This window comes from Bacillus sp. LK2 (assembly GCF_001043575.1).
Classification (GTDB): domain Bacteria; phylum Bacillota; class Bacilli; order Bacillales; family Bacillaceae_G; genus Bacillus_A; species Bacillus_A paramycoides.
Genome location: NZ_LDUK01000025.1, coordinates 1 through 57671, shown reverse-complemented (window position 1 = coordinate 57671; position 57671 = coordinate 1). Strand labels below are relative to the sequence as shown.

Sequence of the window (57671 nt, the reverse complement as noted above, 5' to 3'; positions counted from 1 at the left end):
ATTCAAGCCATGCGTGTTTTAACGAATCCAGCAGATACAGGAGCTGTAACAATTTGTTTACCACAAGATGTCCAAGGAGAAGCGTGGGATTTTCCAAGTTACTTCTTCCAAAAGCGTGTTCACCGTATTGAACGTCGTTTACCCACAAAAGCCAGCTTAGTGGATGCGGTTGAAATGATTAAGAGAAAGAAAAAGCCAGTTATGATTTGCGGTGGTGGTGTAAGATACGCCGAAGCGGCAGAGGAACTCAAACAATTTGCTGAAACATTCCACATTCCATTTGGGGAAACACAAGCTGGGAAAAGCGCGATTGAAAGCAGCCATCCATATAACCTTGGCGGCATTGGGGTAACCGGAAATTTAGCAGCTAATACAATTGCAAAGGAAGCGGATCTTGTTATTGGAGTCGGGACGAGATTTACTGATTTTACAACGGCATCTAAGCAATTGTTTCAGAATGAAGAGGTTGAGTTTTTAAACATCAACATTTCAGAATTCCATGCGAACAAGCTCGATGCAATGAAGGTTATAGCAGATGCGAAAGAAGCGCTTCTTGCTCTAATAGATGAACTGCAAGCAATTGATTATCGATCTAGTTATACAGTAGAAATCACTAATGCAAAAGAGGCTTGGGAAACAGAATTAACACGTCTACATAATATTCGCTTTACAGGTAAAGATTTTACACCAGAAGTCGAAGGTCATTTCGATGAGAATTTAAATGAGTATGTGGACGCACTTGGTACACAATTAACACAGACTGCAGTCATTGGACAAATTAATACATTACTTGATGAAGATGCAATCATCGTTGGTGCGGCAGGAAGTCTTCCGGGTGATTTACAAAGAATGTGGGCATCGAGAAAACCAAATACATATCACATGGAGTATGGATACTCTTGCATGGGCTATGAGGTTGCAGGCGCACTTGGTACTAAGCTAGCTGAACCATCGAAGGAAGTATATGCAATGGTAGGGGATGGCAGTTACCAAATGCTTCATTCTGAGCTCGTCACAAGTCTTCAAGAAAACAAAAAAATTAATGTCTTATTGTTTGATAACTCCGGATTTGGCTGCATTAATAACTTACAAATGGGCAATGGAATGGGGAGCTTTGGAACAGAGTTTCGCTACCGAAACCAGGAAACTCGTAAATTAAACGGGGCTATTATGAAAATTGATTTTGCAGCTAGCGCGGCTGGATATGGTGTGAAAACGTATCGTGTTACATCGATAGAACAATTACAGGAAGCGCTTAAAGATGCGAAAAAACAAACGGTTTCTACATTGATTGATATTAAAGTATTACCAAAAACAATGACAAATGGATACGAGTCATGGTGGCATGTAGGTGTTGCAGAAGTATCTAATAGTCAAAGTGTACAAGCTGCGTACGAGAGTAAAGTAAGTAACTTGCAAAAGGCAAGATCTTATTAAATTAGGACACAAAAAGGGCTTTTTATCTACATGCATATTTTTTAGAAAGCTCTCTTTTTAACGGACAGAAAAGAGAAGTTGGCGAATTTCTATAACATTTTGCAAAGAGGAGAGACAAGGGGATGTTCAAAGAAAACACGATTAAGCTTGGAATTGCACCAATCGCTTGGACAAATGATGATATGCCGGAGCTAGGAGCAGAAAATACGTTTGAACAATGTATTAGTGAGATGGCACTAGCTGGTTTTAATGGGAGTGAAGTTGGTAATAAATATCCGAGAAATACAGTTGTATTGAAAAAATCTTTGGAATTACGAAACCTGGAGATTGCTAGCGCATGGTTTAGTGCGTTCTTGACAACGAAGCCGCTTGAAGAGACGGTACAAGCATTTATTAAACATAGGGATTTCTTGCATGATATGGGTGCAAAAGTCATCGTTGTATCAGAGCAAGGACATAGTATTCAAGGTTTAATGAATGTATCGCTGTTTAAAAACAAGCCTGTTTTTACAGAAGAAGAGTGGGATAAACTTGCGGATGGGTTACATCACCTCGGTAAATTAGCTCAGGAAAAGGGGCTACATATTGTATACCATCATCATATGGGTACGGGTGTTCAAACAACGGCAGAAATTGAAAGGTTAATGGATATGACTGATCCAGAGCTTGTATCCCTGCTTTTTGATACAGGTCATCTTGTTTTTTCAGGAGAAGAGCCGCTTTATATTTTGAAAAAATATTTACCTCGTATTAAACACGTACATTTAAAAGATATTCGCCAGGAAGTAGTAGATGCTGTAAAGGAAAACAATTTAAGCTTCTTACAGGCAGTGAAGAAGGGTGCATTTACAGTTCCAGGAGATGGCGTAATTGTATTTGATGAAGTGTTTACTATTCTTGCAAACTCTTATTATAAAGGGTGGTTTGTGGTAGAAGCAGAGCAAGACCCAGCTTTAGCGAATCCTTTTGAATACGCATTAAAAGCCCGAAAATTCATACAAGAGAAAGCGGGTCTTTAATTACCCATTGTGAGATTACAAGTTTCAATGGCTATTAAAAAAATAGGGGATAGTAGGAAAGTGAGGTGTTATATGAAACCAACAATTTATAGTGTTGCTGAAGAAGCGGGTGTATCTATATCAACTGTATCAAAGGTAATAAATCAGACTGGGAATATTAGTGAACGTACAAGGCGAAAAGTACATCAGGTAATGGATGAACTAAATTACCATCCAAGTGTTGTGGCATCTGCTTTAACAGGAAAACAAACAAAAATGATCGGTCTTCTCATCCCTGACATCTCCAATCCGTTTTTTGCTGAAGTAGCAAGAAGTATTGAGGACCGAAGCTATGAGCTAGGATTTCATGTCATGATATGTAATACGGATAATGATGCACAGAAAGAAAAGAAGTATTTATCCTTATTAACTCGTCAAAGAATCGATGGTCTTATTATCGCTTCGGCTTTCCGAAATGCTAGCTTACTAGAGAATATGGTAAAGCAGGATGTGCCTGTTAGTTTAATCGCTTCAGAAATTTTTAATTTACCCGTCAACACTGTAACTGTAGATGATTATAAAGGAGCTTATTTAGCTACTTCTTATTTACTATCTTTACATCATAGGAAAATCGCTATTATTACAGAGGATGCCAAAAGTAATCAGCTTCGCTTGCGTGCTTTTAAAGATGTTATGCAAGAAGAAGGAATCATTGTACCCAGCGATTATATAGTGAAAACGGAAGCGACAATTCAAAAAGGATTTGAGAGCGCTCAACAACTCTTAAGACTACAAGAAAGGCCAACCGCGATTTTTGCATGTAATGATTTATTAGCGATTGGAGTCATGAAAGCTGCTAAAAGAGTTGGTTTAAATGTCCCTGAAGATTTATCAATTATTGGCTTTGATAATACTGTACTTTCTACTACAACAACCCCTATGTTAACGACCATTGCCCAGCCAATGAAGCAAATGGGTACAAAGGTAGTAGAGTTGCTCGTTGAAGAGATGAAACATCCAAAACTTTGTAAGGAACATTTGCTTCTTACCCCTGAGTTAATTATTCGACAATCAACTTGCCCCCTTACATAAGGAATAGAAAGAAAAGACTTTTGATTTTACATTTAATAAATAATATTGAAAAAGGTGATGTAATGCCATTAGTGCAAATGAAGGATATTTTAAAAAAAGCTTATCAAGAGAATTATGGGGTCGGAGCTTTCAGTGTTGCCAATATGGAAATGGTGATGGGGGCTATTAAGGCGGCTGAAGAGTTGCGTTCTCCACTTATTCTACAAATTGCAGAAGTTCGTTTGAATCATTCGCCAATTCATATGATTGGTCCTTTAATGGTAGCTGCGGCGAAAGAAGCAACTGTCCCTGTAGCTGTTCACTTTGATCATGGTATGACAATTGAAAGGATTAAAGAGACGTTAGAGATTGGTTTTAGTTCAGTTATGTTTGATGGCTCTCACTATCCATTAGAAGAGAATATCCAAAAGACAAAAGAAGTTGTAGAGCTGGCGAAAAAGTACGGAGCGACGGTAGAGGCAGAGATTGGCAGAGTAGGTGGTAGTGAGGACGGATCAGAAGATATTGAGATGCTGCTGACAAGTACTCAAGAAGCAAAACGATTTGCAGAAGAAACAAATGTAGATGCATTGGCTGTTGCAATTGGAAATGCACACGGTATGTATAATGGAAATCCTAATTTACGGTTAGACCGCTTAAGAGAAATTAATGAGGTAGTTCATATTCCATTGGTATTACATGGTGGTTCTGGCATTAGTCCAGAGGATTTCAAGCAATGTATTCTACATGGTGTTCGCAAAATTAATGTAGCAACAGCAACGTTTCATAATGTAATCACTGCGGTTAACACCGCTGTTGGAAACGCTCCTTATTCAGATTACTTTACGTATCATCAAGATGTAATTTCCGCCGCATACGAAAACGTAAAAAATCATATGCGAATATTTGGAAGTGAAAACAGAGTATAACGAGAAAGGCTTCCTTCATCAGTAATAGAAGAAACTCGAAGTTTAGTGAACTGAATAGGGAGGAGGTTATAGAGTGCTCATTAGATAAAAGGGGGAGAAATCCGTGTTAGGAAAATTAGGTGAATTAAAAGAAGGATATAATGTATTAACGGAAATGAATGGTCAGTGCAGTGATATGTTAATGGACATAGGTATATATAAGATGTCTAATGGAAAGGAAGAGTTGCTATTAGATATTAATAATGAAACGGCAATTCTTTTACTAGAAGGGACAATCCGTTTAGAGTGGGAAGGAATTGAACAAGTTATTCAAAGACAGTCTGTTTTTGAAGAAAACCCTTGGTGTTTACATGTGGCTAAAAATGTAAAGGTTACAATTACTGCTCTTTCAGACAGTGAAGTGCTTGTTCAAAAAACGGATAATGACGAAGAATTCGCGTCCAAGTTATATACTCCAGATGAGTGTCAAAGTGTTGTAGCTGGAGAAGGAGTATGGGAGGGAACAGCGCAGCGTGTTATTCGCACAATTTTTGACTATAATAATGCAGCATATTCTAATATGGTAGTTGGAGAAGTTATTTCTTATCCAGGACGATGGTCCAGTTATCCGCCACATCACCATGACCAACCAGAGGTATATTATTATCGCTTTAACAAGGAGCAGGGATTTGGGTGTGCAATGGTTGGTGAGGATGCTTATCGCGTCGTACATAATAGTTTTATTACGATTCCAGGTGAGCTAGATCACCCACAAGCAACGGCGCCTGGATATGCAATGTATTTTTGTTGGATGATTCGACATCTTGAGAATAATCCATGGAATGATCGTATCATGGAGGAAGAACACAAGTGGTTATTAGAACCAAACACGAAAATTTGGCCAGAAAAGGAATAGACGAAAATAAAGGTTTTGGTGCAAAAAAATATAAAAAGTAGATTCAAAATAAATGATTATAAGAATAAAGCAGCACGTTCTGTATTATAAATAAGCGCACTTTCTTGTTAAGAGAATGCGCTTATTTACATTATTTATATTGAGTATGAGAAAAAATAAGGCTCTCTAACTCTACAGGCGCCTTTGCGAGGGTGCTTTTTTTATTGCACATTATGGATAAGGACAAGCATATATTGAAGCGTAGGACAAGTTCACTCGCTTGTATCCTATTTCAATACTCATCGGAAACTCCTTATCACTTATTTTAGCATCTACTGACGTGGATGCTTTTTTTCACATATAAAGAATTAAAACATTGTAGTACCATTAAAACTATCAAAACCATCAAAACAATTAGAGCAACCACCGCAACCACCGCAACCACCACAACCAAAACCAAAACAACCGAAGCAACCAAAACAACGGAATCCACCACAACGAAATCCACCGCCACAACGGAATCCACCACCGCCACAACGGAATCCACCACCGCCACAGCGACGAGCATCATCTTCAATATAGTAATATGGATATTGGTTTTGCTGGTCCCAATACACAACATTTCCAGACTGATAATCATTAAGGCTTAACGATTGTAGTTCTTGTTGAAAATTATTCATTTTCATGCCCCCCGTTTATAAACTAAAACCCCATCGATGTTTTCCTATATTTCTGTTCGTTAAATCTAAGTAGAAATAGCGCTATAAACTAAGTTCAATACGCACACCAACAAAATATGACCTATCACTAGATGATGCACCTTGTTCATATGTCTATTTTTAGGTTGTTTTTACTATGGGCTCATTTTTATAAATGGTTGCAATTTTTCCAGGTTATGATTATTGGGGATTAAAATATCATTTTATAGGTGCTGTAATGGCTATATGTGCAGGGAATTTTGCTCTGCTATATACAGGACTAGCATTAAGCAAATGTAAGGATTGCAGAAATTTTTCTCATTTAAGTGTGAGTTTAGGAGTAATAGGAATCATTAGTGCGTGTTTGTGTAAATTCAACACCCTTAGATATCCAGCAGTGTTTGAAAGAATATCTGTTTATACAATTATGGGATGGGACATATTGTTTGGAATACTTCTAATAAAGGGGGTGTATGGAAATATCGTTCGTGAATCTAAAAAGTGTGTAACCTGAAAATAAAATTTAAAAGTAATCATGACTTTATTCTAAATAGGCAGTTGTATTTTTTGAAGAAAAACAATAAAAGTATATATTTATTAGTCTCATCTAATAGATATATACTTTTATTTTGTTTGTGATTTAAATTATAACTTCCCCATTCCGGAAAGGCTCGAACTTAAGACCGCCACGCTGTCAAGATAAGAAACATATATTTTACGTTTCGGGAATATCGAGAAAAAAGTTAGTCGTATCAAGGTGTATAGGGGATTCTATATTTTCTTATGTAAATTCTGTAGCGTAGAAAAATGACATTTCTTGACCAGAATCTTGGCCGATTTTTACTTAGTTTCTTATGAGTTTTTTTGAAGAGTGATCTAATGGATTGCTTTTTTTATTAGGAAGTTTAGTGAAGTAATGGATTCACTTGTACTTTTGGTGCCTGCCCCCTGGTGCATTAAAGTTTTAATATACTGGGGGTGGGCACCAATTTGGATATGGAATATATAGAAGTTACTCTAGTTGTCCGGCTTTTAAATTAGCTGTAAATATATATAAACATCGTTATATATTGGTTTTTGGTATTTGGTATTAACGGTTCAATATAATATTAAACTTTCATAACGGAAAGGAAGCATCCGAACAAAGAAATGAAATTTTGTAATTTTGGAGTCAAATGATGTATTTTAATTTATTAATGAAATAAAAATGCCCAGACTTGTTAGAAAAAACAACAGGCTAAGGTATTTTTTATCTCACAGTATAAATGTTTGTCAGAATTAACAAAGTGCACATCCATCATTTTAAGACATAGTACCATTTATTGTTAAAATAATTGTTATCACCGACACAGCCGAGTAAAGCGATACGATTCCCCATCCAACTATTCGTTTCCACCGAGAGTTAGCGTGTTCCCCCATAACCTTTCGATTGTTGGTAAGTAGAACTAAAAAGATTAGATCCGGAACAAACAGCATAATCGCAAAAATTTGAGTAAAGACAGCTATCATACTTAATGGCAAACCAGGGATTAAAATAATCACTGCTCCCAGTAACAGACAGCCAAAATAGAGGCCATAGAACTTTGGTGCTTCCGATATTTTATGGTTTTGACTCCTCTTCCAGCCAAAGGCTCCGGCAATAGTATAGGACGAAGAAAAGGAAATTGTGATGGCAGCAAGCCAGCCGGCATTAAATAATCCTAAAGCAAATAAAATGCTACCTAAGTGGCCAGTAACCGGTATGAAAGCAGTAATCAACTCAGCCGGATTGGACTCATCGAGATTAGCCACCTGTCCTACGAGTGCAGCACCGCAGATCATGACAGCAGCCGCAAAAATCGGCTGCAACAGGGAGCCCAGTGCAATGTCAATACGCCCTAACCGTAGATCTTTGCGTGTTAGCCCTTTATCTAGGGTTGTGTTATTGTTGTAATACAACATAAATGGAGCGATGGCATTTCCGATTGTTGCCAAGATAAACACCAACATCCCATTTTCCTTTAGATCCCATGATATACTCGGCCAACTGGTAAATACTTTACCAATTTCAGTCGGATCGGGGTGGGACATAAAGGCGACAATGATAAATACAATATTGATTACTCCGACGAATATCCCTAATCTCTCTTTTGACCAATATCCCATAAAAAACATAACAAAACAGACAAAGGCGAAACTGATGAGATCACTTATCAATAGTGGTAGACCTATCAGTGTCAGCCCAGCCGTCATTCCTATAAACTCAGTTACAATGTACATCAAGTTTGCCAACGCTAATGCCGCCACACTGGCGTAATGCCAAAACGATCCGAAATGGCGAAGAAGCAGTTCCCTATACTCGGTTTTGGTTACCGCTCCTAGACGCATTGACATCTCCTGCATGTTATAGTCAATAGGCGCGAGCAGAAATAGCAGAGGAAGAAAAAAGCTTATGCCAAACGTGGCTCCTGTCATCGTATAACTGATCATACCTCCAGCGTCATTATTGGCTAGCGACGAGATAATACCTGGTCCTAAAAGCGCCCAAAATAGCCATAGTTTTCTTTTAAATCCTGACCTGCCTTTTGTCACCTTTTCTTTAAAGGAAATACTTTCGTCCGATTGACTTTCTTTTGAAGAACCTGAATATGAATCTATTTCGCTCATTCCTTTTTCACTTCCCCTATGATTTTTTAAATACATCCGTATTCTATTCTCGGTTGTTGAATAATTTGCATGGTCCTATAATTTTTTTGATAAAAACTCAACAAGTGTTGTAATTTTATCAACAGTAATTAGAATAAGTGAAACCTTTTCTCAACAGCTAAGATAACATATACAAACTATAGGGAGATGGTGATTGATGGTAACAGAATATGTGTCTGGGATGATTACATCCATTTGTAGGTTCTGGTGCAAAAACTTTGAAGTATATGAAAATGGTCTATCAAACTTGGGCATACTGATACTAGCACTCTAAAAAAGGATGTGATTGGTATGGAAAAGTAAAATCTATTCAAGTGGAAACATTATCAAAGGATATTATTTTATTAACCGTGAGATGGTACCTACGGTACAACCTCAGTTTTCGTGATTTAGTCGAAATGATGGAAGAACGTGAGCTATCCCTTGCTCATACAACTATCATGCGATGGGTTCATCAATATGGTCCCGAATTAGATAAGCGCGTACGATGTCATCTTAAATCAACCAATGATTCTTGGCGAGTCGATGAGACGTATTTGAAAGTCAAAGGTCGATGGATGTACCTATATCGTGCTGTTGATTCAAAAGGAAATACAATTGATTTTCATTTAAGCAAAACAAGAGATTATAGGGTTGCAAAGCGTTTTTTCAAGAAAGCTTTGCAGTCTTTTCATGTTTCAAAGCCCCGTGTGATTACAGTAGACAAAAATCCGGCCTATCCTATAGCGATTGAAGAGTTGAAGAAAGAGAAGAAGATAGATGCCTGTAGGCATCCAAATAAGGCAGATAAAATACCTTAATAACATTGTAGAGCAAGATCATCGTTTTATTAAAAAGAGAGTTCGTTCAATGTTGGGATTGAAATCTTTTCGTACAGCTAAATCTATTCTTTCAGGAATAGAAGCGATGCATATCATTAAAAAAGGCCAACTTATTTTACGGGACAAGTCTGTCCAAAATGAAATGAAGTTTATTCATCAACTATTCGGAATGACTGCATAAGAATAGATTCCATTAGGAATCTATATGCCTCTTTCAAATAGATGCAATCTTTGCACCAGAACCCTTTTTTTCGCCAAGCCGACAGAAAAAACGCAAGATAATGGTTCTCGACTTGGATAAGTAAGTATACGAGCCGAACTGCTTAGATCAATCACTCAAAAATTGTTTTTATTCAATATGTTGATACGTTTAACTCGTGGGGTTTCGCCCTCACACGACGAGCCAGCACTCTAGCCAAAACGCAAGTTTCTAACCAAAAACAAAACCATAAAAAAGAAAAGTTATATATTAAACTTTTTTTATTGAATAATTTAGGAACTAAACTGAAACCCTTGCATAATATGTAATTAGGAAAAACAGTTTTGGAAACAAAACGTCCTTTCCGTCGGGGCAACCCGAAGGGAAGACCGATGTCTTCCCGCCCTACATAAAAAGATCACCTTAGGGTGGTCTTTTTTAATTTTAGGTAATTTTCAGGTTTGATGAATTCCGCTCACTCTTTATTTTTTTATGTATTAATAAAAAAATCGAGTATAAAACATTTGCGGTTTCATACTCGATTTACTATGTTTTTTTATTTCCAGAATTTCCACCAATGTTATTTAGGATTCGTTTGGGTATCGCTCTAATATAAAGACTAAATGACTTTAGTAACTAATTTTGAACTTTCTCCTATAATCTCTAGTATAGAAACGGAATAATTCGCCAAGTCTTGGACTGATATTGTTTATATTGTTCACCAAACAGTGTAACAAGAATTCTCTCTTCAATTTTTATACGATACGAATACGCAAGGAAAAATAAAATGATATTTATGATAATGGCAATGATCGAAGATGAAGATATAGCAAATCCTAAAAAGGTCAAAAAAGACCCTAAATAACCAGGATGGCGAATATATTTATATAGACCGTTTTGAATTAACTTATGTTCCCCCTGCATTCCGACATTCCTACTGTAAAATCTCCCTAATATTTTCATTGAAGAAAATCTTATCCATACACCAATTAGCCCGACAATAACACCAAAAAACAGCAATGAATTAATCTTATTTATTGTAAAGAAATACATAATCTCTGGAATGGTTAACATCAAGGCTAAAACTACTCCGATAAAAAAACTAGAACCACGATTTTGTTTTTCTTCTTTAACAGGTGAACTTCTATAAAATTCTAATAATAAATACAGAAAAATAGGTAAATATGCTATGAAAAACATAATTCTTTTTCCTTTCAATAAAAGTATCTTATGATTAACTCATTTATTTTTATCGATTAGGTCACGCAATTTGGAGATCCCTTCAGAAATAACTAATTGCTCTTCCTTGTTTGATGCCTTTATTTTTGCAAGTAATGGCACATAATAATCAGGGATTAACTTTTCAATATAGTCTTTAACTTGTTCTGAAGGGTAGTTTAACTTATATAATCTTCGTTATTGGAAGTTATTGCTACACCTCCTCCCTTCAAAGATTTTGTAGTAGTGACCATTATTAGTCACCAATATAGGTGACTAATAGGTTAAATTCCTATTGTTTTTTCATGATATCCCCTCATTTAATTATTAATGTCAACTTTAAAAAAACTTTATTTATAAGCGTTTAGCATTAGACACCAATATTGGTGTCTAATATGTTTAATGCACAATATTTTCATGAAATTTCTTCATCTTCGGCATGTATTTAACAGAAAAACGACGATAAATTAGTAGCAAATATAGCTAAAGCCTTGCGTATCAACGCTTAGCGATTGGTACTAATATTGGTGTCTAATATGTTTAATGCACAATATTTTCATGAAATTCCTTCATCTTCGGCATGTATTTAACAGAAAAACGACGATAAATTAGTGGCTAATATAGCTAAAGCCTTGCGTATCAACGCTTAGCGATTGGTACTAATATTGGTACCAATATTGGTGTCTAATATGTTTAATGCACAATATTTTCATGAAATTTCTTCATTTTCGGCATGTATTTAACAGAAAAGCGACGATAAATTAGTAGCAAATATAGCTAAAGCCTTGCGTATCAACGCTTCGCGATTGGTACCAATATTGGTACCGATATTGGTGTCTAATACGTTTTATGCACCATTTTTTCATGAAATTTCTTCATTTTCGGCATGTATTTAACAGAAAAACGACGATAAATTAGTGGCTAATATAGTTAAAACCCTTGCGTATCAACGCTTCGCGATTGGTACCAATATTGGTACCGATATTGGTGTCTAATACGTTTTATGCACCATTTTTTCATGAAATTTCTTCATCTTCGGCATGTATTTAACAAAAAAAAGACGATAAATTAGTGGCTAATATAGTTAAAACCCTTGCGTATCAACGCTTCGCGATTGGTACCAATACTGGTGTCTAATATGTTTAATGCACCATTTTTTCATGGGATTTCTTCATCTTCGGCATGTATTTAACAGAAAAACGACGATATATTAGTAGCTAATATAGCTAAAGCCTTGCGTATCAACGCTTTGCGATTGGTACCAATATTGGTGACTAATACATAAATATTAAATTTCGTAATCAATACATTTGTTCTTAGGCATCTGATTTATTTCTCTTCATAGATCCTCTTCTTTACAAGTCTTGCTATCTTCTTTTCGTCAAATGTATATATACTTTGAACTTACTTTTCTTACATAAGAATTTTTTATTTAATACCTTCTAATGAACTCTTTTACAATCATCTAAGAAAATACAAATAAATCGACTCAACCAGCGATATCCACTCATACTTACTTTCATAGACTTAGGTTCACATATCTAGGCATATGAACCTAAGTCAATTTTTGGGTCCATATCTTATATTCACATACCATCTGGTTCAATAAACCTTTTAATATCAACTGTTTTGGTATTTCCTCACTTCATTCCATCGAGCGAAATTACAATGCTTAAAAACCGCAACTTAATATATCTAGAAATCCCTTAAAATATTATATATTTGTGTATATAATGCCTCATAACTCCCAATGCAAAACTAATGATTTTTTCAACCTTTTTATTATCTCAAATTCGGATTGAATTCTGTGCAATAAGAAAAAATACTTTTACTGATTCTTTCTTCAATCATATTTTTCTTATATATTAAATGGGTTTTACACTTTTTACCAAATTTCAATATCTAAAATTTAAACTGTGAGGTGCTTTATGAGAAAAGAAGATTGGGTAATAAAATACATTACGGGGGCAAATCATTCTGGAATGTATCTAGGTGTAAGTGATATCTATACATTGTTTTTTTTATATGAGCAACGGTTGTTGACTGTGAGGCAGCTTCATACCTTCTATAATCACTATCATGAACAACCAATCAACTATAATGCCTTAATTAATCGTCTTAATAAGATGGTTAAATTGAGGTTTATAAAAAAGGCTAATTACTACTTAAAAAAAAGACATGGCTTTGAAATGAGTATATACTCTATTGGTGATAAAGGACTTTACATTCTTGAACATGCTGGATTCATTACAAACAGAAAAGAAAACCCACATGTTGGGAGAAGACAATATGAACATACTCTTGGTGTAAAAGAAGTAGTTATTCGAACCATTGATTTAGAAATTAAAAGAAAAGGTTGGTTTTGTAGTCAAAATGGAGAAAATCTATATGTTTTTAAAAAACTTATAAATGAATATGGTATTTCAAATGTATCTCCATTTTCGAGATGGTCTAGTATCCCAAAGTTTATTTATGAATCTGAAGAATGGGGAGAAAACGAAAATATGGAGCGAGGAGCGAGGGACGAACGTATGTATGGTAAAGACGATGTACTTTACAGCATGCAACCATTTTCTATGTTTAAAGATATCAAGGATGACGACGATAATTTGAAGCCTGATTGGATTTTTCGTTTTAACAAGCATCAACTCAGTATAGAAGTTGACACCGGTTCTGAACGTAACCCTGTCATTGTAAGTAAAATTAAAAAGTATATTAGATTAGCAAAACTCATGCCAACCATACAGCATCATGTCATTTTTGCTATTATTGATAATTCATATCCTACAATTTCTGAACACAGTTCGCGAAAACAGCGAACATCAAACTTAAAAGAGCTGATAAGAGAAATCCCTGAATTAGCTACATCTAACCTGCAAGTGTATGTTACACCTATGAGAAGAATCCCGGCTGTGATGTACCAAGTATTAAACAATGCGCGTAATACTATGAACAATAACATTGATTATTATAAACAATTAATACCACGGCTGAATAATTCTTTAGCATTCTCATATAACACCAATTTAATAGAATCTAAAGAACTGCTAAAGGACCATGGTTTTTACCACCAAGGCTTTTTAACAACGAATTTACCTGTATATCATTTCCAAAAAAAAGTTACACAAAATGCAGTTGGGCTATTAGAATTTAGGGCTATCGTGACTAAAATGATTGAAGGTAATGTAAATAGTTATAAAACGCTAGCAGAATTATCCCAGCTGCTTGCAAAAAACAATTCACATGAGGGAAAGTGGGTGTTTCCAAGAGATACTAAAATCATCGCTATTTATCCTAATGAATTACCTGAAACTGAATCATCTGTTCTGCACGATATTTTTCACTCTTCAATTTCTGATAATGTCATTCTAGTACGCGAGGAAGATATAAAATCATTCAATCCTCAATTTTATGACATCAGACAAAGGGAGTTGAAACAATTTGAAGATTTTTTCTATCAATAATATAGACTATAAAAAAGTCTATTGGTTTGTCATTTGCCTAATTGGTTTATCAGCACTATTTTCCTTTAGAGGAATTGTTAAATATATCTTATTATGGTTTATTCAATTAGGCTTTTCACCTATAACTATTCCAATACTTATAGGTGATCCATTAAATATTCCTTATTTCATTGAACCAATATTTTCATTTGGTTTATTTATTATTACTTGTCTAATGTCTACAAAAATAAAACAATTACAAGAGCTAAAATATCGTTATGCAGTACTTCTTATATGTTTCTCAGGTATAACTTTTCAGTACTTATGGTCATGTAGTGCATCAATCGTAAGGACACTACTCCCTTACTTTTGCTTAAAGAAGGAAATGCTATTTGTCCCTAGCCTTGAAATGCAAAGTGCATTTGTACAAACCTTCGATAATCTTATGTTATTTATCTTAGCTTTCCCGTTAATTTTCTTATTCTTAACCTTACTATTGGCTTTTCTAATTGATTAACGCACATTGGAAGAAAATTAAAAATTTATCATTTTAGCCAAGAAGACAGCCCAATCCAAGAACCAGAGTTTTTTGTCTGTTTATTCCAAAATATTTTCTTTGTCGGAGATTAGAAAAATTATGGTTTCAATAGTAACAATGATTTGGATTAAAGAACTGTTGAGTGATAATAAAGTCGCTTAAAAAATATTAAAATCATTTAAAAGATAATAAAGTTCTTCAAAAAGATGGTTTGAAATTAGATGTTCATTCCATTTTTTTGTTTGTGTTGGTGTGATAAAAGAAAGAATATTTCGATATAATAAAATCAAAATTTGGGCAGAAATGAGGAAAAGAAATTGAATATTGAGTAACAATTATATGATGTGGTGAAACATTTAATTGAACAAAGATATCCAAATGATTGGGGTGGAGCCGCAGCGATTCGTGTAGAAGATGGAACAATTTATACAAGTGTTGCTCCGGGCGTAATAAATGCTTCAACAGAACTTTGTATGGAAACAGGTGCAATTTTAGAAGCACATAAATTTCAAAAGAAAGTTACACATTCTATTTGTCTTGCAAGAGAAAATGAGCATTCTGAATTAAAGGTAATATCGCCTTGTGGTGTATGCCAAGAACGTTTATTTTATTGGGGACCAGAAGTACAGTGTGCGATTACAAATTCTAAACAAGATATTATTTTTAAACCTTTAAAAGAGTTGCAACCATATCATTGGACAGAAGCATATCATGATGAAATGGTAAAAGAATGGAGTACGAGATAGGGGGCTAAGTTTAATTATTTGCCTGATGAAAATTAAACAACTTTATTATTTTTAATAAAATTATAGTATGAAAGAAAGGCTACCTTTTTAAACATCTTTAGTAACCAACTATCTATTTAACAGATAGTTGGTTACTTTATTTCTACAATCGAAATTATATGACTTTATTATCTCTACACAATTGTGGAAAAGAAGTAAAAGATCGATACTTATTAATTATGTCTAATATGTATCGATCTTTATTTTTGTGACTTTTTCCAATTAAGGTCTTGATAAAATAGATTTTCAAAACACGCTCTTTTCTTTCGTTCTTTTATCACGGTTAATAGCATTAATTTGATCAAACTTTATTCGAAACCTACATTAAGAAGCATCCGCACCTTCAAATTGACTATTATAAAGCGAAGCATAAAAACCATCAGCCTTCAATAACTCTTCATGATTACCTTGTTCTACAATATCCCCGTCTTTCATGACAAGAATTAAGTCTGCATCACGGATTGTTGATAATCTGTGAGCGATGATAAAGCTTGTTCTGCCTTCCATGAGGTTTTCCATCGCTTTTTGGATGAGTACTTCTGTACGAGTGTCAATGGAGCTTGTTGCTTCGTCGAGTATTAATATTTTCGGATCCGCTAGAAGGGCGCGGGCAATTGTTAGTAGTTGCTTTTGTCCTTGGGATACGTTGCTTGCTTCTTCGTTTAGTTCCATTTGATATTTATTTGGTAATGTTTTTACGAAGCTGTGAACGTGAGCTGCTTTCGCTGCTTCAATTACTTCTTCGTCGGTAGCGTCCAGTCTACCGTAACGTATATTTTCCATGATGGAGCCGTTAAATAGCCAAGTGTCTTGCAGTACCATACCAAACATGTTGCGCAGGTCTTCTCGCGTGAAGTCTTTTATATCGTGACCGTCGATACATATTGCACCGCTGTTTACGTCATAGAAACGCATTAACAGTTTTACGATCGTTGTTTTACCAGCTCCGGTTGGTCCGACGATTGCTACTTTTTGTCCAGGCTTAATGTTAGCTGAGAAATTATTGATGATAATCTTATCTGGATTGTATCCAAATTGAACATCTTGGAAGGTAACTTCTCCTTGAACTTTTTGCAGCTTCACTGGATTTTCTGCTTCTGGCACTTCCTCTGCTTCTTCTAAAAATTCGAAGACTCTTTCTGCAGCAGCTGCAGTGGATTGAAGTACATTCGCGATTTGCGCTACTTGAGCGATTGGTTGCGTAAAACTTCTAACATATTGCACAAAGGCTAAAATGTCTCCAACTGCGATGGTTCTTTTTACCGCAAGCCATCCGCCTAAAATAGATACAGCGACGTAACCGATATTACCGATAAATGTCATAATCGGCATCATCATTCCAGATAAAAATTGAGATTTCCATGCGGAGAGGTAAAGGGTATCATTTACCTCTTCGAATTTTTTTACTTCTTCTTCTTCTTTGTTAAAGGCTTTTACGATATTGTGACCACTATAAATTTCTTCGACCTGACCGTTTACGTGTCCTAAATATTCTTGCTGAGATTTGAAGTATTTTTGTGATTTCTTTACGACTCCCATGATAAGAATCATGGATACTGGCAATATTAAAAGCGCCACTAATGTCATTTGCCAGCTGATTGATAACATCATGATAAGTACACCGATGATTGTAATAACGGATGTGATGATTTGCGACATACTTTGGTTTAAAGTTTGGCTCACCGTATCTACGTCATTCGTAATTCTCGATAATACTTCTCCGTGCGTTGTTTTATCAAAGTACTTTAGCGGCATACGGTTAATTTTTTCATCGATTTCTTTTCTGAAGTTATAAGATACTTTTTGGGCTACTCCAGAAATAATGTACCCCTGGATAATACCAAACGCAGTGCTCAGTAAATATAATCCAAGGAGTAAAATGACAATGTTTCCGATATAGGTAAAGTCAATAGCCGCACCGGGTGCTCCTGATACTTTGCTTACGAGTCCTTCGAAAAGTTTTGTTGTCGCATTACCTAAAATTTTTGGACCAACGATTGTAAAGGCTGCACTACCGATTGCGAAAAGGATAACGACTAAGATTGATAATTTATAGGGCTTCAAGTATTGTAGAAGTTTATTCATCGTTCCTTTGAAGTTTTTTGCCTTCTCAATCTTTCTCATGCCGCCGCCCATATGACCGCCACCACCAGGACCAGGGCCGCCTTGTCTTCTATTTTCTATTTTTCTATCACTCATGATGACAACTCCTCTCTTGAAAGTTGTGATAAAGCAATTTGCTTATAAACTTCACAGTTTTCCATAAGCTCTTCATGAGTACCAGTTCCAACTATTTTTCCTTCGTCAAGTACTATGATCTTATCGGCATTCATGATTGTACTGATTCTTTGGGCAATAAGTAAAACAGTACTTCCTGTAATCTCATTGTTTAAAGCTCTGCGCAATGCTGCGTCTGTCTTAAAGTCAAGAGCTGAGAAACTATCATCGAATATGAAGATTTCCGATTTTTTCGTAAGAGCACGCGCAATAGAAAGTCTTTGTTTTTGACCACCGGAAACGTTCGTACCACCTTGTGATATTTCTGTACGGAAGTTTTCAGGTTTCGCTTTAATAAACTCCATAGCTTGCGCGATTTCTGCCGCTTTTGCGAGTTCTTCTTCAGTTGCTTCTTTCTTGCCGTATTTCAAATTACTCTCGATTGTACCTGAGAATAGAACTCCTTTTTGCGGTACATAACCAATTTTCTCTCTTAATTCCTTCTGAGATACTTCTCTAATATCCGTGCCATCTATTAATATTTGGCCGCTTGTGACATCGTAAAAGCGTGGAATTAAGTTGATTAATGTTGATTTACCACTACCTGTACTTCCGATGAAAGCTGTCGTTTCACCAGGTTTTGCAGTAAAGGTGATATTAGAAAGCACATCTTCTTCTGCACCTGGATATCTAAAGCTAACATTTTTAAATTCAACGTAACCTTTCTTGTCTGAAGCAAATGTTTTCGGCTCTTTTACATCACTAATGGTAACGTCAGTATCTAAAACTTCTGCGATACGTTGTGCGGAAACTGAAGCACGTGGAACCATAATAGATACCATTGAAATCATTAAGAAGGCCATGATGATTTGCATTGTATATTGCATAAATGCCATCAAATCACCAACTTGCATATGTCCCATATCCACTTGGTGTGATCCAACCCAAATAATAAGTACAGTAACGGCATTCATGATAAACATCATCATTGGCATCATAAATGACATTAAACGGCTTACAAATAAATTTGTTTTTGTTAAATCTTGATTTCCTTTTTCAAATTTCTTTTCTTCATGTTTTTGATTATTAAAAGCACGAATAACGAGCATACCTGTTAAAGATTCACGAGTGATTAAGTTAATTTTATCTACTAACTTTTGGATACTCTTAAACTTAGGAATCGCGATGCTAAATAAACCAATGACTAAGCTTAAAATTGCGATTACCGCAACTCCGATAATCCATCCCATTGAAACGTCTGTAGTTAGTACCTTAATAATGCCGCCTATACCTAAAATCGGTGCATAGAATACGATCCGAAGCATCATAACCATAAGTGTTTGCACTTGCTGGATATCATTTGTACTTCTTGTGATTAGAGATGCAGTGGAAAACTTATCAAACTCCGCATTCGAGAAGTTTGTAACTTTCCGGAATACTTTCTTTCTAAGGTCTCTACCTAATCCAGCAGCTACTTTTGCAGCAAGTAAACTCACGATAACGGTAGCTGCCATACTTACTAAGGATAAAAGCAGCATTTTCCCGCCGGAAGTAAGAATATAATTAGATTGAAGCTTATCAATATTGATACCGATCTTTTTATACTCATTCTCAATGAATGAAACGGCTGATTGTGTTACCATGCTACCTGGCATATTCTTAAACTTTTCATCTGCCTTTTCTTTCATTGCATTGATTTGATCTTGGGGAAGTTTCGCAATGACTGCAAAAGGATCTGTATTTGGCGGAAGCTTCGCTGGTGTTTTGTTGTCACCTGTCGCAGCAGGAGGGAAAGCAGATGGGCCGCCTTTTTCAATTCCTTGTGTAATTAACATTGGTTTCCCAAAGATATCGTTAAGTTCGTTAATTGTATTTTTATCTTCAGTATGTAGCTTATAAAGTGGTTCTTTATCAAGCTGCGGATAATCTTTCAAGTCATTTTTTAGTTCACTTTGAGAGAGGCTGTTCTTATCTAAAAGTGCATAGTTGTCAGCTACTTTTTTCTTCTCATTTTCATTCATAAAGAGCGTAAGTTTATCCATTTCACTTTTACGAATAACCTCAGGTACTGCATTTTCTACACCTTTTTGTTGAATCCCTACATTGACAATGTTAGACATATAGTCTGGCAGTGATAGATCGCATACTGCCTGCACAGTTAAAAGACATACAACTGCAATGATGGAAGCAACAAATGGTTTTAAATGTTTGATGATCTTTAACATTTAATTCATCTCTCCATTTTCCTTGTCTAATTTTTTTAGTTTTTACTCCGTTTCACTCCTTTATTCTTCGTATTCTCAGTAATTCATTCTAGCAGCACTTTACGTATTTTCGACTACAGATTAATTTTATGACTATATGAAGATATGATGCAACTTTTAGGGGAGAGAGCAGGTCATGTTTTGTTCTGTATACCAGTGATTTATATGTTTTTTAAATCTAAAATAAAAAAGCAGATTGGCGGGGGCGGTGAATATAATGAATGTATTACTTGTACACTACTTTTCTACTTTACTTTTTCTCTTTTTTTTTGACTAAAATGTTAACAAAAAACAATCATTTTCATTGTTTTTTTGTTGAATAAATTTTGAAAGCAATTTTTAAATCTAAAGAAAGGAAAAAAGGTAGCAAATGAAAGTAAACATTAAAATTATTGAAAAACTTAAAGAAGAATCTTGTACCTTTTACATTCACATTTTTTCTGGTTTAAAATATATTATTTGCGACAATCAAAGCGTACATTGATGTTGCAATTTTATTCGGACAGGCATTATGTCACCACAATTGTCGTGCTAAATACGAGTACGTACGCGTATGTTGAACAAAACTTAACATCTGACGTTATCCACAATAGTATATGCTATATTATTTATTACCAGTCAATCGCTGTAAGTAAGAGCTCACCCTCAGAACTTCAACACGGTCTGAATAATCTCTTCCATGCATGAAAAACGCGCATCGTAACCTACACAATCACAACATAATATTTAGCGGTGAGAAGTGTTGTTTTCACTACGCATATCTTGAGGCATCTGTAATAATTACTTTCAAAAGCTTCTCATATCTTCAGTTTTTTATCATAAGAATACGTTGGAATTTATTGATATGATCGATTTAATTTAAAACAGATCGCCCGTAATAGGCGATCTGTTGTTTTGCTAGACTTGGCAACTGCTATTTTTTAAATCACCTCATATTGCGTTTAGTTTAAGTATTGAGAGTAAAAGAATAGTAATAGAAAAATTAATGTTTTGCCGAATAATTTATTAAATAAACTTAAAGGAATAAAAAGTTCTCCTATTGTAAGGCTTTTGAGTTTATTCCTATTTGATCTTTTTATTAATTCTTTAAATGTTTGGAAGTTTATTCTATTAACAAAAGACCAACTTGGCATAGCTTTTGTATTTGAATCTATTTTGAAAATTATATGAATACTAGGAAACTTAAAACCGCTTATAAAAACAATAAGCATAAGCCCTAAAATAACTAACCAAGTCATTTCCAACACCTCCTTCCAGTATTTAATATTAAGATATTAAAACTGTTAAGGAAGTGTGCTATTGTCCATGTGAAATATTGAGAAATTGTTGCAGAAACGTTGAGAATATTGTAAGGCTGTTGATAGTAAGGTTGTCAATTACACCTTGACATATTTATGAAGAAAGCCTAGATACAAAAAAGAACAAACAGATCGACCGTAATAGACGAATGACTTTTTGGGTTTATTTATTAGCGTAAGCTGGGGGGGATAAATAATTAATATGAAGTAAAAATATTGTGCCATCTGCATCTTCGTAGATAGTGGGGTAACGCTTGTTTTCAATATCTACGGAGATGCAGACGATTATAACTGCGTATTTGAAATAAGGACTTATATCGCTTGGTAAGGTTTTTATAGTAGTAAGTTTCACTTTTTTTAGATCTCACATTACTGTGGAAATATCTCTACTTAAAGCACAAAAATCATTGTTTAAAAATCCCCGAAAGACATGCTGCCATTTAAGAAATAGGCTGTTTTATCGCATTTTTTTGTTGGGATTTTTATTGCGAGGTATAACAAGGGAATTAAAAAGAGAACAGTTGCGTAGACTGTTCTCTTAAGGAGCGGAAGTGCTGAACATTTTTAATGACAATGATTCAAGTATTCCGTTAATAGTATGTGCATATGTTTAAAATTCATGCAAGAAGGCAGTTATAAACAAAAAAGCTTAGAATTGTACTACACCGATGATAAGTAATCAAAGGTTACGTTCTAAGCTTGTGGTTAGAATCTCCAAACCTTTTCTTGTTAGATTAATTCCTGCCCTACCTCTGTTTGTTTGCAAATACCCTCTAATTTTCAAGAAATTCAAACGATGTCTAACCTGTGCCTCAGATAAATTCATTTCGATTTCTTGGCTCTTTTCAGAAATAATCCTTCTTCCAATTGCCTTTCCTCTTTCTTCATAATTCATGATGAGGTTAAGGATGAAAAATGATTCTTCATCAAGAGCGGTTGAACTTGAATAAAGGGGCTGTCTATTCTCGACCTGGTCGCTATCTGTTTTCCTATGTGGAGGTTTTTGAAAATAATGCTGATTAGGCAAATCATTTTTTGTTATTTGGTTTCCGGTACGAACAGCAAACATATAATCTATGGTATTTTTAAGTTCTCTTACATTTCCATACCATGGATATTCTTGAAGTTTTTCAATTAATTCTTGTTCAATTTTGACTTTAGGGTTCGATAGGGAAACAAAATGTTTAGCTAATAATTCAATATCATTTCGACGAACCCTTAATTCGGGAAGGTGTATAAAGAGCACCTTAAGTCTATGGTATAAGTCCTCTCTAAACACATTTTCTCGAATCATTTTCAGTAGATCCTTATTGGTTGCTGCAATAATCCGCACATCTATGGGGATGATTTGGCTTCCACCAACACGCATGATCTCTTTTTCCTGTAATACTCGAAGTAGTCGTGCTTGAAGTTTAAGACTAATATCTCCAATCTCATCTAAAAAAATAGTGCCACCATTTGCTTGCTCAAATAATCCCATTTTTCCGCCCTTTTTTGCTCCGGTAAACGCTCCGTCCTCATAACCGAATAATTCACTCTCGACTAAATCATCCGATAAAGCACTAAAGTTAACGGCAAGAAAAGGGCCGCTATTTCGAAGGGAAGCATTATGAATGGCGCTTGCAAACAACTCTTTTCCGGTACCACTTTCACCTTCAATTAAAACAGCTAAATCAGTCTTAGCTAACCTTTTGGCAATTTGTTTCGTTTCTTGGATAGGAGAGCTAATCCCAACGATATCATGAAAGTTGTATTTTGCTACGTATCCTTTTTTGATAAATTCTTTTCTCAATTTACGTTCAAATCCAATGGTCTTAAGGGCATTTCTAAAAGTAACAATAATCGATTGATCATTTATATGCAGACGTTCCACTATGACATCTAAGCCGTTTACAACAAATATACCGCTTTCTTGTTGCTTATTTGAAAGGATGAGATTTACCAAATCAATATTATCAATAATGGCATCGATAGGATGGCCAATAGCATTTTTGCTTTTTATTTTAAGCATGTTTTCCAGCAATTCATTAAAGACAACAATCCTTCCTTTATGATCAATAGCTAATATTCCATCACCAACACCATCAATAACTTGATGAAGTTGTAGATGAGCTTTAGCTAGATTCTTCGTTAAATCTACTATTTTTCGATAGTATCTCTCAGAAACATGGTTACCTGATTCCTCCATTAAATGAAATCGATCTAGAATGGACATGATTGTAGTAATATCTATTAATCTATGACCGATATTAATCACTTTTTCTACAAAGTCGGGGATAATTTCAAGTTCGCCAGGTGTGATTGCAAGCTTGATCATTTGTGTATTCGTTTTTCCAGGATAGTATGGGATATATTCAATATGGTTCAGCCCTAATTGACGCATAGTTTCAATAGATTCATATACTGTTTCGTGATTATCATTCACATATAGTGCTTGTGTTCCTTCCGGCAAAAATAAAAGTTGGTCCACGTTTTCATAATTTAATGTTCGTTTTGCTATTATTACTTCGCAGTTTTCCCCTATAAAGTCTTTGACCGTTTCTATAGTAAATTTATTAGGTAATACGATTAATGTTGAATGAAATACTTTTGGAATATTTTCTTCTACAGAAAAACTTTCTATATCTATGAGATCACCTACCATCTCCGTTAGTTGTTGATGTAGGGCTTTTCGTGTTTCTTTTAAAACGGTAATCAATACAATGTGATTGTTTTCAAATTCGCTCATAGAACACCTCTTAGTTGAATGTAATTGGTCTAAAGTTGGTTATTAATTGGTTATTATATAACCAATTAATAACCAATTATAATACATATCAACATAGTGAGCACTGAAAAACGACAAATTATTTAAAATTATGTAAATAATCATTCGAATTTTAATATTGGCACGATAATTGCTTGTATAAATGTTGCGTAAAGAAATGATGAAATTAGTAGAGTAGTAATTTACATATCCGATTCTTTACCATTTGCTAGAAAAGGGAGGGTAAGAATATACAATTCCAACAAAGAAAGACAACGAAACCATTTTAAGTATGAGGTGAGAGGAAATGAAACCACTAATTGGTGTTACTGGGTATTATGTTGATCATAGTGAAATAGGGAAGGAGGGCTTGCGAGGGCTACCAGGTCAAGATATGGCTATCTTTTCTTATGACTACATCCGTTCCCTTCAAAGAGCAGGTGCAACAGTTGTTCTACTTCCAATTGAAGAAGTTGATCAAATCGATTCTACACTTAACCAATTAGATGGATTGTTATTGGCTGGTGGCGCGGACGTCAATCCATTTTATTACGGTGATATTCCAAAATCGTATATAGGCACTGTAGAGGAAGAACGAGATAACTTTGAATTAAATCTGGCAAAACAGGCTTTAGAAAGAGATATTCCGATTTTAGGAATTTGCCGAGGATTACAGGTGTTGAATGTTGCAGCTGGTGGGTCTCTTTATCAAGATTTAGAACATGAGATGGGCCCCGAATATTTCCATGCTCGGGAACAGTTCCGTAAATGGCAAGGCTCTCATTCCGTAGATCTTCTTGAAGAGGGAAAAATTTATGAGGCTATTGGTCAAAAATCCTTAATGGTGAATTCTTTTCATCACCAAGCAGTGAAAATGCTGGGAAGGGATTTTGAAGTGAGCGCTCGGTCCTTCGATGGTGTGATAGAGGCCATTGAATCCAAAGCTCATCACTATGTAGCAGCAGTTCAATGGCATCCAGAAATGATGTCGGAAAGGGATGCTCTACAGCAGCGTTTATTTAACCACTTTGTGAATGAAATTAGTAAAAAGGTGGTTACATCCTAAAATGTTATAAGTAAAAGAATCAAGGGCATTTCGTAACCTTTTAAAAATATAAAGAGTTATTTGTAATAGGACAGCCTGGTACGCTCGGTAGTAGAGGTAACCAGACTGTCGGTTGCCAAAGATTTAATGAAAAGGGGATTGGTATATGAGTCAAGTATCAGAAAAAACAGTTTTATTCGAGCCAGAAGAAAAAAAGGAAAAAAGAGAATGGAAAATAAACGTATTTGCAATGTTACTTGTCCTCTTAGTCATTGCAACCGTGATTACACATATATTACCAGCTGGAGAATATTCACATGTTGAAAAAAATGGGTATACGACAGTAGATCCAAATTCATTCAAATGGATTGCATCAACGCCACTTGGATTCTTTGATATGATAAAAACGATTCCTACAGGGTTAGTAGAAGCGGCTAATATTATCTTTTTTATTCTTATTATCGGAGGATTTTTTGGTGTATTAAAGGCATCAGGTACAGTTGAGGCTCTTGTTTCAACGATGGCAAAAAAACTCGCGAATCGTGAAAAGTTAATGATTCCTCTTATAATGCTATTCTTTGCACTTGGCGGATCATTAATGGGGATGGCCGAGGAAACTTTGGTTTATGTACCTCTCTTTATTCCACTGGCTCTTGCGATTGGATTTGATACGATAACAGGAACTGCGATGGTATTGGTAGGGGCGTCCGTCGGATTTACAACCGCAATTATGAATCCGTTTACAGTGGGGCTTGCGCAAGGGATAGCAGGTCTTCCTATGTATTCGGGGATGGGGTTCCGCCTAGTATTATTCGTAGTCATATATGTAATTGCTGTTACATTCGTCTATCGTCATGCTATGAAAGTAAAGAGAGATCCTTCAATTGGAATTTACGGAAAATTCGATACAAACAATTCAGATGACATATTAACAGCGAAAGTAGAGTTAACAAAAAGACATAAATGGATATTAACGGCATTTTTAATCAATTATATTGTTCTTGTATTCGGTGTTATTAAGTACAAATGGTATATAACAGAAATTGCATCCTTATTTATTATCTTAACTATAATAATTGCAATCCTTGGCAAGATATCTATTGATGAAACCGTAGAATCTTTTACACAGGGATCGGCATCTTTAATTAGTGGAGCTTTAATTATTGGTGTATCACGTGCCATTCTAGTCGTATTGAATCAGGGGCATATTATAGACCCATTACTTTATCAAGTATCGGAAGGAATGAAACATATTTCTCCTTTTTTAAGTGTTGTTGGAATGTACAACTTCCAAGTAGCTATTCATTTTATTTTAGCATCAGGTAGTGGTCATGCGATGTTGACAATGCCTATAATGGCACCGCTTGCAGATTTATTGCACATTACACGCCAAACAGCAGTATTATCCTTTTCATTCGCGGATGGTATTGGAAATATTATTTTTCCGACAGGTGGTACGCTAATGGCTGGTTTGGCAATTGCAGGAATTTCCTGGACAAAGTGGGCAAGGTGGATTATCCCTTTGATTCTCATTGAATACTCAATCGGTTTAATAGCGGTTATAATTGCTCATCTTATCGGTTATGGTCCATCCTAATATAGGACGGATAGTTTTTATAAAGTTGTTTACTTGTTGTGGATTTGAAACAGTTTTCTTATTTTCACTTGTCATTACCATTCCAATGTTAATGACATTAATAGCGACTTACTACCATTCGTTGCGAACAAGATAATATAGAAAGTGAATTTGTAAGTTTATAAAGAAAAGGTGGTTGTTATAAGTTATTCGCCTACCAAAACAATCAATCTTTTTTATGGAATTTTTGAGGGGTAAGTTATAAATCCCTTATATTTAGAACAATCTTTGTTCAAAATATAAGGGATTCTTTTTATGATGAAATGAATGTTCGCTGCAACTTTTTATTAAACTTTATTTTAAAGCAATAGTTTTTGTAATTGACATCACTTCTTTGTGTAACTATAATAGTTACAGTGATTTTGGTGAATTGCTTTGCATTTCAAAGTTCATGATTATGTATTTTTATTTCTTCTAAGTGTGATAGTTATCAACTAACTATGTTCCAATGAAAGCTTATATTAAATCTCACATTCAAAGAGTAGTTAGCTGTATCATTCAAATTTACAGTGTGTAAATCCTTTAAAGAAATCACTATTTTCATCTTATTCTTTTTATAATCCTCGGTATAAAAAATAGTAAACATCTACAGATATTAAATAAGACTGCATTATTTAGAAAGAAATCTTTTAAAAAGGTCATAATATGGATAATAGGCGGAAACTAATTTAATTAATATGAGTTGTTCCACCATAAAGACATTTTTTAATAAAAGTATAGAAAGACTCAAGAAGGTGAATCCATTGCGTAAACATTCACATGTGCAATTTTATGTATTGATATTGGCTCTAATAGCTTATTTAAGCTTTTGCTTTATCTTTTTATTTATTTTTCCGAATCATTATTTTGTATCAGATTTTAATATACGACTATCATCCTTAGTTATTGAGACTACTGTATTTATCTCATTACTTTATTCTATATTATCCAGAAAAATTAAGTTAGGAGTCTTCTGGGTTTGCATTACCATTGCAATAGGTTGTTTCTTGATAGGGAATTTCATATCTGCATTTCAAGTACTTAATCTAGAATTACCAATACAAAATTTTAATATCTCCGATGTATTTTTGTTGTTTTTCTTATTCTTTTTTCTTTTTGCGTTCTTTTATAAAATCATTATGGAATGTAACAAGTGGGAAAAAGCGTATTTACTTTGTGATTTATGTATTGTTGTTACTGCCATTTTTACATTAGAGTGGTATCTATTTAATAAACCTTCTGCAAATATCTTATTCTTATCAATTGGAGATGTTTTTCTCTCGTTTATTTTTCCGATTATAGATTTATTACTTCTTTTATTAGGAGTTAGTCTGATCTTTCGACCAGCTATTTTTAATGCGAAAAGTAAATTAGTTATTTTTATCCTAGTATTATCTGGATTGGCTATTACGGACTATTTGTATTTTTACTTGCAAGATGATTTGTCAGATCGTTCAGTTATATTATTAAGGTGTTTGTATAGAGTTTTCCTATTATTTATCGCCATTGCTGCTACTATACCAAAGAATGCATCTTCTAGAAGGAATTATTTCATTATCGATCCCACATTCGGAAAGAAACTTCTTGTTATATTTCCTTATCTTGCAGTTGCAGTCTTAATTGGTTTTACTTTTAAAGAGCAAACTTCCTCGGCTACACTTATTACTGGAAATTGTATTGCATTTGTATTTGTGCTGATTCGTCATACAATCGTACGAATGGAAAACAGAGATTTAACCGAAATGTTAAAAGTGTTTAATAATCAATTAGAACAAAAAGTATCTCAAAGAACAGCAGATTTAATAAACAAATCCAATGATTTGGTCAAAAATCAAGAGAGATTTAAGTCATTATATGAGTATCATCCAGATCCTATTTTAACGATTGATTCAAATGGTACGGTGTTAAATATAAACCAGGCTGGAAGTATGTTATTAGGAAAAAACAGTGATGAATTAATAGGTAAAGAGTGCTTCTCAATTTTTTTAGATGAAGATAGATCTGAATTGGAAGCAGCTCTACAAGAAGGTAAACGATGCAGTTCGGCTTCGTTACAATTACGTGTAAAAAATAATAATGAGAAGAACATTCATTTTTGGTACGTCACCATTGTTCCTATTATGATAGAAGGACAAACTTTTGGGAGTTATGTAATGGTAAAAGACATTACGAGAATGAAGCAACAACAAGATGAGATAAACTATCTAGCATTCCATGATACAGTGACGGAGATTGGAAATCGAATATTCTTCCAACAAGAATTAGAAAAATCCATTGAGCGTGCACAAAAAACGCAGGTTGAATTTGGACTCTTGTATATAGATTTAAATCGTTTTAAGACCATTAATGATACACTGGGACATTCAATTGGTGACAGTGTTTTAAAAGAAGTTGCTAAACGTTTTAGGACATGTCTGTCACCGGCTATTCCTCTAGCGAGAATAGGGGGAGATGAGTTTGCAATCATAGTCCATAACCACACAGAGCAACAGCTATTGGATTTGTGTGAAACTCTATTTCGTATAACTGAAGAACCATTTGTAGTAAATCAGCATAGTTTTTACTTATCTCTTAGTATAGGAATAGCAGTGTATCCGTTTGGAGGAATAAATACTACTACACTTTTACAACATGCTGATATTGCTATGTATAGTGCAAAGGAAAAAGGTAACAATGCTGTTTGCATGTATGACGAGACATTATCAGAAAAAATAACAAGACGATTACGATTAGAACAGGATTTACCGAATGCATTAGAAAATAATGAGTTGTATTTATTGTATCAACCACAAGTTGACAGTAAGACTGGTATGGTTATTGGTGCAGAGGCTTTAATACGTTGGCAACATCCAGAGCTGGGACTTATTTCACCTTTTGAGTTCATACCTATTGCGGAAGAAACCTCGCAAATTATTCCAATCGGAAAATGGACGTTACAGGAAGCGTGTCAACAATTGAAAAAGTGGCATTCTACGGGCTATGCAAATCTAAAAATGGGGATAAATTTATCAGCTATAGAGTTTGAACAGAAGGACTTTGTTCAAACAATCATATCTACCATAGAAGAAGTAGGGGTACCTGCTAGTTCGTTTGATTTAGAATTAACGGAGCGGATCGCAATGGTAGATGAAAAGGAAACGTTAGCGAAGTTAAAAGTATTAAAATCATATGGTGTACATTTATCAATTGATGATTTTGGTACAGGATATTCTTCATTAGCATATCTCCCTTTGTATCCAATTGATACCTTGAAAATTCCAAGAGAATTTGTTAATAGGATCGGAACTTCTACGGATGGAGATGAAATTATTCATACCATTATTTCACTAGCACATACTTTAAACATGAAAGTGATCGCAGAAGGGGTAGAAACGAAGGAACAATTAGAAGTATTACAACGAAATGCATGCTATCTAATTCAGGGTTATTACTACAGTAAACCTGTTAATGAAGATGAATTCATTAAGTTTATAAGCTTGATGTAAAATAAGAAAGTGCTCTTTGACACTCCCACCCCTAAAGGGGCAAGCTGACTAACGTCAGTGGGATTCTTGCTACCAAAGGCGAAGTCCATTTCTGGTATCGCTGACGTGCAAGATTGCGGTGTGCCATCACCACTCTCACGAAAGACCATATAGGTTCGTGAGGTTCGTGAGCTACGTTACTATAACCATACCGTACAGATCGTTGCGTGTTCATATGTTTTAGCGTTTTGTTCTTGACGACACTAAATTTCCTATTAAAAAGCCTAATTTCTCAATTCTTTGTAGAGAAATTAGGCTTTTTTCATCACATCATTAAAGTGCTTTATAGATTAATGACTTGATTTATTAATTATATCTTTAATTATTCGAGTTGAGCTACATAGGTATAGTTTTTGTTGCAACTGTTTGTTGAAATGCCTTATCATGCTCAACAATAACCATTGTAGGATTAAATTGTTGAATAAGCTCTTCAATCTGCATACGCGAATAAATATCTATAAAGTTTAATGGTTCATCCCATATATATAAATGAGCTTTTTCACATAAACTTTTAGCGATAAGCAGTTTTTTCTTTTGTCCACCAGAATAATGAGATATATCTTTCTCAAATTGAATTCGGTCAAAATCCATCTTTCGTAGGATGGATTTAAATAACGTCTCATCAATCTTGTGCTCTTCAATAAAGTCTGATAGCGATCCCTTCAAATGAGAAGTATCTTGTTGGACATAGGAAATAATGAGTCCTGTACCTAAAGTAAATGAGCCTGTATGCTGTATCGGATGTCCTAGAATTAGTTTTAGGATACTACTTTTCCCGCTCCCATTCTTTCCATCAAGCACAATCCGGTCACCTTGTTCGACTATGAAGCTAATCGGCTCATTCACGAATTGGTCATCGTACTTAACAGACACGTCCGCCAAAGTAACCAATTCATTTGACTTAAACTTCAATGCTTCTAATTTTAATGACTCAGTTTTCTCTACATTTTTTAGTAATTTTGACTTTTCTTCAATAGCTTTTTGTTGCCTTGATTCTAGGTTTTTTGCTCTTTTCATCATCTTGGCTGCTTTATGCCCTACAAACCCCTTATCCAACTTAGAGCCTGAATTCCTCGTTCCGTTTTTTGAAGCCTCCACATCATGAGACCAACCTGCTGAACGTTTGGAAGACTGTTTTAATCTTCCTATGTCTTTTTGCAAACGTTCATTTGTAGCCTCTTCGTGTTCCTGCTGTCTATCAAAATTTAACTTCCAAGAAGAATAGTTCCCACTTTGAACTTCAATATTTGCTCTATTTATAGATAAGATATGGTCAACGCATCCATCTAAAAAGATTCTGTCATGTGAAATTAAAATAAACCCTTTTTTCTTCCTTAGATAATCAGAGACCATCTTTCGTGCATCAGTGTCTAGATGATTTGTTGGCTCATCAATTAATAGAAATTGCCCCTCATTCAAAAACAATGCAGCAAGCAACACCTTTGTTTGTTCTCCATTTGATAATGTTTTAAAGGGTCTGTACATGACCTCGGCATCAACATTTAAATAGGATATTTCACGTAGAAATTCCCAATCTTCTGCTTGGGGACAAATTTCTTCAAGGATTTCATGAGTAAAATTGTTCTTATCTGAAACAGGGTAGGGGAAATAATTGAATTCTACCGAAGCAAGGATCTTCCCACTGTACTCATAATTCCCTAATAATAAATTAAAAAATGTCGTTTTACCTCGTCCGTTTCTACCGATAAATCCCAGTTTCCAATCTGTATCTATTTGAAAGTTTACACCTTCAAAAATATTATCAAAGCTACCTGGGTATGAAAAAGTTAAGTCTTGAACTTTTATCATTGACATAATAATTCCTCCTTTATATATCGAAACTTTTCATATAAAGTCGGAATATCCATCCATTTTTTAATTCCTCTATATAAGTTTGATGGATATTAACGACTTATATAGAGGATTACATGTGTAACAATAGTGTCTGAATTACTCATTTTTCTCTCTCCTTTATTTGTTAGGTAAATTTACTGATTAATAAATACCAGCGTACATATAAGGGAATAAAAAAAACCTCCAATTTGTAATTGGAAGGATTAGTCTTTCGCTTGTACTTAATAAGTACTTATTAATCATTTGAATCATGACAAATAAAGTATGAACTGAATTAAAAAAATGGATAGACTAACCCTATATTTTGTAGTGTGAAGTTATAAATTTCAACTTAAAATATAAATTAGTTAATCATTATTCATCCATCATTCCTTTCATAATTCTATTTTTAGAGTAACATTCTTTTTTAGGAGATGCAATATCTCCTTCACCTAATCCTAAATCATTTGAAATTCTTCGATTAGGGAGATAAAACATAGCATCATTATTATAAACATCGCACTTTTGTTCAAAATGTCACTTGTCTTTTGTCCATTAAAAGGGGAGTTATTTGAAATTGACATCACCTCTGATGTAATTATAATGGTTACGAACAGCAGCTAACTATGATCCAATGGAAGCTTAGATTCTATCTCATATTCAAGGGAGAGTTAAGCTGTATCATTCAAATTTACGGTGTGCAAATACTTTAAAGAAACCACATTTTTTATCGTATTCTTTTTGGAATCCTCGGTTTAAAAAATAGTAAACATCTACAGATATTAAATAAGACTGTAGTATGTAGAAAGAAATCTTTTAAAAAGGTCATAATAGAGATAATAGGCAGCACCCATTTTAATTCATATGGGTTGTTCAGCCATAATGATATTTTTTAATAAAAGTATAGAAAAACTCAAGAAGGTAAATCTATTGCGTCAAAAATCATATGTGCACTTTTATTTATTATTTATAGCTCTAATAGCTTATTTAAGCTTTTGCTTTATCTTTTTATTTGTTTTTCCGAATCATTATTTTGTATCAGATTTTAATATACGACTATCATCCTTAGTTATTGAGACTATTGTATTTATCTCATTACTTTATTCTATATTATCCAGAAAAATTAAGTTAGGAGTCTTCTGGGTTTGCATTACCATTGCAATAGGTTGTTTCTTGTTAGGGAATTTCATATCTGCCTTTCAAGTACTTAATTTAGAATTACCAATACAAAATTTTAATATCTCCGATGTATTTTTGTTGTTTTTCTTATTCTTCTTTCTTTAAAGTGACATGAAATGACTCCATTCAAGAATTATCATATGGACACCCCTTTTTGCTGAAGGAGGGTTTGATCTTAAAATTTGTACGATTTTGAAGTAGAGTCACTGTGCTTGTAAGAAAGGCGCGAAGTTTTGAATGAAGTTGCAATGTTTATAAAAAGAAAGGGTGCATTTTAATAATAGTAGTATAATAGTGGATGAGGTGTTAATAGTATGGAAGATATAACATTAGGCTTACTACTAGATGTCGTTGGTGAATTATTTTCAGATGAAATTTCAATTGCCGTTTCAAATACAAAAGAATATATCTACTATAGGCCAAGTAAACGAATTGATTTAAAGATTAGCGTTGGAGATCCTATAAAGGAAGGAACGATTGCCCATAAAGCAATGGTTACGAAGCAAAAGGCCTCTGAGTTTATTAACCGGGATGTTTTTGGTATTCCTTATCATGGAATGGCCGTACCATTTTTAAATAATGGAAAGCTTGAGGGTTGCGTGACGGCAATTTATCCAGCTTTAACGGATGGAAAATCGGTCGTTACCTTAAAAACAACAGACGGCTGGATTCCAGTTCCTTTTTCAAAGGTCCTGTATTTAGAGGCTAAAGATAAAAAGACGTATGTGAATTCGGAAGAGTTATCAGGAACACATAAATACTCTCTGCAAGAATTCGAATACTTGCTTCCGAAGGATTCATTTATTAGATGCCACCGTTCATTTATTGTAAATGTTAATCATATTAAAGCGATTTATCCTGATACCCATTCTACTTTTTTACTTTCGATGAATAATGGTGAGCGGGTACCAGTTAGTCAATCATATGCCAGTTATTTTCGAAAGCTTCTAGGATTCTAGACTTTCTGCTTTAGAACCTAGATTCGCTACTTTATCTGAATTTTTCATATTGTATACCAAAATCCCTATTTTGATAGTGTTAAAGTGTAAAATAATTATGAATATTCATTAAGAGAGGGATTACATATGGAGAATAATTTGGATAGAATCAGGGACCATCGTCTGAAGGACCGGGTAGTTACACCTGAAGAAGCGGCTTCCTGGATTCAAAGTGGAATGACTTTAGGCTTAAGTGGGTTTACACGTGCAGGAGATGTGAAAGCAGTCCCATTTGCGCTGGTGAACCGAGTTAAGCATGATAAATCTTTTAAAGTAAATGTTTATACTGGAGCCTCCTTAGGTTCGGATGTAGATAAATTATTTGCTGAGGCAGGAATTTTAGGAAAAAGATTGCCTTTCCAAGCTGATACGACTATGCGAAAAGGAATTAATAATGGAGACTTTTTATTTGTGGATCAGCACTTGTCTCATACAGCAGAGCTACTCCGTGCTGACGTTATGGATATAGATGTCGCTATCTTGGAAGCGGTTGCAATAACTGAGGATGGAATGATTATTCCAACCACTTCAATTGGAAATTCCTTAGCGTTTTCCCTAAATGCGAAGTCCATTATTATTGAAATGAATATGGCTCAATCTACACAATTAGAGGGGCTGCATGATTTATATGAACCAGGAAAACAAGGGGAAAGGCTTCCAATTCCGCTCGTGAAATCGGATGACCGAATTGGAACAATCGGTATTCCAATTGATGTTGAAAAAGTGAAAGGGATTGTGTTTACGAACCAACTTGATTCGCCATCGACAATTGTTCCTCCAGATGAAGAAACTGTTATTATGGCACAGCATTTAATAGAGTTCCTTCGAAAAGAAGTAAAGGTAGGCCGATTAACGAATCGTTTAGCGCCGTTACAATCGGGAATTGGTTCAGTAGCCAATGCAGTCCTGCATGGCATGTTAGATTCGGAGTTTGAAGATTTAGAAGTGTATTCCGAGGTATTACAGGATGCGGTCTTTGATCTTATGGATGCTGGGAAAGTACATTTTGCTTCTTGCTGCTCCATCACGCTTTCTGAAGAGAAAATGCAACAAGTATTTTCCAACTTTGAAAAATATCGCAACAAATTAATGATGCGCCCGCAAGAGATTTCTAATCATCCTGAAATCATTCGCCGCCTTGGATTAATCTCGATTAATACTGCTTTAGAATTAGATATATACGGAAATGTCAACTCTACTCACGTTTTAGGTACAAAAATGATGAACGGCATTGGTGGTTCTGGTGATTTTGCAAGAAATGCACGCCTAGCTATCTTTGTTACTAAATCCATTGCGAAAGGTGGTAACATTTCAAGTATCGTTCCTTTCGTCTCTCATGTAGACCATACTGAACACGATGTAGATGTTATCGTCACTGAACAGGGGTACGCTGACCTAAGGGGACTGGCGCCAAGGGAAAGAGTGGAACTGATTATTGAGAATTGTGCACATCCAATGTATCGTGACCAACTACGAACTTATTACCAAGAAGCACTAACAAGGGGTGGACAAACTCCTCATGTTTTAGAAAAAGCTTTTTCTTGGCATACGAATTATGCTAAAAATGGAACAATGCTTGAAGCGGTAGTAGAAACTGTATAGGTGCGTATCGTATCATAAGTAATAGTAAAGCGGAAGATTGAGTTTGAAGTTGAATACAATATGTTGTAAATATAAAGTGCCTTAGAGGGTTAAATTTAGAAAAAAGAACGCCAATTTTCAGGGATGGCGTTCTTTTTCTTTAATTAAACTTTTGGTATAAGTCATATAGTGTAGAGTGATAATAAAGTTGTTAAATTTACAAAGAAAGTCGTTTGAAAAATAATAAAGTTGTTGAAAAAATGCGGGTCATTCTATTCAACAATCGGGCCATAATCTGGAATATCTTATTGTGAAAGCGATGTTAATTTGACATAATTGTTATTAAGTTAAAGAACATCATATCGACATAAGAAGCATTTAAGCTTATGTCCCAAAGAGGGGTTAAAGGTATGGTAGACGTAATTATTCTGAATGGTGGATCGAGTTCCGGGAAGACCACTATCGCAAAGTGTCTGCAGAATTTATTGCCAACGTCTTGGTTAAGGTTCAGTATCGACGATTTAATCGACGCTATGCCTGATGCAATGTTGAAAGCAGACAGCGGAATTAAATTTGGTGACGATGGGTCTGTCAGTCCAGGTACGGAATTTCGCAAATTAGAATCTGCATGGATGAACGGTATTGGCGAGATGGCCCGTAGAGGAGCCCAGGTGATTATCGATGATGTCTTCATTAGCGGAGTAGATGCTTGCAATTGCTGGGAAGCTGCCTTGGAAGGGTTGCAGGTGTTGTGGGTTGGTGTTTTCTGTGATCCCATCGTGGCATCCACTCGTGAAAGCGCACGAGGAAACCGAGTTGCAGGAATGGCAGTGTCGCAAGCGACTGCAGTTCACATTGGCATACATTATAACATCAAAGTTGACACAACAAAGACATCGCCAGAAGAATGTGCTCAAATTATCGGACAAAGAATCAACCCCTGAGAGCTTACGAGGTGTTTTAAGTAAACGAGATCATTTCTGCAATATTGCACAATCACAGATGTACAGAACGGTCTTCCGCAATCGGGTGTTATTTTTGAATGAAATTTAGATTTTTAAACGACTTTATTGTTATATTTTTTCTTGTAGTAAAGTTTCTTACATTAAGATTAAACAAGCATAACCCCGTCCTATATTTAGAACGGGGTTATGCTTGTTTAAGCTTTTAAAATTAAATAACTTTATTGTCATTTTACAAATTACTCAAAAGGGACTACATTTCTTAAATGTGATGGATTAGGCGAGGAAAAACATCATCAAAACACTTTGGTGGGACTTATCTTCTGAAGAAGTAAAGCAGTTGAATCTCATATTCCAAAAATCATTAGGTAGAAAACAAACATGAACAAACAAAAAAGTACCACAGATTCATTTATCCTAATAATAAATTCTATTTTTAGGGATATTTTTATCAATTTTAAATATGAGCACAATTAATGTTTCGATTCCTGAAATAATGTGATATTTCCAAACTGATCTTGACTCTGTTCAATGGACAATAATAGGTTTCATACTAGTAACACTGGAATGGAAGAAGTTCCTTTAAACTTATCTGGACATGCATCTTCTATTAATAATTGGACGAGACAAAGTTTTGGTTCCCTTGCTATCGGCGTATTCACTTCTATAGTAGCTGCACGTATGATTGTACATACAGAAAAGCTAAGTGGAAGTCTTATATCAATTCAACAACAAGCCTTTACACTTAGTATTCATGATGTATTTATAATAGCTACTGTTATCGCTATGCTCGGATTACCTTTTTCTTTTTATCTTAAAGCTAAAAAAAATAATTGTAATAATATATGAGGCTAGAACATGACTCAATATATAAACAATGAGTATGTAGAAATGGATTTTAGAGTAGCCAATATAAAAGAAGAAGAGTTAAGAAACACATTCTTCCCCAAAACGATAAAAATGAACTTCGGTGCTATAAAAAACACAAAATTTCTATTTAGGGGATACTTTAAAATCTTAGCTTGATGACTATGGGATGGTCGGGTACAAATGTTAATGTTTTGCCTATTAATTTTTCTTTTATCCGCTTATAATCATTTATTTTATTGAATAAAGAAAGTAATTTCTCTGAAATCAGTTTATTAGTAGGCAGTTTTTCTTCGTTCCGCATTGTTGGTACATGGTTCTGTCTGAAAGCACCTTCTTTTTCTAATACAATGGATGATACAAGCATTTTCAACTCCATGTTTTGACCGATTAGTTTACCTGATATTTCATCTCCTTCCCCTCCTAACCTTGATAATTCAAGTGTTAACGAGAAAAAAAGAAGGTAAACCTAAAAGATACAGAAAATAAGAAACTCTCAAATCAAGAGGGTAGCTGAGTAGTTATATTTTTCCATTTATATATTACTATTCCTTATTTTTTATGCTATGATTGATAGGTTAATGAATTGAAAGGGTGATTTTATGAAGTTTGGGAAAATGGGATTAGTGGTTGCAGCAAGTTTAAGTCTTTTCGCTTTATCTGCGTGTGGAAAATCTGCAAAAGAAACAGTTGTTTCTTCAACAGAAAACATTTTAAATGCAAAACAAATGGAATCAAGTGGTTCAATTTCTTTTAAATTCGATTCTAATGCGAAAGATATGAAAACAGAAAATAAAGCGGCAATGGATATGTTAAAAAACATATCAATTACTGTTGATTCAAAAACAGATAAAGATGCAAAAAAAGATGAAATAACAATTGGTGCAAATATTAAAACAGATGCAATGAAAATGGATATATCGATTCCAATGTTTATGGATGAAGGGAAAAAGGCTTTATATGTAAAAGCGAATAATGTAAAATCACTATTACAATTAGCTGGCGTTCCTGGTGATAGTTTTTCTACTCTAGAAGGAAAAGTTATCAAAATGGATATGAAAGATTTAGGAGAAGTAGATACAAAAGAATCTGCGGAAATCCAAGAGAAAGTACAGAAAGCTTTATTAGATGCAATCAAAGCGCTTCCTGAAGACAAATTTACAAAAGAAAAAGATGTATATACTGTGAAATTAACAGGTAAAGATTTAAAAACAGTGATTGAAAAGGTATTTGATGAAATGTCTACAATGAAAAACTTCACTGGAACAAAACAAGAAATTGCAGACTTTAAGAAAGAATTGAAAGATGCAAATCTTGATAAATCTTCTATTTCTTTAACTTATACAATGGATGGAAAAACAATTAAAAAACAGGATGCAGCAATTCATGTCGAAGCAAAAAATTCTAAAGACGAAAAAGAAATAATTAAATTTGATATGAATATTAATTCTGATATCAAATCTATCGATAAACCAATCAAATTCACATTCGATACTTCTGAAAAGAACATTGTTCCAATGGATGAGTTGCAAAAAATAATTGGTGAATTTATGAATCAATCCATGAGGAATGATAAAATGGATGGCGGGGAAGTAACTCCTGTTCAACCAGCTCCAACAGAACCTGCAGCATAAAAAAGCCCCCTTAAGAAGGGGCATAGCCACATTGCTATCAAGCTAACAAAACAAAATACAAAAAATACGCTATTCTTTCTGTAGAATCATAGGAAAGGGTGGCGTTTTTGTATGTCTATTTCTGTATCTGATGAATTACAATTATTTGCTCAAGAAATTCAATGCTTTTTATCTCAAAATATCTTACGAGATTTTGCTAGAGATGTTGGTTTTGTTCAACGAACCAGTAAGTACCAAGCAAAAGATTTAGTTGCTTTATGTGTATGGATGAACCAAAATGTCGCTACAACGTCTTTAACTCAGCTATCTAGCTGCTTAGAAGCATCAACAGAAGTACTCATCAGTCCTGAAGGACTGAATCAACGATTTAATCAAGCGGCTTAATTCAAAAAAATGAAACCCGTTAGGGTTTATTTCGTATGCAAATCTTTAAATTTCCTACATGTAGCCTTTAGAAAAAGGAAACAGCCTCTACTATAATTGACGTTGTATGAGCTTAGCTTGATGGCGATGGGATAGCACCCCACATCCATCAACTTAAGGATTAAGACAATTCTTAAAGTTAAAAGAACGTTACTATTCTCTTATGTTAATGAGAAAGGGTACGTAGTGTATTTACTAGATTTTAGATGAAAGGATAAAGTTTTTTTGTGATTAACAGAATAAAAATAACAAATGAAAATAGTCTAATTTTTTATTGACAATGATAATTATTATCTTTAATATTAATTTGATTTTTCATTAAATTGAGGGGGATATGTATGAAAGTTCGTAAGGTTGTTGGAAAGATTCATTTATACCTTAGCATGATAGCTGGGATGTTTATTGTGCTGATTGGATTGACAGGGAGCTTGCTTGTTTTTCAACACGAATTAAATCGTGTGTTACATCCTGATTTATACAAAGTAACAGAAGGCGAAAAGGTTACTTATCAGAAAGCACTTCAAACTGTATTGGCAGTACATCCAAAGGGTGAGATTCAGCGGGTATATACCCCGGATGAACCAAGTGCTCAAGGTGTTTATTTATTTAATTTGAAAGAAGGAAAGGCGAAACAAGAAGTTTACATCGATCCAGGAAATGGTAGGATCAATGGAGAGTTAGGTGGAAAATCATTTTTTAATCAGGTTGGGGAACTTCATTATCATTTACTTCTTAATGATTTTAAGGGGAAAGAGATTGTTGGCATCATTGGATTTATTTTCTTTTTCATTATTTTATCAGGTTTATATTTATGGTGGCCTGGGATTAAAAAATGGATGCGCGGATTTGTTATACGCCGAAGTAAGAATTCGTATATAAAACAATATGATCTACATAGAGTCATTGGAGGTGTTTCAGTTCCGTTTTTGCTAATCGTTTCGCTAACAGGTGGTCTGTTGGTGTATGATAAAACAATTTTTGGATGGTTTGGAGCGAAAGCTAGTGTGACACCATCAAAAGAGACACTTATTTCGAAAACGCTTTCAGGAGGAAAACTTCCCCTTGATTACTTGTTGAGTGAAGCGGAAAAAGCAGTACCACAAGGAAAAATTCTGCAAGTAAGAATACCGGAGAAAGCGAAAAAAGGAAAGGCAGAAGGTGCTGTGGAAATCCGGATGAGTCGTTCATATGATCCGGGGAATGGGAATATAAAGGTATGGATGGACCAGTATAGTGGAAAAATATTAGCAAAGCTAGACCCAAAAGTAGATAGCGGACTTACATATCAAATATGGCGTCTTCCTTTACATACAGGAACATTTGGAGGAGTATTTACAAAGATCTTGTATGTGATTGGTGGGCTTACTCCATCTATTTTAATGTTTACTGGTGTGTATATGTGGTGGTATAAGAAAAAGAATAAGAGAAAGGGAAAAAAGGCCTCAGTATCTGCAGCGTAATTATATAATTCATATACGAGTAAAAACATGATTTGATGAAGAGAGAAAGAGAAGCATTAAAATGGTCAGTGCATACTGATAAGTGTAAGTGTCATATGGGAGCATGAAAGGTCTTAAAAATGAAAAAATATATAATGTAGAACTGTGTGGTGGTACCCCATCGCTATCAAGCTAATAAAAAGAAATGCCCCCTAAAATGAAAAAATACGCTATTCTTTCTGTAGAATCATAGGAAAGGATGGCGTTTTTGTATGTCTATTTCTGTTTCTGATGAATTACAACTATTTGCGCAAGAAATTCAAAGCTTTTTATCTCCAAATATCTTACGAGATTTTGCTAGAGATGTTGGTTTTGTTCAACGAACCAGTAAGTACCAAGCGAAAGATTTAGTCGCTTTATGTGTCTCGAGGGTTATTCTTAAAATTCGTTAATTCTCCACTTCTGATATGGTGCCCCCTAATTGATGTGAGTTTTATGAAGTTACTGTTCCAAAAACGACCGTTTATGGTACTTTACTTATTTCTATCCAGATAGAGAAAAATACTATTCAAATTCAGTTTCAAAACTCATTACCAAAAATAAAAGCTCCAAACATATTAGTCATATACAATATGTTTGGAGTATGATATTTTAAGTGTTTTTTGGATTTAGGTCTTGATAACGTATAGATAATTTAATTAAGGCGGTAGGAATGTATTGGACTCAGATGTTGACTCGGTTAGTTGGCTAAATAACCTCGAGTTTCTTATGGTACCTTTTATTATTTTGAGAATGTAGATTGGATACACTCTCATGTTGCGCAAGGTATTTCAACCTATTAAAAAGCTAGATTAAGTCATCCTTATAAAAGAGGCTTCTTTTTAAGAGATTTTATTTAAAAATATATTTTCATATAACAGATTTAAGGGGGATATTACATAAATGGAGCAGGTTATACAAGAGTTTTTTTCTCCAAGTAAAAACTATAAGGTTCAAATCATTAAAAGAAAAGATGGTTTGTATACAACAGAAGCTTATAGATGGATGGAGGATTGTGGTTATGAATTTTGGAGTTATATATCACAAGGATTTTCGTTGATAGATAGTGAGGAACATGCGCGAAAGATTGCTATGGAGCAACTAAAGGAGTGTTCAAGGGAAAGTTTTTCATATTAACTTTGAATATAGTAGGGGCAAAGAATTTTTAATGTTTTATTAATAATAAGATAGAGGAAGGAATACAGAATAGTTACATTTATTTGTAAAAAACAGACTGCATTCCAAAATTAACCTTTTATTGTCTATTAATAATTGTTGTAGATTGTTAAACAGAGGAACAGAATTATATAAATAGATTACTGTATACGAATAGGTGGCTCATTTATTAACCATATACCGTCTATTTGAGTCATTTCGAAGTATACATCATCAAAAAGTGACGGTAGTTTTATACATGCATAGTTTTGGCTAGTTTCAATAGGCTTATTTGCAAATTTAAACCTAAATAACAATTCTTTTTGAGACTTTGCACTTTTTAAAAACATTTGTTTATCATTTTCATCATTAAGCGTTGTATAAAAGCGATAGGTAGTTTCGTTATGCTCCTGTTTAATAGAATATAGAAACAATCTTACAATCGTTTCTGGGTTTTGGTTTTGTAGTAGGACAACATCATTGTTTTTGTGAAATTGATTGTACAATCTTTGTTCTTTTTGATTTAATTTCTCAAGGTATGGTGAGGGATACATATACCAGAACAAACTACTGATGCAAACTAGTATTATAAGTCCTGTAAAAAAGATTTTTTTCATTGTTGTTTACTCCTTAATTTCAAAAAGAAATGCATTACTAAGCCGTTTTGTTTGAAATGGAATTTCTTTTTATAGAGAGGTTTTAGTAAGTAAAATATTGTGATTTTTCATGACTAAATTTCTCTTTTAATTCATGATAGGATATTACTTTGACAAAAGTTAATCAAATAAACAAAGACCCTGTAAAAAATACAGGGCCGGATACAGGGTTAAGGGAACACATAGTTTCTTAAAAACATAATAGCATATATTTTTTGTATAGTTATATGAAGATTTTGACGAATTTAAGAACAAGATAGAAGATTTTTAAGAGAATAAATATAGTACTGGAAATTTGATTTGGAAATGAGATATTCATCTAATTATATAGATGAGAAATGGTGAGTACTTTAATCGTAATACCTTTTAATAAGCAATATAAATTAGAGAAATACACTGGATTTTTAGAAATATATAGAAAAAATTTTGATTAGATAAAAAAAGAAAAGACACCCGAAAGGTGTCTTTTCTTTTGGTATACAGCTCACACGTTGCTGAATTAGATATGAAACCATAATTCGATTATGAAATAAACAACATAAGAAATTCTAACATGATCTGGACTAAAAAGAATATGTAATACTGCATTTTTTAAGTTTTTATTTACTTTATTGAATATAGTGCAGAAATGTAGGCGAAAAGGGCATGTCGATGGTAAGTTCCATTATTTCATTTGTTTTAAGATTTGCGATTGCATCGTATTTTAGTAAGAAAAAGTGATTGAGATAGTCCTCAATCACTTTTTTGTTATTTCTATTCATATTTTTAAAATTTTTACCAATAATATACAAGGAAGGTAAAAATGGTTATAAAGTTACTTGAGCATACTTTACTGTATTTAGGGGTGTCAAATATGAAAGTATCAATATTTATCACTTGTGTTGCAGATATTTTTTATCCGGAAGTAGGAAGAGATGTTGTGGAAATTCTTGAAGATTTAGGGTGTGAAGTTGATTTTCCTAAAAGTCAAACTTGCTGCGGACAGCCTGCTTATAATAGCGGGTATGTTAAAGAAACAAAAACAGCTGCAAAACATATGATTGAAGCCTTTACTGGTGCAGAATATGTTGTGGCACCGTCGGGGTCTTGCGCTATGATGGTTCACGAGTTTTCGAGCTTATTTTCTGAAAGTGAAGCAGAGTGGAAGAAAAAAGCGACTGAACTTGCAAATAAAACATATGAGTTCACGCAATTTCTTGTTGAAGTATTAGGGAAAGAAGACTTAGGTGCGGAGCTTCATAAAAAAGCAACGGTTCATACATCTTGTCATATGAGCCGATTAATGGGAATTAAGGAACCGCCGCAAAAATTATTAAAATGTGTAAAGGGACTGGAAGTTGTTTCGTTACCACATAATTATGATTGCTGTGGATTTGGTGGTACATTTTCAGTGAAAATGCCAGAAATCTCTGAACAAATGGTCGATGAAAAAGTAAAGCATATTATGGAAACCGGTGCGGAAGTGTTAATCGGGATGGATTGTAGCTGTTTAATGAATATAAAAGGGCGTTTAACTCGCAATGGTTATCCAATTGAAGTAAAACATATTGCTGAAGTATTGAATGAAGATCGAAAATAGGAGGGGGATATAAAGATGGGAATGAAAATTGGGAATGATCCCTTTCATAAGCGTGCTGAAACAGGTATTGGAGATAAATTTATGCGCCAGGCTGTCAGGAAAGCGCAAGATGGTCTTAGAGGCAAGAAATTAAAAGCTACTGAGAGTCTTGGGAATTGGGAAGACTGGCGAGCTTTAGGAGAAGAAATTCGAAAGCATACATTAGAAAACCTTGATTATTATTTATATGAGCTGAGTGAAAATATTGAGAAAAACGGTGGTTTTGTTTATTTTGCAAAGACTGCAGAAGACGCAAGGGAATATGTAAAAGAGATTGTAAAAAAGAAAAATGCGAAAAAAATTGTGAAATCAAAATCTATGGTAACGGAAGAGATTAGTTTAAATGAAGCGATTGAAGAAGCTGGAGCGGAAGTGTTAGAAACAGATCTTGCTGAATTTATTTTACAAGTGAATGACCATGATCCTCCGTCACATATTGTTGTTCCATGTCTTCACAAGGATAAAGAACATATTTGTGAAATATTTAAAACAAAGTTAAATTATACTGGAACATCTGATCCTACGGAAATGGCGAGGTTTGTAAGATCGTATTTACGTGATGACTTTTTTGCAGCGGATATAGGGGTGACTGGATGTAACTTTGCTGTTGCAGAGTCTGGATCGATTTCTATCGTAGCAAACGAAGGAAATGCAAGACTTACTACGACACTTCCGAAAACGTTGATTACAGTTATGGGGATGGAACGTATTGTTCCGACATGGGAGGAGCTTGATGTTTTAGTAACACTTCTATGCCGAAGTTCTGTAGGACAAAAGTTAACAAGTTATATTACAGGGTTAACTGAGCCTGGTGGGACAGATGGACCTGAGGAATTTCATTTAGTCATTGTTGATAATGGTCGTTCCGATATTGTAGGAACAGAATTCCAAAGTGTTCTTCAGTGTATTCGTTGCGCGGCATGTATTAATGTGTGTCCCGTATATCGACATATTGGTGGACATGCATATGGCTCTATTTATCCAGGACCAATTGGGGCTGTGTTGACACCGCTTTTAGGGGGATATGATGAATATAAGGATTTACCTTATGCATCTAGCCTTTGTGGTGCTTGTACTGAAGCGTGTCCAGTGAAAATCCCGTTACACGACTTATTAATTAAACATCGCAGCCGCATTGTAGAAGAAAAACGATCACCTGTAGCTTGGAACGTGGCTATGAAAGGTTTTGAAAAAGCGGTGAAGAGTTCTAGATTATTTTCTTTTGCTGCGAAGAGCGCTCCGTATGCATTAAAACCTCTTGCAAAAGGGGATAAGATCGAGCGTGGAATTGGACCGTTAAAAGCTTGGACGGATGCGAGAGATTTTCCAGTTCCGAAAAAACAACCGTTTCGAGAGTGGTTTGAAAAACACGAAAAGGAGAACGATGATGGCCATCCAAAATCGTGAGGAATTTTTACTCCAATTATCAGAAAAGCTTGGTAGGAAACGTCCAGAAGCAGTGAAAAAACCGAACTGGTCTTTTTCCCCGCAGTGGACTGTTTTTGAAGGATTCACACAAGAGGAACTTGTATTAAAGTTAATGGAGCACTGCGAAGTTATTCATACAGAGGTGAAGCGAACAACAAAGGAAAATCTTGTTGAAACGTTTCAATCTTTTATAAAAGAATGGAATATCAAATCTGTTATGTATTCGAATGATGAGCGCTTTAACGAGTATGGTCTTACTCCATTTTTCAGAAATGAAGGTACAACACATTTTCGTACATGGGGATTAGATCATAAAGAAGAGGACATAGAATTTGCGAAAGCTGCTGACCTTGGCATTACGTTCAGTGATATCACTCTGGCAGAATCGGGAACCGTTGTGCTATTTAATGATGGGTTAAAAGGAAGACATGTTAGTCTTCTTCCAGAGTCATATATTGCAATCGTTCCTAAAAGTACGATTGTACCAAGATTAACCCATGCTACCAAACTTATTCATAATCAAAATAAAGCGGGAGAAAAACTACCGGCTTGTGTGAATTTCGTTTCTGGTCCGTCAAATAGCGCGGATATTGAAATGAACCTTGTCGTAGGTGTACACGGGCCAATCAGAACAGCATATATTATTGTGGATGATCAATAATGATTTACGTTTGCGAAATAGCGCTGGCGCATACGAGTTGGAAATATAGATGAAACACACAATCACATTTATAAGAATACTGAAAATAGAAAGCCCTGGCTATTAAATATAACCAGGGCTTTCTATTTTTAGAAGGATGGGTCCGATAGATTCTACGCTTGCAAAATTTCCATTCTATTGCAAGTGTTGAAACCATGGAGAAAAATATAAAATTCTAATTTATTCATGCGATATTTCCTTCTACACAACATTCTTTTTTTTGTAACATATTTAATAATCTATCTAATTCTTGACTGACACATATTATCTCTGGAGAAGTGAGCATATAGTGTTTAGTTAAGCGAATCATTTCCTGTCTTTTCTTCTCTATTTGGCTTCTTAGTGTTGTACAGTTCATTTCTTGACTCATTATAAAATCTGCTCCTTTCACTTTGAAGATCTAGCTTTAAAAAACATGTCCAAATTATATAATGGAATTATCTCATTAAAAGGAAGTTTACAAAAGATGTAATATTTCCCTTTTTAAGTGAAAAAATTACGAAAAATCCGGATTTATCTTATAATTAGAGGCCACAGTATAGTTCACCATCATAAATACCACATTCATTAATACAAGTAATATTTCATTTTTAAAAAGATATCCTCTAAAAAACTCTGCCTTATGGCAATATTATAGTTTAAATTATGACGGATTTATGGTTCAAATCGCATAGTAATAAGCATTTCTTTAATAACAATGAAGCATTTATTTTTATATTTTAAAAAAAATATTGATATAAAAATTTGAAATGTATAATATATAGGTATAATGATACTTTGTTTGATTTCGTTTATTCCCACACCTTATGTGTTGTGGTTGAGTTGTAGAAGCAAGTTGTGTTCTTGTTTCAATTGTGAAAGGGCTTCTTTGAGCCGATTAGTGTATATATAGCTTATTTTGCTATGCACATTTTTAATCGACTTGAAGAAGCCCTTTTGTGTTGTCTTTAAGTTTGGGTTTATTGTATAGCCAACACTTTAGGCGATTATTTCATTACTTAGGGGGAACATCATGAATACAATCATGGAAAAATCACAAGAGAAGTTACAGAACAATGCTTATTTACATTGCATCATTGAAGAAATTAAAGAACTAGCTAATCCATTATGGATCAGTTCTATCGATATGTTAAATGCACACAATCAAAATTTCAATGCGAAAGCTACAACGTTTAAGGATATTATCATTTCTGATTTAAGAGATTTGAAAGTGAGTCTAAGTCTAATTTATGCAGCACATAATATCAATCGTGCAAGTAAAGAAGGGTTGAATCTGCGCTTATCCATTCAATCAGGAAAGGATATTACTTCCTATGAGGAGTGGCTGCTTCATGAAAACAGAGGGATCATATGTGAAATGATTGATGAATTTCGAAATAAAGAGTGGGTACACTCAAATTCGAAATAACAATTTATTTCACATAAATTGTACAAAATCAAATAATGTAGGAGGATTATTATGACTAACATGATGGAAAATTTACAAGCGGAATTTCCATTAGAACAATTGGGATGGAAGATTACACACACATTCGAAAGCCAAGGGGAATTTTTCGCGTATGTAGCTCCATTTGTTGACGCTCGCGCCATTCAGGACCGATTTGACGAAGTCTTTGGTATCGATAAATGGCAAGTGTCTTATGAAAAATGGGGTGAGAATGCAACAAAGTGTACCATTTCGGTGTTTTTGAATGAACGCTGGATATCAAAAGAGGATGGAAGTGAAGAATCTGACTACAGTTCTGTAAAAGGTGGTTTTTCAAATAGTTTAATGAGGGACTCTCTTTTTCTATCTAAAAAAAATAGAAATGACTCATCCAAAGGTGTTGGGTAAATACCCTATTCGAATAATAATAACTAAGATTATTTTTGTTAAATATTTAACCGTTTATAATTTCCCCACCATTCACGTGCAGAATTTGCCCTGATATGTAAGATGCATCATCGGAAGCCAAGAATACATAAGCAGGTGCCACTTCAAACGGTTGGCCGGCTCGCTTCATAGGAACATGGTCTCCAAATGTGGCAAGCCATTCTGGAGGCAAAGAAGATGGAATTAATGGAGTCCAAATTGGTCCTGGGGCCACACCATTAACTCGAATCCTTTGCGGTGCCAGTGACAATGACAGCGAACGTGTAAATGAAACAATGGCTCCTTTAGATGCCGCGTAGTCAATTGCATCTTGATCTCCATGATAGGCACTAAGGGATGTTGTATTTATTATAGAGCTCCCTGAATTCATAAATGGAAGAGCAGCTTTCGTCAAAATAAACTGCGAAAAAATATTTGTGTGAAAAGTACTTGCTCGTTGGTTTGAATCTACATCAAGTAGACCGTTCTTTATGTATAGTACACCGGCATTATTCACCAAAATGTCAATACGACCAAATTGGTGAATTGTTTGCATTACTGCTTGTTGGCAATGCTGCTCATACCCAATATCACCTGGAATGGTAATGCAACTACGGCCATACTTTTTGACATAGAACTCCGTTTCTTTTGCATCACTATGTTCATTTAGGTATGAGATTGCTATGTCTGCACCCTCTTTCGCGAAGGCTACAGCGACAGCCCTCCCAATTCCACTATCCCCACCAGTTATAAGCGCTACCTTATTTATAAGTTTACCAGCTGGTTTGTAATCGGGGTTATCAAATATAGGTCTAGGTATCATTAATGATTCAATGCCAGGTTTACTTTGTTGTTGAGGTGGGAAACCCATCATAATCATTCCTTTCTGAATTTTCCTATAATAAATGAAATTCTGATATAGGTTATGATTATCATCAGGAAAATATATCCTCCCCAAAGAATTAAATAGAGGAAGTGAAGGGGGATTTACTCCATCAAGGTGTAATGTAATTTTTATAATTTGTAAAAAAGTATTCATTTTTTTCTTTAGGAAAAGTTAACACACAGGTACTATTTTAACAAACTTCAGCCAGAATTCTCCTTCCTCTAAGCGCAGCGTAGGTGAGAGATGAATGGCCCGACCTAACAAAAGTACTTCTGAGTGGTAAAGCATCGTACAATTTGTTTATAACAGAGTTACGAGAACAAATGTTCGTATGTGACGACATAATGAAATTGAACTACAGGTTTGAAATCTATCCTACAGAAGAACAACAACATACATTAGAGAGGTGGATTTCCATTTGTCGTCAGCAATATAATTCCGCTTTGCTAGATAAACAACGATATTATAAACAAAAAAGACTTAACACGGTATGAATTACAAGATCAGCAAAGACTTGATAAAAAGATATATCATTTCTTAAAAGAGCTGCCTTCGCAACCTTCGCAACCTTTTCAGGAAGTGTTTGCGCGCTTGGAAAAAGCCTATAAAAAGTTCTTTAAAAAGGATGCTGGCTATCCAAAAAGGAAAAGTTTTAAAAAATATCGTTCTATTACTCTTACTCAATTTGGTATGTTCAAATTTAAAAAGAAGTTCCTTTTTTCTGAAAATGTATATAGATGCAAAATATATCATGAATATCCGAAAAAGATTTTATATTTCATTAATTTATTCCTTTCCATCTACATTAATCATTTATTGCAACAGCTTTCACGTCTAAAATAAGATGTTTCAACAAAGGAAAGTATACGTATCTTTATAATGATTTTCCAATATAATCAAGGTGTTAATAAAAGGAACTCTGTGTTATTTTTGCTTTTCTACTAACTAATACAGCTTCAAACAATGGACACAATTGCTACATGCCAAGTGTAATTTATTATCCATTCAAGATTCTGTTTATTCAATCTTTCGGAAAATAAAAAAATATTAAACTCATAAATATACAAGTTATAATGAGGGCGTCGAGAGATAATCTATTACCTCTAGAGAAAATATCAAACCTAGTTCTAGTGCAAAAATTCTAAAGACCTTGCAAGTAACCTTCTACAATTGGACATATTGATACGATTACTCTAAGAAAGGTGTGTGATCAGAAGGGAAATTTATTAACATTAAAAATGAAAGCGTTATCAATCTGATCTTATTTTGAATTGGTCATTCTAATAACTTAGATTCAACTGCAATTAAAAATAATAAATTATGGGGGTGCTTATATGAACATGAATGTAGCATCTATTAAAGAAAAAAAGGTTATTAAATACAAAAGTTGTTTTGATGTGATTGGGCCGGTAATGATAGGTCCTTCAAGTTCACATACTGCAGGTGCTTTGGCTATTGGAACAGTTGCCAATAAATTATTTCAAGGTCTTCCAAAAAAAGTCGTGGTAAGGTATTATGAATCATTTGCTGAAACTCATAAAGGACACGGAACTGATTTTGCAATTATTGCTGGGATATTAGGATTTGCTGCCGATGACAGCAAAGTGCCAGATGCTATTAAAATAGCAGAATCTAAAGGAATTGACATTACTTTTATTGAAAAAGCCGGTGATAGTCCTGCTGGTCATCCAAATACGGCAGATGTATATTTAGAGGATGAAAACCGAGGTATTAGAACGATGGGTATTTCGGTCGGCGGTGGATTAATTGAAGTCAAACATGTTGAAATTGACGGATTTAGCTTAGATCTGCAGGGGCCATTGCCAGTTATTATTGCGATTTCCGAAAGAGCTGACTTTGAATTTGTCTTACGCAGGATCTTTAAACAATATGATGTGGAAATTAACAACTTTCATAGTTTAGAAGAAAACGGAAAATATTTATATGCATTCGCTTTGGATTCTCTATTGCCTGGTAATGTTCAGAAGGAATTAGGAAATTTAAGCAATATATCTAATCTCATTATTCTATAGTTACATTAAGGGGTGAAAAAATATGTATATGATCATAAAAGAAATTGTGGATGCAGCTAATAAAAGCCAAAAGCCAATTTATGAATTAGCAATCGAACAGGAAATCGAACAAACTAAAACGTCTTATGAAGAAGTTTGGAGTAAAATGGAAAGAAATTTAGCGACTATGGAAAATGCCATAAATAAAAGTATCGAGGGCGACGGGGTATTTTCTCCGACCGGTTTAACCGGAGGTGATGCTGTTAAAATTAAAAACTATCGAGAAAATAGGAAAACTCTTTCTGGAGATTTGATGGTGTTAGGGATTCAAAGTGCTATCGGTGTTAATGAAGTAAATGCTGCATTAGGGGCTATTTGTGCAACCCCAACAGCAGGTGCGAGTGGGACAATCCCGGGAGTCCTATTTAGTATTAAAGATACGTTGCAGTTAAGTCATGAAGATATGATCCATTTTCTATTCACTTCAGCGTTATTTGGAACGATAGTCGCAAATAACGCTTGTATTTCAGGAGCGTACGGAGGATGTCAAGCTGAAGTAGGCAGTGCCTCAGCAATGGCGGCTGCAGCAGCGGTAGAAGCTGCCGGAGGAACGCCACAGCAATCTTCTGAAGCTTTCTCAACCGCATTACAAAATTTACTCGGTTTAGTTTGTGATCCGGTCGCTGGCTTGGTAGAAATTCCTTGTGTAAAGAGAAATGCCATTGGAACGGCAAATGCTCTAGCAGCAGCGGACATCGCATTAGCCGGCGTAAACAATATCATCAATGCTGATGAAGTTATTGAAGCGATGTATAGAGTTGGAAGACAGATGCCTCGCGAATTAAGAGAGACAGGTTTAGGTGGAATTGCGGCAACACCTACAGGGATTGCCATTAAAAATAAAATCTTTGGAGAGAAACAATCAAATCAATAAACAGTTATCGGAAATATTGTGAAATAGTTAACAATTCTATTCTCTATTGTTCTCCTAAGGATGTCTGTATATTGAGAGACATTATCACTAAAATATACTACTATATAATTAAAATATTTTGTAAGCGCTAATAAAACCATCAGGTTGATAACTAGCGAATTTTTCGGTTTTGATCAACTTAGAAGAAGGGCACACGATGTGGCGCACTTTGTAAGCAATACATTTTTCAAGAATAGCCTATATTCCTAAGCCTTAAAAAGAGACGTAAGAATAGGATACAAGGGGGAATTATTATATGAATGGGAATACTGCAAAAAAAATAGAATTTCAAGCTGAAAATACTGCAGTAAAAAATGAGAAATATCTAGACCCTAAAAAGTGGCATAAACAGGATACTACCTGGGCATTGAGCCTTTTTGGAACAGCAATTGGAGCAGGTGTACTCTTCTTACCTATTAATGCAGGTTCAGGTGGTTTATTATCATTACTGTTAATTACTATACTTGCATATCCTGTTATGTATTACTCACATAGGGCGCTTGCTAAAATGATATACGCTTCAAATTCTGCTGATGAGGGGATTACAGGTACAATAAGAGAGTATTTTGGAAATAAGGCAAGTATCATTTTTAACATAGTATATTTCGTCTCAATTTATACGATCGTGCTGATGTATTCGGTTGCACTTACAAATACTGCAAGTAGTTTTATCGTGCATCAATTGCACATGCAGGAGCCTCCAAGGGCCATTTTATCGCTTGTATTAGTACTCGGTCTTATCGCTATACTAAATTTTGGTCAAGATATCACTGTAAAGATAATGAGCATGCTAGTATATCCTTTCATAGCTTCTCTACTTTTTATCGCAATATCTTTAATTCCACAGTGGAATACGTCAATGCTTAGTTTTTCAAGTGTTTCTACTGCTTCAACAGGAACAGGATATTTCGGAACGATATGGATGATACTACCAATCATAGTGTTCTCGTTTAATCATTCCCCTATGATTTCGTCATTCGTTATGAAACAGAGAGCTACGTATGGAATAGAAGCTACTGATGCCAAGTGTGCTCAAATACAAAAAGTTTGTTATATCATGACATTCGTTGTTGTTATGTTCTTTGTTTGGAGCAGTACTTTAAGTTTGACTCCAAATGATCTTAAGGTGGCAAAAGAACAGAACTTGTCAATCCTATCCTATCTTGCTAATGAGCTTAATTCGCCTGTAATCACTATTGCAGCTCCTATCATTGCGTTTGTGGCTATTACAAAGTCCTTCCTTGGCCATTATATAGGAGCGTATGAGGTAATGCGTGACATGATTATCAAGTCTGGTAAAAAACGTGGGAAAGATATAGGAGAAAAAACAGTTAAGACAATGATTCTTACTTTTGTCGTATTAACATGCTGGTATGTTGCTTATGCAAATCCAAGTATTCTTGGAATCATTGATGCCCTTAGCGGTCCGTTAGTTGCTGCCATCTTATGTTTATTACCAATGTATGCAATTCGTAAAGTGCCAGTACTAGTTAAATATAGAGGGAAAGCGAGCAATGTATTTGTCATTATTATAGGTATCCTTACTGTCCTAGCAAGTATTAAGTCATTATTCTAATTCACTATTGTTTGTTTTCATGCAAAAATAGTGGGATATGAAAAAAGAACGAAAGATTCCTAACGGAATTGAATTTTATATTGTTAAACCAAAGAAATCATGGTTTTGGACAAACTTCTCACCTTGGAGAGTTTGTCCTTTTTTGATCATATGCATAACTTCTATTCCAGCAATCACTTTTTTAGCTGTTTGCAATGATTTTAACGAACTTCAGCCATTCATCTCCTTCCTCTAAGCGCAGCTGTACAGAGATAATAAAGTTGTTTAATTTACAATAAAGTCGTTTAAAACATAATAAAGTTGTTTAAAAAACGCCAGTCATGTTATTCCACAATCGGGCCAGATTGTGGAATAAAAGAAGAAGGGATTCTATCGGTCAGCACGAATTAATTAAAAAATCAGGTACCCAATGAAAGGAGGTTCATCTATTCATGGAATTATCAATGCCACAAAAATTTGCTTTAGAATATATTACAAGTTATGCCAAGAACCATAAAAATGAAGCTAAAGCAACAATTAATCATATCCTTCAAATGTCTAATATCGATGGTAAAGCATTTAGAAATGCAATCATGAAATTAATGGAAAATGCAAGGGTTGCTTTACACTTTCATCCAGATCGACCCGATTCGTCTATGAAATGTGTTGCTAAAGCACTGCTTGAGCAGGGGACATATAAGAGCCAATTTGAAACGCTTTTATCTAATGGAAGTGTATCCGCTTTGCCTGGCGGTGAACGTGATCTTTGGGAAAAGAGAATTTTTGGAGGAGCCTATCAACTGAAGGATACAACAAATAATCAACGTCCTAAATATGGGGCTCTCAATTTGATGTTACATTCAGATGGACCATCTCCACGTTTTGGATCTTGCTATTTTCTTCTATACCCAGATGTTTCATATCGCTGCACATTTACGTATATGGATTCGCATCAAGACCCCAGGGAAAAAGGTACATATGAAGAGTTTGATATGATTATGGCTGCACTTTTGGAGGAGGCGTTCACAAGAGATTACGCAATTGGTGAAAAAAATTTGACGCCGTCAAAATTAATTAATCATTTGCTAGTTAATCTTGAGAAGCCATTCTTGAATCCGGCAAACAAAGAGCCAGACCGTAATCTTAACCACTATATTGAAGCCCAGATTCATGGTGATATTTCTCTGAAAGAAGACGTGGAAATACTTGTTGCAGATCCTTCATTTAAGGACACGGATGTAGGGCGAGTCCTTGAAGAAATATGCCTGAAGTATTCCATTGATCTTTTCTGGCACTCAGGCTTTGCACTTCTAGTAGATGACGTTCCTGTAGATTTTAGAGGCCCATCAATGCCTTCTCTGGCAAAACGCATTGCACGTAATCATATTTTAGACACGAACATGATTGGAGCTGCTGCAATAGACTTGAAACGTAATCCAGATTCTTGGAGCGATCGTGGGACCTATAAAGAGGTGCTTCAAGAATTAAAACTCTTATGGCACGTTTTAGTTAGGTATGGAAAGCCAATTCGAAACTTTAAATTAAACGGCACGTAATTGGATAGAGATAGGTATTCCATTAAACCAGCTAATAGAAGCATAAGCGTTATTCAGTTAAAGGGCGCTTTTGTTGAAGAACTTTTTTGAAGTAGATTCCCAAACTTGGAAATCTACTTTTTAGGTATTTGTATAATTGTAAATATTATATATCTTTATGAAAAACTGGTTTACTACGGAGGGTGTTATATGAGTTACAAGAACACACTTATTACCATTTCAGAGGATTCAAAAGCTACTTTTGCCATAGTACCTGTCACCAGAAACGGAAAACCTACTATTGCTTCTATTGAATATGATTTAATTAAGAATAATCCTTATAAATTTACACAAGAAGATGTGCAATTTAAAACTTATTTAATCAAAAATCAAATAGAAGAAGAAAGTACAGATGAACTGCGAAAACAATTTTTTTCAAAATCTATGGCTTGCTTCAGAGCTTCTCCTTTAGTGAAAAATTAAGGTTGGGTATACACTATAACGATCAAGGAAAAATTGCCATTTATGATGTTAAGAGTGAAATATATAACCAATTGCTTAATCAAGATAAGATTACTAAATTAAAAGGTATGCGTTTGAAAAGAAAATAAAACAGTATCTTATTATAAATATCCTTTATTAAAGTAAACGGTGCGTTAGTAAAATAACCTAGAGGATATTTTTGCAGCTCTTTCGCATTTTCAATCTTCCACAATCGAGCCAGATTGTGGAGTAACTTTATTAATTGTTTCGTGAAGATTGTGAAGAAGTGTACTTAAGCTAACGTGGCAGATTAGTTGAATAAGGAATAATATCATTTCATTACCATTTTCTCCTATTTTTATATATAATTAATTTGTATTTTATATATAAAAAGGAGGGAATTTATGACTACAAATAAGGACTACATTCGTTATATTCGGGAAAAAGTAGGGCACGATTTAATATTTCTTAATTTTGCTGGAGGTATTGTTTATAACGAACGAAATGAAATTCTTTTACAAAAACGGGGAGATAGAAATGAGTGGGGCCTTCCAGGTGGTGCTATGGAACTTGGAGAATCTCTTGAAGAAACCGCTAAACGAGAAATACTTGAGGAGACAGGATTAAATGTTGAGGTTGAACATCTTATAGGTGTCTACTCTAAATATTCTGGTGAGTTTCCGAACGGAGATAAAGCTCAGACTATCACTCATTGTTTTCAATGCAAGCCAATTGGCGGGGAACTTACAGTAGATGGTATTGAGACTTTAGATTTAAAATACTTCCCAATAGACCAAATACCGAAATTATTCACAAAACTACACGAAGATGCCTTAGAAGATTGGCTTTCCAAAAGAAAAGGTGTATTTAGATAAAAACACTTTCAAATTAATTATCTATAATCTTTAACTAACGGGTAGCTTTAGCAAAATATTACTGAGCTGCATAAACGGCCCTTTTTTTATTGTAGAAATAATAATGTAAAGCTTATAATTTAATTGGGTGATTAAAAGTGACTATACAACATAAAAAGATAATCAATTTCTATGATAGACGTATACTGTTCAATAAATATCGTAAAAATACACCAAGCGTAATCTTTATTGCAGGGTTAGGCGATAGCCATGAAACATGGAAAAAGGTCCAAGACCGAATATCGGATGAAACGTCAACCTTGTCCTATGACAGGGCGGGTATTGGCAGGATAGCTGTCCCGCGAACTTGCTGTGATCTTGTCGAGGAGCTCTCCGAATTGTTGCAAGCGCTTGACGTGGAGAAGCCTTATATATTAGTAGGCCATTCCTTTGGTGGGTTGGTCGCCAGATTGTATACCAGTCTTTATCCGCTGGACATCTGTGGTATGGTTTTGGTTGACGCTGCACCGGAATATAAAGAACTTGCCTATGAAAAGGTTCTACCAGAAAATCTACTTGTAGGAAATAGGGAATATTTCGAGAA

41 protein-coding genes and 7 pseudogenes (1 of these 48 running past the window's edge) are annotated in these 57671 nt (G+C 34.7%); 36 read left to right on the top strand and 12 right to left on the bottom strand.

Translation table 11 applies throughout. The annotated features are described in order from the left end of the window. From iolD to VK90_RS17565, 5 genes are all read left to right on the top strand, one after another. Window positions 1-1437: the 3' portion of a 3D-(3,5/4)-trihydroxycyclohexane-1,2-dione acylhydrolase (decyclizing) gene (gene iolD, locus VK90_RS17585; protein ID WP_048374262.1), read on the top strand. 498 nt of this gene lie to the left of the window's left edge; only the last 1437 of its 1935 coding nucleotides appear in the window; the start codon falls outside the window, past its left edge; its stop codon occupies window positions 1435-1437. Between the two features lie 122 nt (window positions 1438-1559). Beyond that, window positions 1560-2456, top strand: a complete 897-nt coding sequence (gene iolE, locus VK90_RS17580; RefSeq protein WP_048374261.1) for a myo-inosose-2 dehydratase — start codon at window positions 1560-1562, stop codon at window positions 2454-2456. Window positions 2457-2528: 72 nt separating this feature from the next. Next, window positions 2529-3527, top strand: coding sequence for a LacI family DNA-binding transcriptional regulator (locus VK90_RS17575; RefSeq protein ID WP_048374260.1), 999 nt, complete (start codon window positions 2529-2531; stop codon window positions 3525-3527). A 62-nt stretch (window positions 3528-3589) separates the two neighbouring features. Further along, complete coding sequence (locus tag VK90_RS17570; RefSeq protein WP_048374285.1) at window positions 3590-4435, top strand: class II fructose-bisphosphate aldolase; 846 nt, start codon at window positions 3590-3592, stop codon at window positions 4433-4435. Between the two features lie 103 nt (window positions 4436-4538). Then, entirely contained in the window at window positions 4539-5330 is a 792-nt protein-coding gene (locus tag VK90_RS17565) for a 5-deoxy-glucuronate isomerase (RefSeq protein ID WP_048374259.1), read from the top strand. Window positions 5331-5677: 347 nt separating this feature from the next. Here VK90_RS17565 and VK90_RS17560 read toward each other — a convergent pair whose 3' ends face one another. Further along, window positions 5678-5995 carry a heterocycloanthracin/sonorensin family bacteriocin gene (locus VK90_RS17560; RefSeq protein ID WP_048374258.1) on the bottom strand — a complete coding sequence of 106 codons (318 nt, stop codon included), beginning with the start codon at window positions 5993-5995 and terminating at the stop codon, window positions 5678-5680. A gap of 1314 nt (window positions 5996-7309) precedes the next feature. Beyond that, window positions 7310-8653, bottom strand: coding sequence for an NRAMP family divalent metal transporter (locus VK90_RS17550; protein WP_048374257.1), 1344 nt, complete (start codon window positions 8651-8653; stop codon window positions 7310-7312). A gap of 342 nt (window positions 8654-8995) precedes the next feature. Here VK90_RS17550 and VK90_RS28870 point away from each other — a divergent pair. Continuing rightward, window positions 8996-9694: pseudogene (locus tag VK90_RS28870) on the top strand (IS6 family transposase); the annotation flags it as partial. Window positions 9695-10375: 681 nt separating this feature from the next. Here the strand turns inward: VK90_RS28870 and VK90_RS17540 are convergent. Next, window positions 10376-10912 (bottom strand): methyltransferase family protein, encoded by a 537-nt coding sequence (locus VK90_RS17540; RefSeq protein ID WP_048374256.1) that lies wholly within the window; start codon window positions 10910-10912, stop codon window positions 10376-10378. Between the two features lie 1946 nt (window positions 10913-12858). On the opposite strand from VK90_RS17540, the gene VK90_RS17535 reads away from it, so the two are divergent. The 3 genes from VK90_RS17535 to VK90_RS17525 all read left to right on the top strand — a co-directional run bounded on the left by VK90_RS17535 (window position 12859) and on the right by VK90_RS17525 (window position 15657). Beyond that, window positions 12859-14394: a replication-relaxation family protein gene (locus VK90_RS17535; protein WP_048374255.1), complete on the top strand. Its 1536-nt coding sequence runs from the start codon at window positions 12859-12861 to the stop codon at window positions 14392-14394. After that, on the top strand, window positions 14372-14890 hold the full coding sequence (locus VK90_RS17530) for a hypothetical protein (protein WP_048374254.1): 519 nt from the start codon (window positions 14372-14374) through the stop codon (window positions 14888-14890). Before VK90_RS17535 ends, VK90_RS17530 begins: the two co-directional genes overlap by 23 nt. A gap of 365 nt (window positions 14891-15255) precedes the next feature. Further along, window positions 15256-15657 (top strand): cytidine deaminase, encoded by a 402-nt coding sequence (locus VK90_RS17525; RefSeq protein ID WP_231595900.1) that lies wholly within the window; start codon window positions 15256-15258, stop codon window positions 15655-15657. A gap of 363 nt (window positions 15658-16020) precedes the next feature. On the opposite strand, the gene VK90_RS17520 is transcribed toward VK90_RS17525, so the two are convergent. From VK90_RS17520 to VK90_RS17505, 4 genes are all read right to left on the bottom strand, one after another. After that, window positions 16021-17895 carry an ABC transporter ATP-binding protein gene (locus tag VK90_RS17520; RefSeq protein WP_048374253.1) on the bottom strand — a complete coding sequence of 625 codons (1875 nt, stop codon included), beginning with the start codon at window positions 17893-17895 and terminating at the stop codon, window positions 16021-16023. Beyond that, entirely contained in the window at window positions 17892-20138 is a 2247-nt protein-coding gene (locus VK90_RS17515; RefSeq protein WP_048374252.1) for an ABC transporter ATP-binding protein, read from the bottom strand. Before VK90_RS17515 ends, VK90_RS17520 begins: the two co-directional genes overlap by 4 nt. A 980-nt stretch (window positions 20139-21118) precedes the next feature. Further along, window positions 21119-21415, bottom strand: coding sequence for a hypothetical protein (locus VK90_RS17510; RefSeq protein WP_025147668.1), 297 nt, complete (start codon window positions 21413-21415; stop codon window positions 21119-21121). 739 nt (window positions 21416-22154) lie between these two features. Beyond that, entirely contained in the window at window positions 22155-24203 is a 2049-nt protein-coding gene (locus tag VK90_RS17505; protein ID WP_048374251.1) for a sigma 54-interacting transcriptional regulator, read from the bottom strand. A 325-nt stretch (window positions 24204-24528) separates the two neighbouring features. Here VK90_RS17505 and VK90_RS17500 point away from each other — a divergent pair, with 325 nt between their 5' ends. The 3 genes from VK90_RS17500 (at window position 24529) to VK90_RS17490 (ending at window position 30366) form a co-directional block, all read left to right on the top strand. Then, the gene (locus VK90_RS17500) at window positions 24529-25287 is read left to right on the top strand and encodes a gamma-glutamyl-gamma-aminobutyrate hydrolase family protein (protein WP_048374250.1); all 759 of its coding nucleotides are present in this window, start codon (window positions 24529-24531) and stop codon (window positions 25285-25287) included. A 145-nt stretch (window positions 25288-25432) separates the two neighbouring features. Continuing rightward, on the top strand, window positions 25433-26863 hold the full coding sequence (locus tag VK90_RS17495; RefSeq protein ID WP_048374249.1) for a YfcC family protein: 1431 nt from the start codon (window positions 25433-25435) through the stop codon (window positions 26861-26863). Between the two features lie 782 nt (window positions 26864-27645). Beyond that, the gene (locus VK90_RS17490) at window positions 27646-30366 is read left to right on the top strand and encodes a sensor domain-containing protein (RefSeq protein ID WP_048374248.1); all 2721 of its coding nucleotides are present in this window, start codon (window positions 27646-27648) and stop codon (window positions 30364-30366) included. A gap of 375 nt (window positions 30367-30741) precedes the next feature. On the opposite strand, the gene VK90_RS17485 is transcribed toward VK90_RS17490, so the two are convergent. Continuing rightward, on the bottom strand, window positions 30742-32220 hold the full coding sequence (locus tag VK90_RS17485) for an Lsa family ABC-F type ribosomal protection protein (protein WP_048374247.1): 1479 nt from the start codon (window positions 32218-32220) through the stop codon (window positions 30742-30744). A gap of 948 nt (window positions 32221-33168) precedes the next feature. Here VK90_RS17485 and VK90_RS30785 point away from each other — a divergent pair. From VK90_RS30785 to VK90_RS17440, 11 genes and pseudogenes are all read left to right on the top strand, one after another. Further along, window positions 33169-33519, top strand: a pseudogene (locus VK90_RS30785) (GGDEF domain-containing protein); the annotation flags it as partial. Between the two features lie 212 nt (window positions 33520-33731). Further along, complete coding sequence (locus VK90_RS17480) at window positions 33732-34376, top strand: LytTR family DNA-binding domain-containing protein (protein ID WP_002175050.1); 645 nt, start codon at window positions 33732-33734, stop codon at window positions 34374-34376. 126 nt (window positions 34377-34502) lie between these two features. Beyond that, complete coding sequence (locus VK90_RS17475) at window positions 34503-36017, top strand: acetyl-CoA hydrolase/transferase family protein (RefSeq protein WP_048374246.1); 1515 nt, start codon at window positions 34503-34505, stop codon at window positions 36015-36017. A gap of 389 nt (window positions 36018-36406) precedes the next feature. Further along, window positions 36407-36940, top strand: coding sequence for a chloramphenicol phosphotransferase CPT family protein (locus VK90_RS17470; RefSeq protein WP_048374245.1), 534 nt, complete (start codon window positions 36407-36409; stop codon window positions 36938-36940). Window positions 36941-37525: 585 nt separating this feature from the next. Continuing rightward, complete coding sequence (locus VK90_RS17465) at window positions 37526-37807, top strand: hypothetical protein (protein WP_048374244.1); 282 nt, start codon at window positions 37526-37528, stop codon at window positions 37805-37807. Between the two features lie 9 nt (window positions 37808-37816). Further along, entirely contained in the window at window positions 37817-37984 is a 168-nt protein-coding gene (locus VK90_RS30780) for a hypothetical protein (protein ID WP_231595899.1), read from the top strand. A gap of 443 nt (window positions 37985-38427) precedes the next feature. After that, window positions 38428-39459, top strand: a complete 1032-nt coding sequence (locus tag VK90_RS17460; RefSeq protein ID WP_048374243.1) for a hypothetical protein — start codon at window positions 38428-38430, stop codon at window positions 39457-39459. 111 nt (window positions 39460-39570) lie between these two features. Then, a pseudogene (locus VK90_RS17455) lies at window positions 39571-39840 on the top strand (IS4 family transposase); the annotation flags it as partial. A 380-nt stretch (window positions 39841-40220) separates the two neighbouring features. After that, entirely contained in the window at window positions 40221-41342 is a 1122-nt protein-coding gene (locus VK90_RS17450) for a PepSY-associated TM helix domain-containing protein (protein ID WP_048374241.1), read from the top strand. A gap of 251 nt (window positions 41343-41593) precedes the next feature. Continuing rightward, window positions 41594-41746 (top strand): annotated as a pseudogene (locus VK90_RS17445) (IS4 family transposase); the annotation flags it as partial. A 517-nt stretch (window positions 41747-42263) separates the two neighbouring features. Then, window positions 42264-42497, top strand: a complete 234-nt coding sequence (locus tag VK90_RS17440) for a hypothetical protein (RefSeq protein ID WP_025147688.1) — start codon at window positions 42264-42266, stop codon at window positions 42495-42497. Between the two features lie 179 nt (window positions 42498-42676). Here VK90_RS17440 and VK90_RS17435 read toward each other — a convergent pair whose 3' ends face one another. After that, on the bottom strand, window positions 42677-43132 hold the full coding sequence (locus VK90_RS17435; protein WP_048374240.1) for a hypothetical protein: 456 nt from the start codon (window positions 43130-43132) through the stop codon (window positions 42677-42679). An 892-nt stretch (window positions 43133-44024) separates the two neighbouring features. Here VK90_RS17435 and VK90_RS17430 point away from each other — a divergent pair. From VK90_RS17430 to VK90_RS17420, 3 genes are read left to right on the top strand one after another with little or no spacing between them, the layout of a single operon-like run. Beyond that, the gene (locus VK90_RS17430; RefSeq protein WP_048374282.1) at window positions 44025-44750 is read left to right on the top strand and encodes a (Fe-S)-binding protein; all 726 of its coding nucleotides are present in this window, start codon (window positions 44025-44027) and stop codon (window positions 44748-44750) included. Between the two features lie 15 nt (window positions 44751-44765). Continuing rightward, window positions 44766-46196, top strand: a complete 1431-nt coding sequence (locus tag VK90_RS17425) for a LutB/LldF family L-lactate oxidation iron-sulfur protein (protein WP_048374239.1) — start codon at window positions 44766-44768, stop codon at window positions 46194-46196. Then, window positions 46177-46878, top strand: coding sequence for a LutC/YkgG family protein (locus VK90_RS17420; RefSeq protein WP_048374238.1), 702 nt, complete (start codon window positions 46177-46179; stop codon window positions 46876-46878). The genes VK90_RS17425 and VK90_RS17420 overlap by 20 nt, the downstream gene beginning before the upstream one ends. A gap of 223 nt (window positions 46879-47101) precedes the next feature. On the opposite strand, the gene VK90_RS17415 is transcribed toward VK90_RS17420, so the two are convergent. Beyond that, complete coding sequence (locus tag VK90_RS17415) at window positions 47102-47287, bottom strand: aspartyl-phosphate phosphatase Spo0E family protein (RefSeq protein WP_002175056.1); 186 nt, start codon at window positions 47285-47287, stop codon at window positions 47102-47104. Window positions 47288-47929: 642 nt separating this feature from the next. Here VK90_RS17415 and VK90_RS17410 point away from each other — a divergent pair. Further along, complete coding sequence (locus VK90_RS17410) at window positions 47930-48325, top strand: hypothetical protein (protein ID WP_048374237.1); 396 nt, start codon at window positions 47930-47932, stop codon at window positions 48323-48325. A gap of 51 nt (window positions 48326-48376) precedes the next feature. Beyond that, window positions 48377-48694, top strand: a pseudogene (locus tag VK90_RS17405) (Rad52/Rad22 family DNA repair protein); the annotation flags it as partial. 103 nt (window positions 48695-48797) lie between these two features. Here VK90_RS17405 and VK90_RS17400 read toward each other — a convergent pair. Then, window positions 48798-49640: an SDR family oxidoreductase gene (locus VK90_RS17400; protein WP_048374281.1), complete on the bottom strand. Its 843-nt coding sequence runs from the start codon at window positions 49638-49640 to the stop codon at window positions 48798-48800. Window positions 49641-49978: 338 nt separating this feature from the next. On the opposite strand from VK90_RS17400, the gene VK90_RS30775 reads away from it, so the two are divergent. The 4 genes from VK90_RS30775 to VK90_RS17380 all read left to right on the top strand — a co-directional run bounded on the left by VK90_RS30775 (window position 49979) and on the right by VK90_RS17380 (window position 54216). Next, on the top strand, window positions 49979-50149 hold the full coding sequence (locus VK90_RS30775; protein WP_331457105.1) for a helix-turn-helix domain-containing protein: 171 nt from the start codon (window positions 49979-49981) through the stop codon (window positions 50147-50149). 840 nt (window positions 50150-50989) lie between these two features. After that, window positions 50990-51688, top strand: a complete 699-nt coding sequence (gene sdaAB, locus VK90_RS17390) for an L-serine ammonia-lyase, iron-sulfur-dependent subunit beta (protein ID WP_048374235.1) — start codon at window positions 50990-50992, stop codon at window positions 51686-51688. Window positions 51689-51710: 22 nt separating this feature from the next. Beyond that, window positions 51711-52601, top strand: coding sequence for an L-serine ammonia-lyase, iron-sulfur-dependent, subunit alpha (gene sdaAA / locus VK90_RS17385; protein WP_025147696.1), 891 nt, complete (start codon window positions 51711-51713; stop codon window positions 52599-52601). Between the two features lie 295 nt (window positions 52602-52896). Next, on the top strand, window positions 52897-54216 hold the full coding sequence (locus VK90_RS17380; RefSeq protein WP_048374234.1) for an aromatic amino acid transport family protein: 1320 nt from the start codon (window positions 52897-52899) through the stop codon (window positions 54214-54216). 75 nt (window positions 54217-54291) lie between these two features. Here VK90_RS17380 and VK90_RS30770 read toward each other — a convergent pair. Further along, window positions 54292-54420, bottom strand: a pseudogene (locus VK90_RS30770) (IS6 family transposase); the annotation flags it as partial. A gap of 227 nt (window positions 54421-54647) precedes the next feature. Between VK90_RS30770 and VK90_RS17370 the strand changes: the two are divergent. The 4 genes and pseudogenes from VK90_RS17370 to VK90_RS17355 form a co-directional block, all read left to right on the top strand. Then, a complete protein-coding gene (locus VK90_RS17370) occupies window positions 54648-55751 on the top strand; it encodes a DUF3626 domain-containing protein (RefSeq protein ID WP_048374233.1) in 1104 nt (367 codons plus the stop codon). 189 nt (window positions 55752-55940) lie between these two features. Then, a pseudogene (locus VK90_RS17365) lies at window positions 55941-56341 on the top strand (DUF6157 family protein). A gap of 276 nt (window positions 56342-56617) precedes the next feature. Beyond that, entirely contained in the window at window positions 56618-57088 is a 471-nt protein-coding gene (locus VK90_RS17360) for an NUDIX hydrolase (RefSeq protein WP_048374232.1), read from the top strand. 137 nt (window positions 57089-57225) lie between these two features. Beyond that, on the top strand, window positions 57226-57671 hold a 446-nt coding region (locus VK90_RS17355), incomplete at its 3' end, for an alpha/beta fold hydrolase (protein ID WP_048374231.1).

Coding starts and splice junctions, on each gene's coding strand:
- iolE (WP_048374261.1), top strand. CDS start 1,560: ATGTTCAAAGAAAACACGATTAAGCTTGGAATTGCACCAATCGCTTGG.
- VK90_RS17575 (WP_048374260.1), top strand. CDS start 2,529: ATGAAACCAACAATTTATAGTGTTGCTGAAGAAGCGGGTGTATCTATA.
- VK90_RS17570 (WP_048374285.1), top strand. CDS start 3,590: ATGCCATTAGTGCAAATGAAGGATATTTTAAAAAAAGCTTATCAAGAG.
- VK90_RS17560 (WP_048374258.1), bottom strand. CDS start 5,995: ATGAAAATGAATAATTTTCAACAAGAACTACAATCGTTAAGCCTTAAT.
- VK90_RS17550 (WP_048374257.1), bottom strand. CDS start 8,653: ATGAGCGAAATAGATTCATATTCAGGTTCTTCAAAAGAAAGTCAATCG.
- VK90_RS17540 (WP_048374256.1), bottom strand. CDS start 10,912: ATGTTTTTCATAGCATATTTACCTATTTTTCTGTATTTATTATTAGAA.
- VK90_RS17535 (WP_048374255.1), top strand. CDS start 12,859: ATGAGAAAAGAAGATTGGGTAATAAAATACATTACGGGGGCAAATCAT.
- VK90_RS17520 (WP_048374253.1), bottom strand. CDS start 17,895: ATGAGTGATAGAAAAATAGAAAATAGAAGACAAGGCGGCCCTGGTCCT.
- VK90_RS17515 (WP_048374252.1), bottom strand. CDS start 20,138: ATGTTAAAGATCATCAAACATTTAAAACCATTTGTTGCTTCCATCATT.
- VK90_RS17510 (WP_025147668.1), bottom strand. CDS start 21,415: ATGACTTGGTTAGTTATTTTAGGGCTTATGCTTATTGTTTTTATAAGC.
- VK90_RS17505 (WP_048374251.1), bottom strand. CDS start 24,203: ATGAGCGAATTTGAAAACAATCACATTGTATTGATTACCGTTTTAAAA.
- VK90_RS17500 (WP_048374250.1), top strand. CDS start 24,529: ATGAAACCACTAATTGGTGTTACTGGGTATTATGTTGATCATAGTGAA.
- VK90_RS17495 (WP_048374249.1), top strand. CDS start 25,433: ATGAGTCAAGTATCAGAAAAAACAGTTTTATTCGAGCCAGAAGAAAAA.
- VK90_RS17485 (WP_048374247.1), bottom strand. CDS start 32,220: ATGTCAATGATAAAAGTTCAAGACTTAACTTTTTCATACCCAGGTAGC.
- VK90_RS17480 (WP_002175050.1), top strand. CDS start 33,732: ATGGAAGATATAACATTAGGCTTACTACTAGATGTCGTTGGTGAATTA.
- VK90_RS17475 (WP_048374246.1), top strand. CDS start 34,503: ATGGAGAATAATTTGGATAGAATCAGGGACCATCGTCTGAAGGACCGG.
- VK90_RS17470 (WP_048374245.1), top strand. CDS start 36,407: ATGGTAGACGTAATTATTCTGAATGGTGGATCGAGTTCCGGGAAGACC.
- VK90_RS17465 (WP_048374244.1), top strand. CDS start 37,526: ATGGAAGAAGTTCCTTTAAACTTATCTGGACATGCATCTTCTATTAAT.
- VK90_RS30780 (WP_231595899.1), top strand. CDS start 37,817: ATGACTCAATATATAAACAATGAGTATGTAGAAATGGATTTTAGAGTA.
- VK90_RS17460 (WP_048374243.1), top strand. CDS start 38,428: ATGAAGTTTGGGAAAATGGGATTAGTGGTTGCAGCAAGTTTAAGTCTT.
- VK90_RS17450 (WP_048374241.1), top strand. CDS start 40,221: ATGAAAGTTCGTAAGGTTGTTGGAAAGATTCATTTATACCTTAGCATG.
- VK90_RS17440 (WP_025147688.1), top strand. CDS start 42,264: ATGGAGCAGGTTATACAAGAGTTTTTTTCTCCAAGTAAAAACTATAAG.
- VK90_RS17435 (WP_048374240.1), bottom strand. CDS start 43,132: ATGAAAAAAATCTTTTTTACAGGACTTATAATACTAGTTTGCATCAGT.
- VK90_RS17430 (WP_048374282.1), top strand. CDS start 44,025: ATGAAAGTATCAATATTTATCACTTGTGTTGCAGATATTTTTTATCCG.
- VK90_RS17425 (WP_048374239.1), top strand. CDS start 44,766: ATGGGAATGAAAATTGGGAATGATCCCTTTCATAAGCGTGCTGAAACA.
- VK90_RS17420 (WP_048374238.1), top strand. CDS start 46,177: ATGGCCATCCAAAATCGTGAGGAATTTTTACTCCAATTATCAGAAAAG.
- VK90_RS17415 (WP_002175056.1), bottom strand. CDS start 47,287: ATGAGTCAAGAAATGAACTGTACAACACTAAGAAGCCAAATAGAGAAG.
- VK90_RS17410 (WP_048374237.1), top strand. CDS start 47,930: ATGAATACAATCATGGAAAAATCACAAGAGAAGTTACAGAACAATGCT.
- VK90_RS17400 (WP_048374281.1), bottom strand. CDS start 49,640: ATGGGTTTCCCACCTCAACAACAAAGTAAACCTGGCATTGAATCATTA.
- VK90_RS30775 (WP_331457105.1), top strand. CDS start 49,979: ATGTTCGTATGTGACGACATAATGAAATTGAACTACAGGTTTGAAATC.
- sdaAB (WP_048374235.1), top strand. CDS start 50,990: ATGAACATGAATGTAGCATCTATTAAAGAAAAAAAGGTTATTAAATAC.
- sdaAA (WP_025147696.1), top strand. CDS start 51,711: ATGTATATGATCATAAAAGAAATTGTGGATGCAGCTAATAAAAGCCAA.
- VK90_RS17380 (WP_048374234.1), top strand. CDS start 52,897: ATGAATGGGAATACTGCAAAAAAAATAGAATTTCAAGCTGAAAATACT.
- VK90_RS17370 (WP_048374233.1), top strand. CDS start 54,648: ATGGAATTATCAATGCCACAAAAATTTGCTTTAGAATATATTACAAGT.
- VK90_RS17360 (WP_048374232.1), top strand. CDS start 56,618: ATGACTACAAATAAGGACTACATTCGTTATATTCGGGAAAAAGTAGGG.